54 protein-coding genes (1 of these 54 only partly in view) are annotated in these 55,187 nt (G+C 67.1%); 25 read left to right on the top strand and 29 right to left on the bottom strand.

Features of this window, described 5'->3' with window-relative positions:
* From ACODT0_RS26515 to ACODT0_RS26455, 13 genes are all read right to left on the bottom strand, one after another.
* Positions 1-940, bottom strand: a 940-nt coding sequence (locus ACODT0_RS26515; protein WP_489042705.1) for a branched-chain amino acid ABC transporter permease, incomplete at its 3' end; no start/stop codon positions are given.
* A complete protein-coding gene (locus ACODT0_RS26510) occupies positions 937-1,974 on the bottom strand; it encodes a branched-chain amino acid ABC transporter permease (RefSeq protein WP_489042704.1) in 1,038 nt (345 codons plus the stop codon). The genes ACODT0_RS26510 and ACODT0_RS26515, both read right to left, overlap by 4 nt.
* Positions 1,975-1,996: 22 nt before the next feature.
* Positions 1,997-3,163, bottom strand: a complete 1,167-nt coding sequence (locus ACODT0_RS26505; RefSeq protein WP_479668954.1) for an ABC transporter substrate-binding protein — start codon at positions 3,161-3,163, stop codon at positions 1,997-1,999.
* Between the two features lie 51 nt (positions 3,164-3,214).
* Positions 3,215-4,228 (bottom strand): 2Fe-2S iron-sulfur cluster-binding protein, encoded by a 1,014-nt coding sequence (locus ACODT0_RS26500; protein WP_422099416.1) that lies wholly within the window; start codon positions 4,226-4,228, stop codon positions 3,215-3,217.
* A 20-nt stretch (positions 4,229-4,248) separates the two neighbouring features.
* Complete coding sequence (locus ACODT0_RS26495) at positions 4,249-5,358, bottom strand: hypothetical protein (RefSeq protein WP_296732297.1); 1,110 nt, start codon at positions 5,356-5,358, stop codon at positions 4,249-4,251.
* A 72-nt stretch (positions 5,359-5,430) separates the two neighbouring features.
* Positions 5,431-6,660, bottom strand: a complete 1,230-nt coding sequence (locus tag ACODT0_RS26490; protein ID WP_489042703.1) for a CaiB/BaiF CoA transferase family protein — start codon at positions 6,658-6,660, stop codon at positions 5,431-5,433.
* On the bottom strand, positions 6,657-8,018 hold the full coding sequence (locus ACODT0_RS26485) for a phenylacetate--CoA ligase family protein (RefSeq protein ID WP_489042702.1): 1,362 nt from the start codon (positions 8,016-8,018) through the stop codon (positions 6,657-6,659). Before ACODT0_RS26485 ends, ACODT0_RS26490 begins: the two co-directional genes overlap by 4 nt.
* A gap of 36 nt (positions 8,019-8,054) precedes the next feature.
* Complete coding sequence (gene paaN, locus ACODT0_RS26480) at positions 8,055-9,707, bottom strand: phenylacetic acid degradation protein PaaN (protein ID WP_489042701.1); 1,653 nt, start codon at positions 9,705-9,707, stop codon at positions 8,055-8,057.
* A 7-nt stretch (positions 9,708-9,714) separates the two neighbouring features.
* The gene (locus ACODT0_RS26475; RefSeq protein WP_422099422.1) at positions 9,715-10,872 is read right to left on the bottom strand and encodes an acetyl-CoA acetyltransferase; all 1,158 of its coding nucleotides are present in this window, start codon (positions 10,870-10,872) and stop codon (positions 9,715-9,717) included.
* Positions 10,869-11,246 carry a Zn-ribbon domain-containing OB-fold protein gene (locus tag ACODT0_RS26470; RefSeq protein WP_261216261.1) on the bottom strand — a complete coding sequence of 126 codons (378 nt, stop codon included), beginning with the start codon at positions 11,244-11,246 and terminating at the stop codon, positions 10,869-10,871. The genes ACODT0_RS26475 and ACODT0_RS26470 overlap by 4 nt, the downstream gene beginning before the upstream one ends.
* A 9-nt stretch (positions 11,247-11,255) precedes the next feature.
* Entirely contained in the window at positions 11,256-12,038 is a 783-nt protein-coding gene (locus ACODT0_RS26465; protein WP_261216259.1) for an enoyl-CoA hydratase/isomerase family protein, read from the bottom strand.
* The gene (locus tag ACODT0_RS26460) at positions 12,035-12,511 is read right to left on the bottom strand and encodes a MaoC/PaaZ C-terminal domain-containing protein (RefSeq protein ID WP_057589761.1); all 477 of its coding nucleotides are present in this window, start codon (positions 12,509-12,511) and stop codon (positions 12,035-12,037) included. The genes ACODT0_RS26465 and ACODT0_RS26460 overlap by 4 nt, the downstream gene beginning before the upstream one ends.
* A 111-nt stretch (positions 12,512-12,622) precedes the next feature.
* Positions 12,623-13,369, bottom strand: a complete 747-nt coding sequence (locus ACODT0_RS26455; RefSeq protein WP_261216257.1) for an alpha/beta fold hydrolase — start codon at positions 13,367-13,369, stop codon at positions 12,623-12,625.
* Positions 13,370-13,452: 83 nt separating this feature from the next.
* Between ACODT0_RS26455 and ACODT0_RS26450 the strand changes: the two genes are divergently transcribed.
* Positions 13,453-13,851, top strand: coding sequence for a helix-turn-helix domain-containing protein (locus tag ACODT0_RS26450; RefSeq protein ID WP_261216256.1), 399 nt, complete (start codon positions 13,453-13,455; stop codon positions 13,849-13,851).
* A 13-nt stretch (positions 13,852-13,864) separates the two neighbouring features.
* Here the strand turns inward: ACODT0_RS26450 and ACODT0_RS26445 are convergent, their stop codons facing one another.
* From ACODT0_RS26445 to ACODT0_RS26435, 3 genes are all read right to left on the bottom strand, one after another.
* Positions 13,865-14,899: an SDR family oxidoreductase gene (locus tag ACODT0_RS26445; protein WP_489042700.1), complete on the bottom strand. Its 1,035-nt coding sequence runs from the start codon at positions 14,897-14,899 to the stop codon at positions 13,865-13,867.
* Between the two features lie 19 nt (positions 14,900-14,918).
* Positions 14,919-15,905, bottom strand: a complete 987-nt coding sequence (locus tag ACODT0_RS26440) for an AraC family transcriptional regulator (protein WP_261216254.1) — start codon at positions 15,903-15,905, stop codon at positions 14,919-14,921.
* A gap of 98 nt (positions 15,906-16,003) precedes the next feature.
* Positions 16,004-16,900, bottom strand: coding sequence for a DMT family transporter (locus ACODT0_RS26435; protein ID WP_261216253.1), 897 nt, complete (start codon positions 16,898-16,900; stop codon positions 16,004-16,006).
* 106 nt (positions 16,901-17,006) lie between these two features.
* Here ACODT0_RS26435 and ACODT0_RS26430 point away from each other — a divergent pair, with 106 nt between their 5' ends.
* Positions 17,007-17,900, top strand: a complete 894-nt coding sequence (locus ACODT0_RS26430) for a LysR substrate-binding domain-containing protein (RefSeq protein ID WP_261216251.1) — start codon at positions 17,007-17,009, stop codon at positions 17,898-17,900.
* A gap of 18 nt (positions 17,901-17,918) precedes the next feature.
* Here ACODT0_RS26430 and ACODT0_RS26425 read toward each other — a convergent pair whose 3' ends face one another.
* Positions 17,919-18,506, bottom strand: a complete 588-nt coding sequence (locus ACODT0_RS26425) for a TetR/AcrR family transcriptional regulator (RefSeq protein ID WP_093352991.1) — start codon at positions 18,504-18,506, stop codon at positions 17,919-17,921.
* A gap of 198 nt (positions 18,507-18,704) precedes the next feature.
* Between ACODT0_RS26425 and ACODT0_RS26420 the strand changes: the two genes are divergently transcribed.
* Entirely contained in the window at positions 18,705-19,826 is a 1,122-nt protein-coding gene (locus ACODT0_RS26420; protein WP_261216250.1) for a branched-chain amino acid ABC transporter substrate-binding protein, read from the top strand.
* A gap of 9 nt (positions 19,827-19,835) precedes the next feature.
* On the opposite strand, the gene ACODT0_RS26415 is transcribed toward ACODT0_RS26420, so the two are convergent.
* Positions 19,836-20,666 carry a helix-turn-helix transcriptional regulator gene (locus ACODT0_RS26415; RefSeq protein ID WP_261216249.1) on the bottom strand — a complete coding sequence of 277 codons (831 nt, stop codon included), beginning with the start codon at positions 20,664-20,666 and terminating at the stop codon, positions 19,836-19,838.
* A 212-nt stretch (positions 20,667-20,878) separates the two neighbouring features.
* On the opposite strand from ACODT0_RS26415, the gene ACODT0_RS26410 reads away from it, so the two are divergent.
* The 4 genes from ACODT0_RS26410 to ACODT0_RS26395 all read left to right on the top strand — a co-directional run bounded on the left by ACODT0_RS26410 (position 20,879) and on the right by ACODT0_RS26395 (position 23,880).
* A complete protein-coding gene (locus ACODT0_RS26410) occupies positions 20,879-22,231 on the top strand; it encodes an aminotransferase class V-fold PLP-dependent enzyme (protein WP_261216247.1) in 1,353 nt (450 codons plus the stop codon).
* Positions 22,228-22,680 (top strand): RidA family protein, encoded by a 453-nt coding sequence (locus ACODT0_RS26405; RefSeq protein ID WP_261216245.1) that lies wholly within the window; start codon positions 22,228-22,230, stop codon positions 22,678-22,680. Before ACODT0_RS26410 ends, ACODT0_RS26405 begins: the two co-directional genes overlap by 4 nt.
* A 100-nt stretch (positions 22,681-22,780) precedes the next feature.
* Positions 22,781-23,155, top strand: a complete 375-nt coding sequence (locus ACODT0_RS26400; protein ID WP_261216243.1) for a type II toxin-antitoxin system Phd/YefM family antitoxin — start codon at positions 22,781-22,783, stop codon at positions 23,153-23,155.
* A complete protein-coding gene (locus ACODT0_RS26395; protein ID WP_261216241.1) occupies positions 23,155-23,880 on the top strand; it encodes a hypothetical protein in 726 nt (241 codons plus the stop codon). Before ACODT0_RS26400 ends, ACODT0_RS26395 begins: the two co-directional genes overlap by 1 nt.
* 39 nt (positions 23,881-23,919) lie before the next feature.
* On the opposite strand, the gene ACODT0_RS26390 is transcribed toward ACODT0_RS26395, so the two are convergent.
* From ACODT0_RS26390 to ACODT0_RS26365, 6 genes are all read right to left on the bottom strand, one after another.
* Positions 23,920-25,431, bottom strand: coding sequence for a tripartite tricarboxylate transporter permease (locus ACODT0_RS26390; RefSeq protein ID WP_093352978.1), 1,512 nt, complete (start codon positions 25,429-25,431; stop codon positions 23,920-23,922).
* 40 nt (positions 25,432-25,471) lie between these two features.
* The gene (locus ACODT0_RS26385; protein WP_261216236.1) at positions 25,472-25,960 is read right to left on the bottom strand and encodes a tripartite tricarboxylate transporter TctB family protein; all 489 of its coding nucleotides are present in this window, start codon (positions 25,958-25,960) and stop codon (positions 25,472-25,474) included.
* Positions 25,961-26,100: 140 nt separating this feature from the next.
* Positions 26,101-27,468 (bottom strand): sensor histidine kinase, encoded by a 1,368-nt coding sequence (locus tag ACODT0_RS26380; RefSeq protein WP_261216232.1) that lies wholly within the window; start codon positions 27,466-27,468, stop codon positions 26,101-26,103.
* On the bottom strand, positions 27,465-28,190 hold the full coding sequence (locus tag ACODT0_RS26375) for a response regulator transcription factor (protein ID WP_261216292.1): 726 nt from the start codon (positions 28,188-28,190) through the stop codon (positions 27,465-27,467). The genes ACODT0_RS26380 and ACODT0_RS26375 overlap by 4 nt, the downstream gene beginning before the upstream one ends.
* A 58-nt stretch (positions 28,191-28,248) precedes the next feature.
* Positions 28,249-29,448: a PQQ-dependent sugar dehydrogenase gene (locus ACODT0_RS26370; RefSeq protein WP_261216230.1), complete on the bottom strand. Its 1,200-nt coding sequence runs from the start codon at positions 29,446-29,448 to the stop codon at positions 28,249-28,251.
* Between the two features lie 112 nt (positions 29,449-29,560).
* Positions 29,561-30,448 carry a LysR family transcriptional regulator gene (locus ACODT0_RS26365; protein ID WP_261216221.1) on the bottom strand — a complete coding sequence of 296 codons (888 nt, stop codon included), beginning with the start codon at positions 30,446-30,448 and terminating at the stop codon, positions 29,561-29,563.
* Between the two features lie 130 nt (positions 30,449-30,578).
* Here ACODT0_RS26365 and ACODT0_RS26360 point away from each other — a divergent pair, with 130 nt between their 5' ends.
* From ACODT0_RS26360 to ACODT0_RS26305, 12 genes are all read left to right on the top strand, one after another.
* Positions 30,579-31,943 (top strand): LLM class flavin-dependent oxidoreductase, encoded by a 1,365-nt coding sequence (locus ACODT0_RS26360; RefSeq protein WP_489042698.1) that lies wholly within the window; start codon positions 30,579-30,581, stop codon positions 31,941-31,943.
* 15 nt (positions 31,944-31,958) lie between these two features.
* Positions 31,959-32,465 carry a flavin reductase family protein gene (locus ACODT0_RS26355; protein WP_093352964.1) on the top strand — a complete coding sequence of 169 codons (507 nt, stop codon included), beginning with the start codon at positions 31,959-31,961 and terminating at the stop codon, positions 32,463-32,465.
* A gap of 63 nt (positions 32,466-32,528) precedes the next feature.
* Positions 32,529-33,515, top strand: a complete 987-nt coding sequence (locus tag ACODT0_RS26350; protein WP_489042697.1) for a Bug family tripartite tricarboxylate transporter substrate binding protein — start codon at positions 32,529-32,531, stop codon at positions 33,513-33,515.
* A gap of 44 nt (positions 33,516-33,559) precedes the next feature.
* Positions 33,560-34,534 carry an HpcH/HpaI aldolase/citrate lyase family protein gene (locus ACODT0_RS26345; protein ID WP_489042696.1) on the top strand — a complete coding sequence of 325 codons (975 nt, stop codon included), beginning with the start codon at positions 33,560-33,562 and terminating at the stop codon, positions 34,532-34,534.
* Between the two features lie 161 nt (positions 34,535-34,695).
* Positions 34,696-35,904, top strand: a complete 1,209-nt coding sequence (locus ACODT0_RS26340) for a CaiB/BaiF CoA transferase family protein (RefSeq protein WP_489042695.1) — start codon at positions 34,696-34,698, stop codon at positions 35,902-35,904.
* 31 nt (positions 35,905-35,935) lie between these two features.
* Positions 35,936-36,934, top strand: coding sequence for an HpcH/HpaI aldolase/citrate lyase family protein (locus ACODT0_RS26335; RefSeq protein WP_489042694.1), 999 nt, complete (start codon positions 35,936-35,938; stop codon positions 36,932-36,934).
* Positions 36,935-37,021: 87 nt separating this feature from the next.
* Positions 37,022-37,861, top strand: coding sequence for an IclR family transcriptional regulator (locus ACODT0_RS26330; RefSeq protein ID WP_489042693.1), 840 nt, complete (start codon positions 37,022-37,024; stop codon positions 37,859-37,861).
* 115 nt (positions 37,862-37,976) lie between these two features.
* Positions 37,977-39,227, top strand: a complete 1,251-nt coding sequence (locus ACODT0_RS26325) for an alpha-hydroxy acid oxidase (protein ID WP_489042692.1) — start codon at positions 37,977-37,979, stop codon at positions 39,225-39,227.
* Between the two features lie 11 nt (positions 39,228-39,238).
* Positions 39,239-40,207, top strand: a complete 969-nt coding sequence (locus ACODT0_RS26320; protein ID WP_489042691.1) for a Bug family tripartite tricarboxylate transporter substrate binding protein — start codon at positions 39,239-39,241, stop codon at positions 40,205-40,207.
* A gap of 59 nt (positions 40,208-40,266) precedes the next feature.
* Complete coding sequence (locus tag ACODT0_RS26315; RefSeq protein WP_489042690.1) at positions 40,267-41,160, top strand: TauD/TfdA dioxygenase family protein; 894 nt, start codon at positions 40,267-40,269, stop codon at positions 41,158-41,160.
* Positions 41,161-41,173: 13 nt separating this feature from the next.
* Positions 41,174-41,884: a 4-carboxy-4-hydroxy-2-oxoadipate aldolase/oxaloacetate decarboxylase gene (locus ACODT0_RS26310; protein ID WP_489042689.1), complete on the top strand. Its 711-nt coding sequence runs from the start codon at positions 41,174-41,176 to the stop codon at positions 41,882-41,884.
* Between the two features lie 211 nt (positions 41,885-42,095).
* Complete coding sequence (locus tag ACODT0_RS26305; RefSeq protein WP_489042688.1) at positions 42,096-42,233, top strand: hypothetical protein; 138 nt, start codon at positions 42,096-42,098, stop codon at positions 42,231-42,233.
* Between the two features lie 16 nt (positions 42,234-42,249).
* Here ACODT0_RS26305 and ACODT0_RS26300 read toward each other — a convergent pair whose 3' ends face one another.
* From ACODT0_RS26300 to ACODT0_RS26280, 5 genes are all read right to left on the bottom strand, one after another.
* Positions 42,250-42,654, bottom strand: coding sequence for a hypothetical protein (locus tag ACODT0_RS26300; RefSeq protein WP_489042687.1), 405 nt, complete (start codon positions 42,652-42,654; stop codon positions 42,250-42,252).
* Between the two features lie 162 nt (positions 42,655-42,816).
* The gene (locus ACODT0_RS26295) at positions 42,817-43,467 is read right to left on the bottom strand and encodes a hypothetical protein (RefSeq protein WP_489042686.1); all 651 of its coding nucleotides are present in this window, start codon (positions 43,465-43,467) and stop codon (positions 42,817-42,819) included.
* Between the two features lie 53 nt (positions 43,468-43,520).
* The gene (locus ACODT0_RS26290; RefSeq protein WP_489042685.1) at positions 43,521-43,730 is read right to left on the bottom strand and encodes a hypothetical protein; all 210 of its coding nucleotides are present in this window, start codon (positions 43,728-43,730) and stop codon (positions 43,521-43,523) included.
* 245 nt (positions 43,731-43,975) lie between these two features.
* Positions 43,976-44,449: a hypothetical protein gene (locus tag ACODT0_RS26285; protein ID WP_489042684.1), complete on the bottom strand. Its 474-nt coding sequence runs from the start codon at positions 44,447-44,449 to the stop codon at positions 43,976-43,978.
* 166 nt (positions 44,450-44,615) lie between these two features.
* The gene (locus ACODT0_RS26280) at positions 44,616-45,599 is read right to left on the bottom strand and encodes an IS5 family transposase (protein ID WP_489042683.1); all 984 of its coding nucleotides are present in this window, start codon (positions 45,597-45,599) and stop codon (positions 44,616-44,618) included.
* Between the two features lie 706 nt (positions 45,600-46,305).
* Here ACODT0_RS26280 and ACODT0_RS26275 point away from each other — a divergent pair.
* The 6 genes in view from ACODT0_RS26275 to ACODT0_RS26250 are tightly spaced (at most 22 nt apart) and all read left to right on the top strand, a layout consistent with a single transcriptional unit that may run on beyond the window.
* On the top strand, positions 46,306-46,512 hold the full coding sequence (locus tag ACODT0_RS26275) for a helix-turn-helix domain-containing protein (RefSeq protein ID WP_489042682.1): 207 nt from the start codon (positions 46,306-46,308) through the stop codon (positions 46,510-46,512).
* A gap of 22 nt (positions 46,513-46,534) precedes the next feature.
* Positions 46,535-49,333, top strand: coding sequence for a type I restriction endonuclease subunit R (locus ACODT0_RS26270; protein ID WP_489042681.1), 2,799 nt, complete (start codon positions 46,535-46,537; stop codon positions 49,331-49,333).
* Positions 49,334-49,348: 15 nt separating this feature from the next.
* Positions 49,349-51,043: a type I restriction-modification system subunit M gene (locus ACODT0_RS26265; protein WP_489042680.1), complete on the top strand. Its 1,695-nt coding sequence runs from the start codon at positions 49,349-49,351 to the stop codon at positions 51,041-51,043.
* Entirely contained in the window at positions 51,040-52,575 is a 1,536-nt protein-coding gene (locus tag ACODT0_RS26260; RefSeq protein WP_489042679.1) for a restriction endonuclease subunit S domain-containing protein, read from the top strand. Before ACODT0_RS26265 ends, ACODT0_RS26260 begins: the two co-directional genes overlap by 4 nt.
* Positions 52,572-54,440, top strand: coding sequence for a restriction system-associated AAA family ATPase (locus ACODT0_RS26255; RefSeq protein ID WP_489042678.1), 1,869 nt, complete (start codon positions 52,572-52,574; stop codon positions 54,438-54,440). Before ACODT0_RS26260 ends, ACODT0_RS26255 begins: the two co-directional genes overlap by 4 nt.
* On the top strand, positions 54,440-55,187 hold the 5' portion of the coding sequence (locus tag ACODT0_RS26250; RefSeq protein ID WP_489042677.1) for an HNH endonuclease. The gene runs 341 nt beyond the window's last position; the window shows 748 of its 1,089 coding nt (coding positions 1-748); its start codon is at positions 54,440-54,442; the stop codon falls past the right edge of the window. Before ACODT0_RS26255 ends, ACODT0_RS26250 begins: the two co-directional genes overlap by 1 nt.

Raw genomic sequence — 55,187 nt, 5'->3', positions numbered from 1 at the left:
GCGTCCAGCGCGCGAGCAGCGGCCACAGCCCCGCGTTGGCGCGCGCGAGTATGAGCAGCATCAGCACGCCGAACACCGCCATCTCGAAGTTGCCCGAGCGGCCGAGCAGCGCCGGCAGCACGTCCTGCAGCACCTGCTTGAGCACCACCACCACGCCCGCGCCCGCGAGTGCGCCCCACAGCGCGCCCACGCCGCCCATCACCGCCATGAACAGGTACTCGATGCTCATCTGCAGCCCGAAGGGCGTGGGATTGAGGAAGCGCTGCATGTAGACGTAGAGCCAGCCCGCCATGCCGGCCAGGCCCGCGGCGGTGCAGAACACCGCGACCTTGAGCCGGAACGCATGCGCGCCGAAGGCCTCGGGCAGGTCGGCGCCGGCGCGCAGCGCGCGCACCGCGCGGCCCAGCCGCGAATCGAGCAGGTTGCGCACCAGCCAGAAGGCCAGCGCGAAGCCCAGCGCGATCAGGCAGAACATCGAGCGCTCGGACGCGAAGTCGAAGCCGAACAGGTTCAGCGCGGGAATGCCCGCGAGGCCGTTGAAACCGCCCAGCGGCTCGATGATGCCCAGCCCGTAGTACACGACCACGCCCCAGGCCAGCGTGGCCAGCGACAGGTAATGACCGCCCATCGAGAGCGTGAGCGCGCCGATGCCCGCGGCCGACAGCGTGGCGAGCGCGACGCCGGCCAGCAGCGTGGCCCAGCCCGGCACGCCGTGCGCCACCGCCAGGTAGCCGGCCGCGTAGGCGCCGATGCCGACGAAGGCCGCCTGGCCGAAGGAGATCAGGCCCGCGAAGCCGGTCATCAAGGTGAGCCCGAGCGCCACCGTGGCGTAGAGCAGCACGAAGCTCGCGAGCGTGACGTAGTAGCTCGAGGCGAACAGCGCCAAGCCGGCCGCGGCCGCCATGGCAACGGCCGCGAGCATCCAGGAACGAAGCGTCATGCAGCCTCCTGCGAATGCGGGTCGGCCAGCGAACGCCACAGCAGCAGCGGCACGATCAATGCGAACACGATGATCTCCTTGGCGGCGCTCGCGCCGTAGGACGAGAAGGCCTCGAGCAGGCCCACCACGAGCGAGCCCGCGGCGGCGAGGACGTAGCCCGAGAGCCCGCCGACGATCGCGCCGACGAAGCCCTTGAGCGCGAGCAGGAAGCCCGAGTCGTAGTAGATGGTGGTGAACGGGCCGATCAGCACGCCCGAGACCGCGCCGATGAAGGCGGCGATGGTCAGCGCCAGTTCGCCCGAGTGGTCAGGCGAGATGCCGACCAGCCGCGCGCCGTCGCGGCACACGGCGGTGGCGCGCAGCGCCTTGCCGCTCAGCGAGTGGCCGAAGAAGGCGAAGAACACGGCCACGAGCACGGCGCTCGCCGCCACCACCGCCAGTGTCTGCGGCGCCACCGGCAGCCCCGCGAGCAGGCCGGCCGGCAGTTCGAAGCCCGGCAGCCGCGAGCCCTCGGGCCCGAACACGTACAGGCCCAGCGCCACCAGCACGAAGTGCAGCGCGATCGCCGCCACCAGCAGCACCAGCGGCGAGGCATTGCCCATCGGCCGAAACACGGTGCGGTAGATCAGCGGCCCCATCGCCGTGACCAGCGCCACCGCCGCGGCCGTCTGCATCCAGGCCGGCGAGCGCGCATCGACGCCGAACCAGGCGAAGGCGCAGGCCGCCAGCGGCAGCGCGCCGAGCAGCGCGAGCCGGCCGCCCAGCCCCGCGAGGTTGCGCTGCCGCAGGCGCTCGGCGGTTTCCATGCCGCAGGCCAGCAGGGCCACCGCCGCCACCGGCACCGCCAGCCCCGGCGCCTGGCCCTGCTGGAAGGCCGCGATGGTCAGCACGCTGGCGCTGACGAATTCGCCCTGCGGGACGAACACGATGCGCGTGACGGTGAAGACCATCACGAGCGCCAGCGCCAGCAGCACGTAGACCGCGCCGCTCGCGAGGCCGTCCTGCACCAGCAGGCCGAAGATCTGCATGTCCATGATCTGTAGGGTCCGCCGCGCGTCAGGGGATGTACTTCCAGCTGCCCTTCTCGATGCGCACCATCACCCGGCTGCGCTGGTCCAGGCCGATGTGGTCCTTGGGCCCGAGGCTGTAGACGCCGTTGGTGGCATGCAGGTCCTGCGTGGACTCGATCGCGTCGCGCAGCGCCTTGCGGAACTCGGGCGTGCCGGGCTTCGCGCCCTTGAGCGCGCGCGGCGCCGCGTCCTGCAGGATCAACGCCGCATCCCAGAGGTAGGCGGCGAAGGTGGAGCGGTGGCCCGCGTTGGGCAGCGCCTCGTACTTGCGGATGAATTCGAGCGAAGGCTTCTTCGCCGGATGGCTGTCGGGCAGCTGCTCGGCCACCAGCACCGGGCCGGCCGGCACGAAGGTGCCCTCGAGCTTGGCGCCACCCACGCGCAGGAAGTCGTTGTTCGCCACGCCATGGGTCTGGTAGACCTTGCCGCGGTAGCCGCGGTCGAACAGCGTGGCCTGCGGCAGCACCGCGGGCGTGCCCGAGGCCGCGATGAACACCGCGTCGGGCTGCGAGGCCAGCAGCTTGAGCACCTGCCCGGTGACCGAGGCATCGGTGCGCGTGTAGCGCTCGTTGGCCACCACCTCGATCTTGCGCAGCTCGGCGAGCTTGCCGAACTCGCGCCACCAGCCTTCGCCGTAGGCGTCGTTGAAGCCGATGAAGGCCACGCGCTTCACGCCGTTGTCGGCCATGTGCTGGATGATCGCGGTCGCCATGTGGGTGTCGCTCTGCGGCGTCTTGAAGGCCCAGCGCTTGCGGTCGTCCACCGGCTCGACGATGGCGCCCGAGCCCGCGAGGCTGATCATCGGCGTGCCGCTCTCCACCAGCACGTCGAGCACGGCCAGCGAGTTGGGCGTGAGGCTCGGCCCGATCAGCAGGTCGATCGCCGACTCGGAGATCAGCTTGCGCACGTTCTTGACCGTGGTCGAGGTGTCGGACGCGTCGTCGAGCAGGATGTAGTTGACCTTCTCGCCGCCCGCGGTGGCGGGCAGCACCGACACCGTGCGCTGCTGGGTCACGCCCACCGAGGCCGCGGGCCCGGTGGCCGAGACCACCACGCCCACGTTGATATCGGCCCGCGCGCCCGAAAGCGCCGCGAAGCACAGTGCCGCGCCGAAGGCGGCGGCCCGGAAGCGGGCCTTTGCAATCTCGATCATCGTTGTCTCCTTTTATGTGTCTGTCGTACCGGGAAAAGAATCGAAAGCTCGCTAGGTCTGCGCCACCGGCGTGAAGCTGTCGGCGGAGATCGCCGTGCTCGCCATGCCCAGCGCGATGCAGGTGTCGGAACAGGCGGCGACGAAGCCCGGCGAGCCGCCGATCACCGCGCGGGCGCCGGCCAGCGAACCGTGGTTCTCGCGCAGCCACGAGGGCGCGTACTGCTGCCTGGTACTAAAGCGGCTACGCGCCTCGGTCACCAGCAGCGCATAGCGGAAGTTCGGATGCGCGCGGGCCAGCCCCGCGAGGCGGTCCATCAGCATCAGCTCGGCGTCGTCGCGCACCGAGAACAGCAGCGTCATCGGGCTGGTGTCGCCGTGCGCGAGCGCGTCCTCCATGATCGAGAGCACGGGCGCCAGGCCGGTGCCGCCCGCGAGGCCGAGCACCGGGCCCTCGCCTTCGGGCAGCCGGCAGGTGCCGTAGGGCCCGGTCACGCCGACGCTGTCGCCGGGCTGCAGCAGGTCGTGGATGTGGCCGCTGGCCGCGCCGCCCGGATGACGCGCCACCAGCAGCTCGATCAGGCCCGTGCTCGAAGGCACGGTTGCGAGGCTGTAGCGCCGGTGCGGCGAAAGTCCCGGCAGCGCGAGCTCGACATAGGCGCCGGCCTGCGCCTCGAAGCGCAGCGGCTCGCTCGCCTGCAGCACCAGCCGCCGCACGCGCGGCGTGAGCGGGGTGTTGCACAGCACGCGCGCCTCGAAGCTCTGCACGGCCGAGCCCTCGCCGCCCGGGATCGGCTGCACGGTCCGCAAGTGCACCTCCTCGCTCAAAGGCCGTGCCTGGCACATCAGGCAGAAGCCCTCGGCGATCTCCTGGTCGGAGATCGCGAGGCCCAGCGACCAGCCGTTGTCGACCGTGCCCTGCGTGACGCGCGCCTTGCACATGCCGCAGGAGGCGCCGCGGCACTGATGCGGCAGCACCACGCCCTGCGACAGCGCGGCGTCCAGGATGATCTCTCCCTCGGGGACACCGAAGCGGATCGCCTCGTTGACGAGGATCGTTCGGCTCATGTTCATCGATGTCATGCGGCCTAGAAGATCGGGATCACCTTCTCGGGATCGAACACCACCTCCTTGCCCTCGATGCCGACTTCGGGCAGCGCGGGGAAATCGATGCCGTAGGGATCGAGGTTGGCCTTCATGCGCAGCACGGCCGTCTTCCAGTTGGCCTTGCGCTCGTCGAGCGTGAGGATGCCCAGGCCGGCGCTGCGCGCGACCTCGTCGATCTGGCGCTGCGCGGGGATGAAGGTGGGCGGCAGCTTCCAGAACTGCTCGGGCGGCTCGTGCAGGATGCCCGAGAGGAACACGAAGCCCGCGCGCAGCTGGATGCTGATCATCTGCTTGTCGTCCTCGGTGAGCACCGGCAGCAGCTTCTGCAGCACCGCCAGGCAGATGCCCAGGTGGCGGCCCTCGTCCTGGCCGATGCGCTTGAAGGCTTCCTTGAACACCGGGATGGTGGTGCGCTGGTACATGCCGTGGAACAGCGTGCTCGAGGCCACCTCGCCGAACAGGAAGGAGGTGAACAGGATCGCGAGCGGGTACTTGTCGACGCCGTTCTTGAAGCCGGTCCAGTAGCGCGAGCCGTTGTAGTAGAGCCACTCGATGTTGTTGCGCGCGAGATGCCCGAGCGGCGTCTCGGGCACGTAGCCGAGCGGGCCGCCGGGCGTGAGGCGCTTGATGGCGCGGCCGCACACTTCCTCGTGGTTCATCTCGTCGCGCACGACCGAGAAGAAGCACTTGCGCACCGGATCCTCTTCCTTGCTCTCGTAGGTGTGGATCATGGCGCGCGCGAACACCGACGGCCCCGAGCCGTCGAACACCGCGAGCAGCGAGAACCAGTAGGCCATGGCGTAGCGCTGGTCGAGGCTGTAGTCCTCCACGCGCAAGCTGTCCCAGGGCAAGGTGTGCGGCGACCAGCCGGGATCGCGCGCGGCGTCGTAGATGTCGTAGAGCTTGGGCGTCTCCACATGCCACTCGAGCGGGAAGATGTTGGGCCCGTCGATGCCGGGCGCGGCCTCGATCTCGGCGAGCAGGGTCTGCGGATCGGGCATGGCGAGCACCTGCTCGGGCGGCGAGGTCAGCGCGCGCGCGAGCGCGGCGGTGTCCTGGGCGTTGTCCTGGTGGGTGGGGGACGGGTTCATCGGGAATCTCTCCTTGTCATGTGTTCGGATGGGAGGGGTGGTGGATCATTGATTCGCCTTCCAGACGGCATATCAATTGGCAAAGGAAGAACGCGCATGCGGAATCGCGCCCGCGCGGGTGGCTTCGGCGAGTTCGGCTTCGCCGAGGCCGGCGGCGCGCAGCACCTCGAGGCTGTGCGCGCCGAAGGCCGGCGCCGCGGTGCGGTAGCTGGCCGGCGTGCGCGACAGCGACACGGCCGAGGCCACGCCCATCTGGCCACCGGCCTCGACGAAGCGCTCGCGGTGCAGCGCATGCGGATGCGTGCGCACCCCGCCGACGTCGAGCACCGGGCCGCAGGGCACGCCCGCGCGCATCAGCTCCTGCGCGATGGCCTCGCCGTCGCGCGTGGCCAGCAGCGCCTCGAGTTCGGCCTTGAGCGCCGCCGCGTTCGCGAGCCGCTCGCTGTTGTGCGCGAAGCGCGGATCGTCGGCCAGCTCGGCGCGGCCCAGCAGCGCGACCAGGCGGCGGAACTGGCCGTCGTTGCCCACGGCGATGAACACGCCGCAGCTGCGCGTGGCGAAGGCATCGTAGGGACAGATGTTGGGATGCGCGTTGCCGCTGCGCCCCGCGACGCGGCCCGACAGGAAGTGGTTGGGCAGGTGCGGATGCATCAGCGAGACGCCGGTGTCGAACAGCGTGGCCTCGACCGACTGGCCCCGGCCCGACAGCTCGCGCTCGCGCAGCGCCATCAGGATGCCGATGACCGCGTGCAGCCCGGTCGCGATGTCGATCACCGGGATGCCCATGCGCAGCGGCGCGCCGCCGCGTTCGCCGTTGACCGACATCAGCCCGGTCATGGCCTGCGCGACCGCGTCGTAGCCGGGCAGGCCGCCCAGCGGGCCGTCGGCGCCGAAGCCGCTGACGCGGCAATGCACCAGGCGCGGGAAGCGTTCGCGCAGGAACTCCTCGTAGCCGATGCCCCAGCGCTCGAGCGTGCCGGGTTTGAAGTTCTCGACCAGCACGTCGGCGTCCGCCAGCAGGCGCAGCAGCAGCGCGCGACCCTCGGGCAGCGAGAGGTCGAGCGCGACGCCCTGTTTGTTGCGGTTGACGCCGAGGAAGTACGAAGCGGCACCGTCGAGGAAGGGCGGGCCCCAGTCGCGCGTCTCGTCGCCCTGCGGCGGCTCGACCTTGATCACCTGCGCGCCATGGTCGGCCAGCATCTGGGTGCAGAAGGGACCGCCGAGCACGCGCGACAGGTCGATCACGCGCAGGCCGGCCAGCGCGCCCGGCGTGGTTTGCGTGGTGTGCGTCGCGTGCGTCATGTCGGGCTGGCCTCCACGGCGCCGCGCCGCAGCACGCGCGTGGCCTTGGCCTCGTAGCGCGGCAGCGCGCCCTCGTCGTGGCAGCGCACCTCGCACGTGAGGCCCAGCCGGGCCTTGAGCCGCGCGCGCACCTCGCGCGCCAGGTCGTCGCCCGCGCAGGCCGTGCCCGGCACGCGCTCCACGGCCACCTCCATGTGGTCGAGCACGCTGCGCTCGCTGTCGATGTAGATCTGCCAGGCATCCTTGGCCAGGCCCTCGACACCCGCGATCACGTCCTCGATCTGCGAGGGATAGACCAGCACGCCGCGCACCTTGAGCATGTCGTCCGAGCGGCCGATGATGCGGCCGATGCGCGCATAGGCATGGCGGCCGCAGGCGCAGCGGTAGGGCTGGGCCGAGCGTCGCACCAGGTCGCGCGTGCGCCAGCGCAGCACCGGCGAGGCCTCCTTGTCGAGCGTGGTGAAGACGATCTCGCCGACCTCGCCCGGCGCCACCGGGCGCAGGGTCTGCGGGTCGAGGATCTCGCTGAGCACGCTGTCGTCGTTGACCAGGTGCATCTCGTCGTCGCCGTGCGAATGCGGGCAGGAGACGCCGAGCACCGGTCCGCCGGCCTCGGTGGTGCCGTAGATGTTGTGCGCCAGGAAGCCCTCGGGCATCAGCGCCTCCATCTCGCTGCGGAAGGTGGCCGACACCGACTGGCCGCCGAACAGCCCCACGCGCAGCGCCCAGTCGCGGCGCGGATCGATGCCGGCCTTGCGCGCCTGCTGGATCAGCGTCATCAGCCACAGCGGCGACATGGTCGTGACCGTGTGGCGGTGGTCGCGCAGCCACTGCACCATCAGCTCGCCGCGGCCCGGGCCGACGGGGAAGTTGACCGCGCCATAGGCCTTGAGCGCCTCGTCCATCGAGCTGCCGCCGATCCACAGGCCGTAGCCATAGCCCTGGTAGACACGATCGCCCGCGCGCACGCCCACGGTGCGGTAGATGCGCGCGAGCTGGCGCACCAGCGTGTCTTCCCAGTCCTTCTGCGTGAAGCCGAACAGCACCGGCAGGCCCGTGGTGCCCGAAGTCGCGCAGAAGCGCACCACCTGCTCGAGCGGCACCGTGAGCAGCGGGTACGGATAGAGCGCGCGCAGGTGGCTCTTCTCGAGCAGCGGCAGCGCCTGCAGCGCGGCGCGGTCCTTCAGGTCGAGCGGCGAGGCGCCGGCCGCCGCGAAATGCGCCTGCCACTGCGGCGAGTGCGCGAGCCGGCGGCCGAGCGCGGCGAGCTTGGCGTCCTGGCGCGCCTGCAGTTCGTCGAGCGACAGGAAATCGTCGGCGGCATCGGCCGCGGCCTGCGCATTGCGGGATTCGGTCATGGGGCGTCTCCTTTGGTCTTGGCTGCAGTCCGCGCTTCAGGCGGCGAGGTAGCGGCGCGTCTGCAGCACGCGGAAGCGCGGCAGCACGAAGGCGGTGTCGCACAGCGCGGCGTTGCCGGCGGCGTTGTGGCCGCTCACGTGCAGGTCGCTGAAGGCGGCCGACTGGTTCACCAGCACCGGGCCGGTCATGTCGAGCGTGAGGTGCACGCCGGCATCGGCGGCTGCGTTCTTCGCGCGGCGCACGAAGGCCTCGTCGCGTGAGTACACCGACCAGGTGATCGCACCGCGCGAGCGCGTGACTTCGTGCGCGTGCCGCAGCGCCGCGTCGGCGTCCTCTGTCACGATCAGCAGGCCGATCGGGCCGAAGTGCTCGCGCGCGATGGTGTCGATGGCTTCGGGTGACACGGCGTAGAGGGCCGGCGTGCGCAGCACCGCATCGGGCAGATCGGGATGCGCGAGCCGGCGCGAGGCGAACACCGGTTCGCCGAGCGATGCCGCTTCGACGGCGCGCGCCTCGGTGGCATCGCTCTGGATCGCGCCCAGCAATTCGATGGCGCGCACCGGATCGGCGACCAGCTTGGCCACCGCCGCGGCGAGGTCGGCCTTGAAATCCTCGACCGTCTTCGCCGCGCCGTCCTGCAGCCGGATGCCCGCGCGCGACACGTAGATGCTCTGTGGCGTGGTGCACATCTGGGCGCTGTAGAGGCTCAGCGTGAGCGCGAGGTTGCGCACCAGGCCGGGATAGTCGCCGGTGCCCTCGATCAGCACCGCGTTGACGCCCGCCTTCTCGGTAAAGACATGGGCCTGGCGCGCGTGGCTTTCGAGCCAGTCGCCGAACTCGGGTCCGCCCGTGAAGTCGATCAGCTTCACGCGCGCATCGAGCGCGAGCGCCTTGGTCTTGGGCGAGGCGCGCGTGTCGACCAGCAGCTGCAGCACGTCGGCGTCGAGCCCCAGGCCCGCGAGCACCGTGCGCGCCGTGTCGACGCACAACGCGAGCGGCAGCACGGCCGTGGGATGCGGCTTCACGACCACCGGGTTGCCCGTGACCAGGCTCGCGAACAGGCCGGGGTAGGAGTTCCAGGTCGGGAAGGTGGCGCAGCCGATCACGGCCGCGATGCCGCGCGGCAGGATCTCGAAGCTCTTCTCCACGCGCAGCGGCCTGCGCGCATCGGGCTTCTCCCAGAGCACGCGCGCCGGATAGGCGCCCATCTCGCGCACGGCGATGGCCACAGCCTCGAGCGCGCGGTCCAGCGCATGCGCGGTGCCGGCCTGGAAGGCCATCGCGAACGGCTGGCCGCAGGCATGCATGCAGGCGAAAGCCATCTCGAAGGCGCGCTGCTGCAGCGCGTCGAGGATCTCGAGCGCCACCGCGGCGCGCGCGGCCGGGTCCAGCGCGGCCCAGGCCGGCGCCGCGGTTTCGGCGCGCACGAGCATGACATCGACCGGCTCGTCGGCATAGGCGGTGTCGAAGGGCACGCCGAAGGCGCTGCGCTCGTCGCCGCGGATCGCGCCGTCGCGCCGCGTCCAGGCCGCGCGCACGGCGGCCTCGCCGGCTTCGCGCGAACCGCCGGCGTAAATGGGATGCGTCGGATCCTCGGGATAGGCGCTGTGGTAGCCGCGGCGAGCCACGGCGGCGATCGCATCGGCCAGGCGGCCGGCGTGTTTCAGTTGCAGGTCTTGGAGGGTCATGGTGGGTTCAGAGCGTGGCGGCGGTGCCGAAGATCGCGGTGCATTGGCTCGACATGTAGCCGCCCGGCGCATGGGCCAGCGCGAGCTCGGCGCCGGCCACCTGGCGCGCGCCGGCATCGCCGCGCAGCTGCACCACCGACTCGATCGCGGTATAGATGCCGAACATGCCGGGGTGGCCGAGCGAGAGTCCGCCGCCGCTGGTGTTCATCGGGAAGTCGCCGCCCGGCGAGGCGCGGCCGCCATCGAGGAAGGCACCGCCCTCGCCCTTGGCGCAGAAGCCCGTGTCCTCCGCGAAGACGATCGGCATGATCGTGAAGGCGTCGTAGAACTGCACCACGTCGATGTCCTTCGGTCCCACGCCGGCCTGCGCATAGGCGGTGGCCGACGACACGCTGGCCGCGGTGCGCACCAGGTCCGGCATCTGCGCGATGCTGCGGTGCGTGGCGGCCTCGCCCACGCCGAGCAGGTAGACCGGCTTGCGCCGCAGCTGCGCGGCACGTTCGGCCGAGACCACGACCAGCGCGCCGCCGCCGTCGGTCACCAGGCAGCAGTCGCGCACGGTGAAGGGATGCGCCACCGGCCGCGCCGCGATCACGTCCTCGATGCTCAGCGGCCCGGGATCGGGCGCGTCGGCGTCGAGCCGCGCCCAGTCGCGCGCGCTCACCGCCACCTGCGCGAGCTGTTCGCGCGTGGTGCCGAACTCGTGCATGTGGCGCTGTGCGACCATCGCATAGGCCGCGAGCGGGCCCGGGTAGCCGTAGGGCACTTCGTAGGGGTTGGGTTCGGAGTGCGTCGCGAACTGCCCGCCCGCCGATTTCTGCGTGCTGCCGTAGGCGATCAGTGCCACCGAGCACAGGCCGGCCGCGATCGCGGCGCGCGCATGGTTGAGGTGCGCAAGGAAGGCACCGCCGCCGACCTGGGTCGAATCGGTGTAGCGCGGGCGCAGGCCCAGGTATTCGCACAGGCTCAGCGTCGGCATGAACAGCTGCAGCCCGGCCGCGAACACGCCGTCGACATCGGCCAGCGAGAGGCCCGCGTCGTCGAGCGCGCGCACCGAGGCCAGTGCCATCGCATCGAGCGGCGAAGACAGGGCCGGCATCGTCGCGAAGCCGGTGCTGCCGATGCCGGCGATCGCGGCCGCGCCGCGCAGATTGGTTGCGGTCATGCGAGCGCTCCGAACACCACGCGGTGCGCATCGTTCCAGGGCTCGATGCGCGCGGCCACGCGCAGGCCGATGCGCAGCGCACCAGGCGCCGCATCGACCACCGTGGCCATCATGCGAAAGCCTTCGTCGAGATCGACCAGCGCGATGTTGAAGGCGCCGTCGCGCCGCTGCACTTGGGTGCAGGCGTGGACCGTGCCCTCGCCGCGGCTGGTGCGCCATTCGAGTTCGCCCGGCTGTCCACCCGGACCCACGGCCTGCGGCGGAAAGACCGCGCGGCCCGCGCCATGGTCGAACTGGTAGGCCAGCCGGCCTTCGGCCAGCGCGGCGAGGAACAGGGCGCGCGGCGAACGTGCTGCTTCGGGAGTTTGGGTCATGTCCATCGCCTAGCGTCCGATGAAGCGCGGCTTGCGCTTCTGCTGGAAGGCGCCGATGCCCTCGATGCCGTCGGGCCCGGCCAGCGCCTCGGCCTGCGCGATCGCCTCGAGCTCGAGCGTCTCCTCGAAGGAACGCGCGCGCGACAGGATGCGCTTCGACGCGGCGAAGGCGGCGGTCGGGCCGCTCGCGATCTCGCGCGCCATCCGCAGCGCGATCTCGTCGAGCGCCTCGGCCGCCACGCTGCGGTTCACGAGCCCCATGGCCGCGGCTTCGCGCCCCGAGAACAGGCGGCCCAGGAAGATCAGCTCAGCCGCGCGGTGCGGCCCGACGCGTTCGCGCAGGTGATGATGGCCGCCCGAATCGAGCACCGCGCCGATGTTGCGGAACGGGCTGCCGAGCAGCGCATCGTCGGCGACCAGCGCGATGTCGCAGGCCAGCGCGAGCCCGAAGCCGAAGCCCAGCGCGGGGCCCTGCACCGCGGCGATCGTCGGCACCGGGCAGTCGCGCACGGCGGCCAGCACCGGGTTGATCCGCTCGCGCAGGATCGCGAGCGTGTCGTCGGTGCCGGGATGCGTGTCCTTGAGATCGCGGCCGGCGCAGAAGGCATGGCGCGTGCCGCGCACCAGCACCACGCGCGCACCGGCCGACACGGCCTCGCCGATCGCATCGGCGATCGCCGTCATCTCGTCGAGGCGCAGGCTGTTCTTCGCGGCGGGCCGGTCGATCGCGATGACCGCGAGCGAGGACTCCAGCGTCAGGCGCACCGCGTCGGTGGAGATGGCGCCGCTCATCGCGCGGCTCCCTCAAAGGCCATCAGGATGCGCAGCTCGCTGGCCATCAGCAGCAACCCGTTCTGGTTGTGGACGTTCCACTGCAGCCGCACCACGCCATCGGTGCCGGGGCGCTTCACTGTCTTCTCGAGCACGGCGGCCTCCAGATGGATGGTGTCGCCGATGAAGGCCGGCGCGGTGAAGCGCAGCGCGTCGCTGCCGTAGTTCGCCACGATCGCCGGCGCCGCGGGCGGGATGCCGAGCCCGGCCGCATAGGCCAGCAGCATCAGCCCCGGCGCGATGCGCTGGCCGAAGCGCGTGCGCGCCGCATGGTGCGCGTCGGTGTGCAGCACGTACCAGTCGCCGGTCAGCGCGCACCACTGGAGGATGTCGGCTTCCGTGAGGGTGCGGCCACGCGAGCGGAAGCGCGCGCCCTCCTCGATCCGGTCGAAGTGCTGCTCCAGAAATCCGCAGGTGCTGGTGATGTCGGTCATCGTCTCTTTATTTAACCTTCCGGACGGAATATAAATGAAGACGAAGACCCGGCGGCAGCTAGGGCTTACCCGAAGCCGCGGGAAAAGGCGCGATCGAAAGGGGCGTGGTCGTCAGCCGCCGCGCGCCGGCGAGGCGGCGGCGTCGACGCGCGCGAGCCATCGCAAGAAGGCTTCGGCGACGGCCGCGGGCTGTTCCAGCGTCGACATGTGGCCGCACTGCGGCACCACGACGAGCTCGGCATCGCCGGGCAGCAAGCCCGCCATCTCCTCGCTCAGTGCCGGCGGCGTGATCTGATCCTCGCGGCCGCACAGCACCAGGGCCGGCGCCGTCAACGCAGGTAGCAGCTCGCGCGCGTCGCGGCGCTGCATCGCGGCCTTCTGCTGCCGCGTGAAGCCCTCGCCGCCGACCTGCCGCGCCATGTCGGCGAGCAGCTCGAGCAGCGTGCGGTCCTGCGCATGCGACGGATGGATCACGCGAGGCGTGAAGCTCTCGACCACCTGGGCGAAGCTCGCGCCGCCCGAGCTCAGCGCCGCCACCATCCGCCGCCGGTTCTGCGTGGCCTCTTCGGAATCGGCGCGCGCACCGGTGTCGAGCAAGGCGAGTCCCGCGATCCTGGAGCCGGCCTGCCGGCACACCTCGAGCGCGACGTAGCCGCCCAGCGAGAAACCCGCCACCGCGAAGCTTCCGTCGGGCATCGCGGCCAGCGCCGTGGCGGCCAGGGCCTCGATGGTGTCGGCCCCATCGGTCGGCGACACGACGACATCGCGCCCGGCGGGCAGCGCCCGCCGCAAAGGATCCCAGACGCGCGCGTCGTTCATGAGGCCGGGAAGCAGCAGCAGCGGTACGGTGTTCATCATGGCGAGTCCTCGGTTGGTGGCGCGTCGATGGGCTTGTTATAACTATGAAGTCGATTTCATAGTCAAGTCACCGGAGCCGCTTCATGTGGATCGCAGAGTTCTCGCAGCAGGCCGGCCTCAGCGTCGCCACCGTCCGCTTCTATGTGCGCAGCGGCCTGCTGCAGCCGAAGACGGGCCTGGCCGGCGGCACGCGGCCCTATCTCGAGTTCTCGCCACGCGACCTGCGGCTGGTGGCCGCGATCCGCGCGGGCCAGGCCATGGGCATGTCGCTCGCCGAGATCCAGTTGCTGATGAACGAGCGCCGAGCCGGCGGCCGCGGCCGCATGCTGCAGGCCATGGTCGCGCGGCGCGACAGGCTGCGCCAGCAGCAGAAAGAGTTGGCCGCGATGCTGCGCTTCGTCGACGCGAAGATCGCCTGGCTGCAGGCCGGCGCACCCGGGGTGCCGCCCGAGCCGCCGAAGATCGGCACGCGTTCGCCCTGAGCGGGCCGCGGGCTCAGGCCTTGAGCAATCCCCTGGCCAGCATGCTCTTCGCCGCCGCGGCGATGGCTTCGCGGGCGTCGCGTGGGGTCCAGCCGAGCACCTGCCTGGCCTTCTCGTTGGAGGTCTTCTTGGCGTAGCCGAGATCGGGAATGAAGGGGCGAAGCCCGGCATTGAAGAGCGCGACCACGCGCAACACGAAGTCCGGGATCGTGCGGGTCGGAACGCGCCTGGCCGATTCGCCGAGTGCGGCCTTGACGACGGCTCCGATCTCCCGCATCGCCAGCGCCTGGCCATTCGAGAGCAGGAAGCGTTCGCCCGCGGCCCCTGGACGGTCCATCGCCAGGATGTGCGCGCACGCCACGTCGCGCACGTCGACGACCGGGATGAACAGGTTCGGGAAACCCGGCATGTCCCCATCGAGCATGCGCTGAACCAGATGGTTGGCCCCCGAGATGTTCCTGCCCAGCACCGGGCCCATCACCGCGACGGGAAGCATGGTGGCGAGCTCCAGCCCGCCGCCCTCGGCGGCGATGAAGGACCATGCCGCGCGCTCGGCGAGGGTCTTGCTCCTGCCGTAGGCATCGACGCCGGGACCGTCGAGAACGGTCCAGTCGTTCTCGGTGAACGTGTGGGTGCCGTGGGGATGTCCCCAGCTCACGGCATGGAACGCGGAGGTGAGGACGACGCGCTTCACGCCCGCGTCGCGCGCGGCCCGCAGCACGCGCAGCGTGCCTTCGCGCGCGGGGGCGATCAGGTCGTCCTCGTTCGCCACGTGCCCGGGCTGCACCGGAGATGCCACATGCAGCACGAAATCGACATCGGCCATGGCCTGCGCCCAGCCTTCGTCGCGCATGAGGTCGGCGGCGACGAAGCTCAGCCTGTCGCCGTGCACCATGCCCGCCTCCGCGAGCGACGCCCGCACCTCGGCCTCCCTGGCGAGCGATCGAACGGTGGTCCGCACGCGATGATCCTGCGCGAGGAGCTGGAGGATGCAGTGTCCGGCGATGAAGCCTGAGCCACCTGTGACGAGGACGCGTGTGGAGGTCATGGGAGGGTGCTTTCGTGGTTCATGCCTGGTCGGCGGTCTGACGCTCGCGCCAACGGGAAGGGGTGGTCCGCTCCCAGCCGCGAAACGCGCGGGCGAACGAATTGGGCTCGACGAAGCCGAGCAGCATGGCAATGGCCACCGGATCGAGCACCGTGTTGGCGAGCAGCCGTGTCGCCGTGGTGTGCCTCACCGCGGCGAGCTGCTGCTGGAAGCTCGTCTCGCATTCGTCCAGGCGGCGCTGGAGCGTGCGGCTGCTGAGGTGGAGCCGGCTCGCCACCGCCGCGATGCTGGGTTGCAGGCCTTCGCTCAACTGGCGCGCGATCGCCACGCGGGTCTCGGCCACGAGCAGGGACAGGCCCTCGCCGTGGGCCGCCCTCTGCTCGAGGCCCTCGAGCACCCGCGCGAAGGCCCCGCCGTCCGCCGTGACGAACGGCACGTCGAGCGCCGCGCGGTCGAACACCATCGCGTCGTGCGTGGCCCCGAAGACGATGGGGCATCCGAAGTGGCGGCGCAGCAGCGCCTGATGCCGGGGCCGACGCGCCAGTTCCAGTCGAAGGGGCGCGATCCGTCCGGCGCTGCCATGCCGCGCCAGCTCCCGCAGCGAGGCCATGGTCATGTCGACGAGCAGGCGCGGCACCTCGCTCGTCGCCAGCAGCCAGCGATAGCGCACCGTCGTCTGCTCGCCCACCGTCTCGACCTCGACGAGCTCGGGGCAGGTCAGTCGCTTGTAGCGCGAGAGGGCCGCGAGCGCGCGGCGAAAGTCGGGCGCGTGCAGCGCCACGATCGAGGCCACGCCATAGCCCCGGGCGATCCCTTCGGCACCGAAGCGAAGTCCCGCGGACGGGTCGTCGAACGCCTCGTCCGCCGCGGCCCAGATGCGGAAGAACTCGCTCGTGCTCCACGCGTTCGATGGCTTCACGCCGGCGCGCTCGCACAGCCGCTCGATGGGGAGTCCGGACTTTGCGAGAACGAGGGGAGACACCGAAAAAGTGTCATGGCGAGTCATGCGCAAAGAATAGGAGCGCGGGGAGCACCCGACAAATCCGATCGCGCCAAAAAGGGGACCGCAGGGATGCGGACCGTTGGCCGACGGCTTGCAGAAAGCTACCGTGCGCGCCGCACCAAAGTCCCGATCGCGATGCCCGCCACGATCAGCCCCGTCGCCAGCAGCAGCGCGCCATCGGGCCTTTCGCCCAGCGCGAGGTCGGCCGCCAGCAGCCCCACCACCGGCACGCCCAGCAACCCCATCGAGGTCACGGAGGCCGGCAGGTCGCGGTTCACGGTGTTCATCGCCCAGTAGGCCAGCACGGTGCCGATGAGGTTGCTGTAGCCCAGCAGCGCGATCAGCTCCATCGACCACGCGATGCGCGGCACGCCCTCGATGGCCAGCGCGAGCAGCAGTTGCGCGATGCTCGCCAGCAGCATCTGCCAGGGCAGCAGCTGGAACGGCGGCGTGGTCCACCGATGGGCGCGTCCGTAGACGATGCAGGCGGCCCAACAGGCCGCGGCCAGGAGGATCAGACCGTGGCCGCGCACCACGTCGGCATCGCGCCAGTCGACGGCCGCGGGCTGCAGCAGCACCAGCAGCCCCGCCACGCCGAGCCCCAGGCCGGCGGCGCGGCGCGCGGTGAAGGCTTCGCCGAGGAAGAAGCGGGCCGCGGGCAGCACCCACAGCGGCGTGGTGTAGGCCAGCACCACCGAGCGGCCCGCGCTCAGGTACTGCAAGCCCAGCGCGGCCAGCACCGAGAAGGCCACCATGTGCAGCAGGCCGACGCTCAGGATCACCGGCAGGTCGTGCCGCGTGGGCACGGCCAGCCGGCCCGAGGCCGGCAGCACCACCCACAGCACGATGCACGCCGGCACCATGCGCAGGGTGGTGGCCCAGATCGGCGTCACGTGTTCCAGCACCACCTTGCCGACGCTCCAGTTGACGCCCCAGGCACCGATGACGATCGCGAGGAGAAGGACGGCGGTGCCGCGCGGCGAGGCGTTCGAGGACATGGCTGACGGTGGGCAGGGGATGGAGCGGAAGCCGCTCAAGATAAGCCGGTTCCCCTCCCTTCGCCAGCGATCCTTCTCTACACTGGCCGTGAAATCAATTCACACCATGGACCTCCAGCAACTCCCCCCGCTGACGGCCCTGCGCGCCTTCGCCGCGGCCGCGCAGGCCGGCAGCGTGGTCGGCGCGGCCGACAAGCTCAGCGTCACGCACAGCGCGGTGAGCCACCAGCTCCGGCTCATCGAATCGTGGCTCGGCTGCAAGCTGTTCGACCGCCATGCCGCGGGCGTGACGCTGACCGACGCCGGCCGGCGGCTGTTCGCGAGCACCGCGCGGGCGCTCGACGACATCGGCACGGTCTGCGCCGAGATCCGCGGCCAGCGGCCCGCCACCGCGCTGACGCTGGCCTGCCCCGGCAGCTTCATGCTGCAGTGGCTGATCCCGCGGCTCGACGATTTCGAGGCGCGGCATCCGCAGGTCGTGCTCAACCTGCAGACCGGCAGCGACCTCGGCCGGCTGCGCGCGGGGCATATCGATGCGCTGGTCTACTGCGGCCGAGGGACGCATCCGCGCGAGGTGAGCGAGATCCTGCTGGCCGACAACGACATCGGGCCGATCTGCACGCCCGCGCAGGCGAAGACGCTGGCCCGGCCACGGGACGTGCTGTCGCACGCGCTGCTCGGCACCGAGTCCTATCCGGCCGGCTGGACGATCTGGGCGCAGGCCAATGGGCTGGACGCCGCGCGACTGCGGCCGCGGCGTTCCTTCGGCCAGTGGATCTACATGATCCAGGCCGCCATCGCCGGGCTCGGCGTGGGCATCGCGCCCTCCGTGCTGGTGCGCGAGGAGCTCGCGCAGGCGCGCATCGCGGCCCCGCTCGGCTTCGTGCCCAGCGGCGACCGCATCTCGCTGTGCGTGCTCAGGCGCCGCGCGCAGGAGCCGGCCATCGCCGCGCTCGCCGACTGGCTCGGCACGCTGCACGGCCAGCCAACGGCTGGTTGATCCCGCGGCCGCGCACGCCTACACGATGCCGTGCAGGCACATGTCGCTCGCCTGGTCGGCCAGCGTCTCGAGGCTCAGGCGCCCGGTGGGCTGGTACCAGGTGTAGGTCCAGTTCAGCATGCCGTACATCAGCATCGCGTGCGTGGTCGCGGCCTGGCGGTCCTTGAACTTCTGCGCGTTGATCTCGCGCAGCAGCGCGCACAGGAAGCCCACGAGCTTCTGCTCGTTGGCATTCACCTGCGCGCGCACCTCCTCGGGCAGGTGGTAGACGTCCTCGATCAGCACGGTGTGGCGGTCGCGCTGCTCGTAGTAGTACTTGAGGTGCGCGAGGAAGTAGTTGCGCAGCCGCGCGCGCGGATCGATGGGCGCCGACACCAGGTCCGAGGCGATCGCCACCAGCGCGCTCACGTGCTCGCCGAGCATCTCCGCGAGCATCGCTTCCTTCGACGGGAAGTAGTGGTACATGCGCGACTTCGACGCGTTGCAGGCGGCGCCGATGTCGATGATGTTGGTGTTGCGAAAGCCGTTCTTGGCGAAGAGGGACGCGGCCACGTCGAGGATCGTGGCTCGGATGTCGTCGAAGTTCTCGGATTTGGTTCTGGCCATGTCGGCATCGCCCGCAAAAGAAAAATGGTTCGTTCGAAACACCCGCGCATCGCGCATGTTTCGTCCGCCTGCCCTGTACGCAGCCGGGCGAAACAGCGAAATTTATTCCGTCCGGACGGCCTACTCTAACCGAGGCCTCGCGACCTCGCGGCGGGGCCCTTCCTGATCTCCCGATCCACCCGCCCCACGGAGCCGCGCATGAATCCCTCGCCACGCCTCGCCCTCGCTTCGCTCGTCGTCGCCATCGCCACCACCGCGCAGGCGCAGGATGCGCCCGTGCGCATCGGCATCGCCGCGCCGCTGACCGGTGCCATCGCCCATCTCGGCAAGGACATGGAGAACGGCGCGCGGCTCGCCATCGAGGACCTCAACGCGCAGGGCCTCGCGATCGGCGGCCGCCGACTGCGCTTCGAGGCAGTGGTCGAGGACGACCGGGCCGATCCCGCCAGCGCCACCACCGTGGCGCAGAAGCTGGCCGACATGCAGGTCAACGGCGTCGTCGGCCACCTCAACTCGGGCACCACCATTCCCGCGGCCCGCGTCTACAACGACGCCGGCATCCCGCAGGTTGCACCGGCCGCGACCAACCCGCAGTACACGCGCGCCGGCTACAAATTCGCCGCGCGGCTCATGGCCACCGACGTGCAGCAGGCCGATGGCATCGCCGGCTACGTCGCGCGCACGCTGAAGGCGAAGACCGCCGCCGTGATCGACGACCGCACCGCCTACGGCCAGGGCCTGGCCGACCAGGTGGTGGCCGACCTCGGCAAGGCGCAGGTCAAGGTGCTCAAGCGCGAGTTCGGCACCGACCGCGCGACCGACTTCTCGGCCATCCTCACCACCCTGCGCGGCCTCAAGCCCGACGTGATCGTCTACGCGGGCGCCGACGCGCAGGCCGCGCTGGTCAACCGGCAGATGAAGCAGCTCGGCCTGAACGCGACCTTCATCGCGGGCGACGGCGTGTGCACCGGCGAATGGAGCAAGCTCGCGGCCGGCGCCAACGAAGCCGCCTACTGCTCGCAGGCCGGCGCGCCACGCGAGGCCATGGCCGCCTTCGCGGCCTTCAACCAGCGCTACAAGGCGCGCTTCGGCACCGACGTGATCGTGTTCGCGCCCTATGCCTACGACGCGGTGATGGTGCTGGTGGAAGCGATGAAGAAGGCCGGCTCCACCGATCCCGCGGTGTACGGACCGAAGCTCGCGGGCGTGACGCTCACCGGGTTGATCGGGCCGATCGCCTTCGATGCGCGCGGGGACAACCTGCGGGGCACGGTGACGATCTATCAGGTGCGTGGGGGGAAGCTGGTGGTGGCGCCGTAGTGCTCGGTCCTACTTCGTGAACCCCTCGCGCTTGCGAATCTCATCGAGGTAGTTGTAGATCGAGAAGCGCGACATGTCGAGCGCCGCCGCCGCGCGGCCCACGCTGCCCTTCACGATGAAGAGGCCGCGCCGCAGCATCTCCTCGACGGCGTGCACCTTCTCCTCCTTGTTCATGAGCTGCACCGGCTTGCCGAAGGTGCGGATCGCCGAGCGGATGATCTCGCCCATCAGCAGGTCCATGTCGGGCGATTCCTCGCGCGACTCGGGCGCCGCCGCGGGTGCGGGCGCGCCCTGGATCGCATGCTCGAGCCAGGCGTGCGCGAGCTTGAACACGGTGAGGTCGGCGTTCATGCACAGCGCCGCGAAGGGCGTGCCGTCGGCATCGCGGTAGATCACGGTGGCCGACTTCAGCGGCGTGCCGGTGCCGGTCAGCGTGGGATAGACGTTGACCACCGAGTGGCCGCTGCCCGAGAGGTCGGTGGCGGCCGACCAGGCGGCGCCGAAGGCGCGGTCGTCCTTCGGGCCGCTGAGGATCGTGCTGCCGACCTTGCGGCCCGACACATGGCCGTTGGCGATCGCGACCACCGAGGCATCGGGCTGCGTCAGGTCGTGCAGCACCAGTTCGGTGTTCGGCCCGAGCATGCGCCCCATCATCTCCACCACGGGCTTGAGCACCTCGACGATGCGCCGGCGCTCCTCGGCGATGGCCGGCGACACGGTCGCGGCCTTCGAGGGCTTGGCCGCGCGCTGGCGTGCGCGCGGAGCCAGGGACTTCGGCGGCGGCTGCTGCGCGGTCGAACGGGAGCTGGAGGTCTCTGCGGTCTTGCGGGTGGCTGGCATGGACACGAAAGTCGAAGGAAGGTCGAAGGGGAGTGAAAGCCCTGATCTCCGATTTCAACAAATTGTTGAATACTTGATCTGGCGTTGATTCTGGCACATGTCTTGCGGGTCCGGCCGGCCCTGGGGTCCGCCCGAAACGACGCGGCAACTGTAGGGCAAGGTGCGCCCAGAAATTCAACATTTCGTTGATTCATCAACAAGAAATTCATATCATGCCGAGTTCGAACCATCCCGCCGCCGCCATCGCGGCGCCCCTGCCGGCCTCGCCGCCGGCCACCTCCCGCCGCCACTGGCTCAAGTCCCTCGGCGGCGCCTCCGTCGCGGGCGTGCTCGGCAGCCAGCTCGTCGCCTGCGGCGGCGGCTCGGGTTCGTCGGGCGGTTTCCTGCCCTTCGCCTCGGCCGCGCCGCCGCCGGCCCCACCGGGCGACACGCCCACCTTGCCGGCCAAGGCGCTGTTCCCCGGCGTGGCCGACCGCGTGTACCTCAACGGCGCCGCCGACCACCCGTGGAACCAGTACGCCACCGATGCGCTGAGCTCCTACGCGCAGTCCAAGCTCTCGCTCGCGAGCGGCAGCGCGACCGCCACCGCGAAGTTCGCGGCGCTGATCAATGCCGATGCCGACGAGATCGCCTACGTGCCCAGCACCTCGATGGGGGAGTACCTCGTGACGCGCGCGCTCGGCCTGCCCGAATCGGGCGGCCGCGTGGTCACCGATGCGCTGCACTTCGTCGGCTCGTTCTACATGTACGAGCAGTACCGGCTGCGCGGCCTCGACGTGCTCACGGTGCCGATGGACGCCAACCACCGCATCGCGCTGGCCGACCTCGACAAGGCCATCTCGCCGGGCACCAAGCTGGTGGCCATCTCGCACGTGTCGCTCTACAACGGCTTCACGCACGACCTCAAGGCCGTGTGCGACCTCGCGCATTCGCGCGGCGCGCTGGTCTACGTCGACCTGATCCAGTCGGCCGGCGCGGTGCCGGTGGACGTGAAGGCGGCGGGCGTCGACTTCGCGGGCTGCGGCACCTACAAGTGGCTGATGGGCGACTTCGGCTTCGCCTTCCTCTACGTGCGCAAGAGCCTGCTGCCCAAGCTGCAGCGGCCCTGGTACGGCTACCGCCAGACGCGCAACTTCGCGGCGCCGATCCTGCACGTCTATCCGCTCGACCCGCCCGGCAGCGTGCCCTACGAGAGCGTGCAGATCGATTCGGTGTCGGGCTACTTCAGCGGCTCGTTCCCGGCCTCCTCGATCGAAGCGGCCTGCGCGGCGTCCATCGACTGGATCCAGAGCGTGGGCGTCGACAAGATCCAGGCCTGGCGCAAGCCGATGACCGATGCGCTGCAGACCGGCCTGCGCGCCAAGGGTTTCCAGGTGGTGACGCCGCCCGACAGCAGCTCGCCGATCGTGACCTTCGCCTATGCCAATGCCGCGCAGCTCGCGAGCCGGCTCGCACCCGACAAGATCGAGATCACCCTGCGCGCCAACCATGCACGCATCTCGCCGTCCGTCTACAACGACATGAACGACATCGCCAGATTCCTCGCCGCGATCGGAACGCCATGAAACGCCACACCCTCTTCGGCGGCGCCGCGCTGGCCTGCCTCGTGCTCGCGACCAGCGCCTGCGGCGTCGCGCCGCGCCACCTCAACTCGGGCAAGGTGCTGCCCACCACCCTGCCCTTCTCCGAGGCCGTGCAGGTCGGCCGCACGCTCTACCTGTCGGGCCAGATCGGCAACCTGCCCGGCAGCCTCAAGCTGCCACCGGGCGGCATCGGTCCCGAGTCGAAGCAGGTGATGGAGAACATCAAGACCACGCTCGAGGCGCATGGCCACACCATGGCCGACGTGGTGAAGTGCACCGCCATGCTGGCCGACATGAGCGAGTGGGGAGCCTTCAACGAGGTCTACAAGGGCTACTTCACCGAAGGCCGGTATCCGGCGCGCAGTGCCTTCGGTGCGACCGCGCTGGCTTTCAATGCGCGGATCGAGGTAGAGTGCATCGCGGCGAAGTAGCGCCGCTCTGCTTCAGCGCCAGGTTCGGCCGGAATTCCGTCCAATGAGAGAAAAATGTGCATTTGTTCTAAAATGCACACTTCCACTCCAGGACCGTTGCATGCAAGTCGTGACCGCCACCGACGTCAAGAGCCAGCTTGGCGAGCTTTTCGATGCCGTCGAGAAGGATGAGGGCGCCAGCATCCTGATCGAGAGAAATCGCCGCCCCGCGGCGATGCTCTTGAATGCTCACGTGGCCGAGAAGGCCATCTTGGGGGCCTACGCCCACGGCGTGCTGCCGCGCGCCATCGCCATGCAGCAGCTCGGCCTGGACTGGTACGGCGATCTGCTGCAGCGTATGAATCTCCATGGCATCGAGCATCCGTCTGCCTCGGTCGAGGACGCGCGTGTCATGAAGCAAGCGGCGGATGACGCGCTGCGATCCCTGGATGAAACCGGTGCGTCTACCGCTCGCTCCAGGAAGGCGAGAGGGTAATGGCCGAGAAAATCCGCATCGTCCTCCCGGACACGGGCCCGCTGATCACGCTCGCCCACGCCAATGCGCTCGAAGTGCTGCTGGCCTTCGATGCGCAACAGGTCCAGCTCGTCGTCACCGACATGGTGGAGTTCGAGGCCACGAGGCATCGCAGCACGCGCGAGGATGCGCAGCGAATCTCCGACTTCCTCGAGAAACACGCCGGGCGGATCGTCATCGAGAAGACCGTCTTCGGACAGATGGCGATCTCAGCGGCGCGCATCTACGAGCGGTACATGGAAAGCCAGCAGTTGCGAGACTTCTACGCGACCAGCAACATGCCGGCTCCGTCACCGTTGGCACCCAACAGCGGAGAGCTCTCCATCAACAGCTACGTGTCCGAACTCATCGGACAACCGCCCGGGCCACCTTGCCTGGTCATCGCCGAAGACGACTTCTTCCTGCGAGCCACGCCCGGTGCGCTTCCTGGCAATGCACACATCATCTCGACGGCCACGTTGCTGGCGAAGCTGGAGGAACTGGACCCCCGGTTCAAGGCACGCGACGTACTGGACGCCGCAAGACACTACAAGGGCCGCGAGCCCAACCGCGCCACGGTCGACTCGCCAGCTTCCAAGGTCAAGGGCGGCAGCACCTGGGACGCTACCGTCGCCGCCGCCCAGTTGACCACCAAGCTCACGAAGAAAGGGAATCCCCGGATGAAGGGCTCGGGCAGCGGGTCATAAGCACCCGCTTTTGCCCAGCCCCCGGAGGTAGCTTCTCATTCAATCCTCGACGAACGCCTCTTCCCGCTTCGCCTTCACCGAAGGCAGCAGCACCACCACTAGCAGCAGCAGCGCCGCCGCGAGCAGTCCGGCCGACAGCGGCCGCGTGACGAACACGCTCCAGTCGCCGCGCGACAGCAGCAGCGCGCGCCGCAGGTTCTCTTCCATCATCGGCCCGAGGATGAAGCCCAGCAGCAGCGGCGCGGGCTCGCACTTGAGCTTGAGGAACAGGTAGCCCACGATGCCGAAGATCGCGACCATCCAGACGTCGAAGGTGTTGTTGTTCTCCGAGTACACGCCCACCGCGCAGAACAGCACGATCGAGGGGAACAGCCACTTGTAGGGAATGGTCAGCAGCTTGATCCAGATGCCGATCATCGGCAGGTTCAACACGATCAGCATCAGGTTGCCGATCCACATCGAGGCGATCAGGCCCCAGAACAGTTCCGGGTTGCTGGTCATCACCTGCGGGCCCGGCTGGATGTTGTGGATCGTCATCGCGCCCACCATCAGCGCCATCACGGCATTGGGCGGGATGCCCAGCGTCAAGAGCGGAATGAAGGAGGTCTGCGCACCGGCGTTGTTGGCCGACTCGGGGCCCGCCACGCCGCGGATGTTGCCCTTGCCGAACGGCACTTCGCCGTTCTTGAGCTTGATCTTCTTCTCGATGGTGTAGGCCGCGAAGGCCGACAGCAGCGCGCCGCCGCCGGGCAGGATGCCCAGGGCCGAGCCGAGGGCGGTGCCGCGCAGCACCGCGGGCGTCATGCGGCGGAAGTCTTCCTTGGTGGGCCACAGGCCCTTGACCTTGGCGGTGAAGACCTCGCGCTCGTGCTCGGGCACCGCGAGGTTGGCGATGATCTCTCCGTAGCCGAACACGCCCATGGCGATGGCGATGAAGCCGATGCCGTCGGTGAGTTCGGGAATGTCGAAGCTGTAGCGCGCCACGCCCGAGTTCACGTCTGTGCCCACCAGCCCCAGCGCGAGGCCGAGCAGGATCATGGTGATGGCCTTGAGCAGCGAGCCCGAAGCCAGCACCACGGCGCCGATCAGGCCCAGGATCATCAGCGAGAAGTATTCGGCCGGGCCGAACTTGAAGGCCAGTTCGGTCAGCGGCGGCGCGAAGGCGGCCAGGATCAGCGTGCCCACGCAACCGGCGAAGAACGAGCCCAGGCCGGCCGCAGCGAGCGCGGGCCCGGCCCTCCCCTTGCGCGCCATCTGGTAGCCGTCGATCACCGTCACCACCGAGGACGACTCCCCTGGCAGGTTCACGAGAATCGCGGTGGTCGATCCACCGTACTGCGCGCCGTAGTAGATGCCGGCCAGCATGATGAGCGCCGACACCGGGGGCAGCGCATAGGTCGCGGGCAGCAGCATCGCGATGGTCGCGACGGGGCCGATGCCCGGCAGCACGCCAATCAGGGTGCCCAGCAGGCAGCCGACGAAGGCGTAGACCAGGTTCTGCGCCGTGAAGGCGACGCCGAAGCCGATCGAGAGGTTGGTGATCAGGTCCATGGTTCTCTTGTCTTGTCTTTTCGTTCTTCTTGTAGCGAGATCAGCCGGCGATGAAGGTCGGCCAGACCTGGAACTGCAGCTTGAGCGCGACCACGAAGGCCAGGTAGCTGCCGAGCGCGAGCACGGTGGCCAGCACCGTCACGCCCTTCCAGCCGAAGTTGTCGCCCGCGAGGCTGGCAATGAAGGTCAGCGCATAGATCGCGACGATCAGCCCCATCGACGGCAGGCCGATGCTCGGCAGTCCGCCCAGCAGCACGCCGAAGGTGAGGTTGGCGCCGATGATGAACACCAGCGGCTTCCAGGCGATGCGCCCGATCGGCTCGCCGTCGTCGGTCTCCACCGACAGCGCCTTGAGTGTGATCAGCACGCCCATCAGCGCGATCAGGATGCCCACGATCAGGGGAAAGTAGCCCGGGCCCATGCGGGCGCCGGTACCGACGTTGTAGGTCGTGGCGCCCCATGCGAAGGCCACGCCGAAGGCGCTGAAGAGCACGCCCGAGCAGAAGTCTCTCTGACTCTTGATTCTCACCGTTGATGTCTCCTGGGATATTGCTGGGACCGCGGCGCGGCCCGTGCGGCTGGCACGAGAAAGTGCGAGCCGCCGATCCTAGGAATTCGCGGGGTTGCCGTGCGTGAACACAACATTGCCGTTCGGCAATGTGGCGCGCCTCAGTCCTCGCCGGGCAGGTCGATGCGCGCGCGCAGCCCGGGCGCGGCGTCCTCGAACGCGAGCTGGCCGCCATGCAGCGCGATCACCGCGCGCACGCTGGCCAGGCCCAGGCCATGGCCCGGCGTGCTGCGGTCGAGCCGGTGGAAGCGCACGCCGATGCGCTCGCGCTCCGCGGCCGGTATGCCCGGTCCGTCGTCCTGCACGAAGAGCTGCGCGCGGCCGTTCACGGTCCGCGTGCCGATGCGCACCACCGCGCCGGCGCCGCAGTACTTGAGCGCGTTGTCGACCAGGTTGGCGACCGCGCCCGCGAGCAGGTCGCGGTCGCCGAGCGCCGTGGCCGCCTCGCACGGTTCACGCCGCAGCGCGATGCCCTGCACCTCGGCCACGGCCTCGTAGAGCTCGGCCACGTCGTCGGCGATCACGTCGAGCGCCACCGGCGCGAACTGCTGGCGCCGCGCGCCCGCCTCCACCTCGGCGATCTGCAGCAGCTTCTCGAACACCACCGCGAGTTCCTCAAGCTCGCGGATCGCGGCCGCCACGGCGCCGCGCTGCGCATCGTCGGCCGGCAGGCCCTGCTCCACCGCGCGCAGCCGCACCAGCACGCGCGTGAGCGGCGTGCGCAGGTTGTGGGCGATGGTGTTGGAGACATGGCGCACGCCGTCCATCAGCGACTCGATGCGGTCGAGCATGGCGTTGATGTCGTGCTCGAGCAGCGCGAACTCGTCCTCCTCGCCCGAGGGCGCGACGCGCTCCTGCAGCTCGCCGGCCGCGATGCGCGCGGCCGTGCGCCGCACCGCGCCCACGCTGCGCTCCAGTTCCTGCCGGAACACGAACGTGCCGCCGATCAGCAGCAGCACCGCGACGATGCCGGCCGCCGCGCTCGCGCTCGCCACCAGCGACTCGATCGACTCCTGGTCGCGCAGGTCGTGCCCCACCACCAGCATGCCGCCGTCGGGCAGCGGCCGCATCACGAGATAGGCGATGGCGCCCTGGCCGCCGCGCAGCACGCGCCGGTGCACGCCGTCGCCCGCGTCGGGCGAACTCGAGGGCATCTGGTCGAGGTTGCCCGCGAGCTTGCGGCCCTCGCGGTCCACCAGCAGGTAGACCTCGTTGTCGGAATGGCGGTCGTCGGCCAGCAGGTGGGTGATCTCGCCCGCCACGCCCTCGGCGCCGCGCGCCTCGTGGCGCACCACCAGCTGCTGCACGTTGGCCGCCACCTGGCGCACCATGCGCTGCTGCAGCACGCCCACGGTCTGCATGTAGACGATCGCCAGCGAGGCCAGCATGGTGATCGCCACCAGCAGCCCGTAGTAGAAGGCCAGCCGGAAGCCGACCGAGCGCCAGAGCTGGCGCAGCGAGGGGATCATCGGCGCGCGGGCGCGGCGGCCGGCGCGGCTTCGGGTTCGGGCTCGGGCGGCGCCAGCCGGTAGCCCGCGCCGCGCACCGTCTGGATCAGGGTCGGCGCGCCGCCCGCGTCGAGCTTGCCGCGCAGCCGGCTCACCTGCACGTCGATGACGTTGGTCTGCGGATCGAACTGGTAGTCCCACACCGCCTCGAGCAGCATGGTGCGCGTGACCACCTGGCCCGGATGCATCATGAGGTAGGCCAGCAGGCGGAACTCGCGCGGCTGCAGCGCGATGGGGCGGCCCGCGCGCTTCACCTGCCGGCTCGCGAGGTCGATGGACAGGTCGGCCACCTCGAGCGTGCGGATCTCGGGCCCGGTGCGCGAGCGCCGCACCAGCGCCTCGGCGCGCGCGGCCAGCTCCGAGAACGCGAAGGGCTTGGCCAGGTAGTCGTCGCCGCCGGCCTTGAGGCCGCGCACGCGCTCGTCGAGCGCGCTCAGCGCGCTGAGCACCAGCACCGGCGTCTTCTTGCCGAGCGCGCGCAGGGTGGCGAGGATCGACAGGCCGTCGACCTCGTTCGGCAGCATGCGGTCGAGGATCACGAGGTCCCAGGCTTCGCTGGTGGCGCGCGCCAGTGCATCGGTGCCGTCGCGGCTGATCACCGCCACGTGGCCGAGCGCGCGGAAGCCTTCGGCGATGTAACGGGCGTTGTCGGCGTCGTCCTCGACGATGAGGCAACGCCACAGGGGAGTGGGATGGATCACGCCTGCGATTGTGCCGCTCGCCGCCGCCCGCCGCCCGCCGCTACAGGCCCGCGTCGGCGCGCGCGACGCGCACCACGCGGCCCTGCACCCCATCCACCAGCAGGTACAGCCCGCCATCGGGCCCCTGGCGGATGTCGCGGATGCGCTCGCCGAGTTCGGCGAACAGCGGCTCGCGCCGCACCACGCGCGGCGCGGCGTCCTCGCCGGCGAGCTCGATGCGCCACACGGCCTTGCCGGCCAGCGCGCCCACGAGCACGCTGCCCTTCCACTCGGGAAACTGGTCGCCGGTGTAGAGGATCAGGTTGCTCGGCGCGATCGCCGGCAGGCCCCAGTGCACGAGCGGCGGCGCGAGGCCGGCCTTGGCGGTGCCCTCGCCGATCGGCGCGCAGGTGTTGTATTCGCAGCCGAAGGTGACGAGGGGCCAGCCGTAGTTGCGGCCCTTGCGCACCACGTTGATCTCGTCGCCGCCCTGCGGTCCGTGCTCCGCCACCCAGAGCTGGCCGGTGCGCGGATGCACGAAGGCGCCCTGCGGGTTGCGATGGCCGAGGCTCCAGATCTCGGGCCGCGCGCCCGCGCGCTGCGCGAAGGGGTTGTCGGCCGGAATGCCGCCATCGGTGCGGATGCGCACCGTCTTGCCCTGGTAGTAGCCCAGCGACTGCGCGCGCATGCGGTCTTCGGGCGCATAGCGGTCGCCGAGCGTGAGGAACAGATGGCCGTCGCCCGCGACCGCGAGCCGCCCGCCGAGGTTCTCGCCGACCGCGATCTTCGGCGTCTGGCGGAACAGCACCTTGAGCTGCTCCACGCGCGCGCCGTCGTCGCTGAGCCGTGCCCGCGCGACCGCGATGCCGTTGCGCCCGGCACGGCTGCGGCGGCGATCGACCTCGGTGTAGCTCAGGTAGATGAGGCGGTTGGTCTCGAAGGCCGGATCGATGGTGACGTCGAGCAGCCCGCCATGGCTGCGCCGGTCGACGGCAGGCAGGCCACGCACCGGCGTCGAGACCTTGTCGCCCTGCGCATCCACGATGCGCAGGCGTCCCGCGCGCTCGGTCACCAGCAGGCGCCCATCGGGCATGAACTCCATGCCCCAGGGCAACTCGAGCCCGGCCGCATAGGTGCTGGTCTGGAAGGCGGTGGGCGCGGGCCCGCGCGCCGCGTCGGCGGCATGCCCGAGCAGGAGGCCCGCGCACAGCAGCCCGGCCCGCAAGCAGGTCGACAGGGAGGGACGGGGTGCGGTGTTCATGTCGAGCGGAACGGCGACCCCGTGACAGGGCAGCCATCGCTTCGGATCATAGGAACGATCGGGCGCGCACGACCGCCGCGAACATTACCGTTTGTCCATGTTCGGCCGCTCGCTACTCGGGGGCGATCAATTTGTTGCACATCTCCACCAGCCGTGCGGCCGCGGGCGAAAGCGAATGGCCACGGATCGTCACGATGGCGATGGTGCGGCTGAGCGCCGGGCCGATGATGCGCACCACCTTGAGCGGCGTGCGCCGCGGCAGCGCCACGCGCGGCAGCAGCGCGATGCCCAGGCCCGCCTCGGCCATCGCGATCAGCGTCGTGACCTGCATGAACTCGTAGTTGCTCTCGTGCGAAAGGCCGTTGGCCTTGAGGGCGTTGTCGACATGGTCGCGAAAGGCGGTCGAGCTCGACAGCTTGAGCAGCGGCAGCTTCGACAGCTCGCGCAGCGAGATGCTCGCGCGACCGTTGTCCTGGTAGCCGCGCGGCAGCATCGCGCAATAGTCGTCGACGAAGATCGGCGCGAACTCGAGCTCGCCCTTCTTGTCTGGCACCGGCCCGATCGCGAAGTCGACCTCGCGCCGGCGCACCGCCTCCAGCAGGTCCTGGTTGGCGAGCTCGCGCACGTGCACGCTGATGCCCGGGTACTTCTTCGCGAAGGCCGTGAGGATCGCCGGCAGCCGCGTGCTCGCGATGGTCGGCACGCAGGCGAAGGACAGGTGGCCCTGCTGCACGTCGGCCGCATGCTGGATGTGCGAGAGCCCGACCTCGAGCTCGGCCAGCGCCTTGCGCGCGCTGATCAGCAACTGCTCGCCCTCCTGCGTCAACGTCACCTTGCGCGTGGTGCGCTGGAACAGCGCCACGCCGAGCTGCTCCTCGAGCTGCTTGACCTGCATGCTGACCGCGGGCAGCGAGCGGTTAGTCTCCTCGGCCGCCTTGCGGAAGCTCTCGTTCTGCGCCACCGAGAGGAAGGTGCCGATCAGCTTGAAGTTGATGTTCATGGGGCGATCCTGCGTCATTCCAAAAGTCTGAACAATGCCTAAGATTATTTGAGTTGTGGCCATGCGAGGTCAAACCTAGCATTCGAGCCATCCCAATGACTCCGACGAGTCGCGAGAGAGGCAAGATCCGATGACCGCACCCCAGATGACGCTCGTGGCCTTCCTGCAGGCGCAGAACTGCTCGAACCTGGTCGCCTCGTGGCGCCACCCCGACACCGAACTCGGCTATGGCACGCCGGCCTACTACCAGAACATCGCCCGCACGCTGGAGCGCGGCAAGTTCCAGATGGCCTTCTTCGACGACCGGCTCGCGATGCCCGACCGCTATGGCGACGACCACCGCGACACGGTCGAGCACGGCGTGCGCGCGGTCAAGCTCGACCCGATCTCGGTGGTCACGGCCATGGGCCTGGCCACCGAGCGCCTGGGCCTGGGCGCCACCTACTCCACCACCTACTACGAGCCCTTCCACGTGGCGCGCGTGTTCGCCACGCTCGACCTGCTGACGCAGGGCCGCGTGGCCTGGAACGTGGTGACCTCGCTCAACAACTCGGAGGCCGCGAACTTCGGCGCGCAGGAGCACCTCGCGCACGACCTGCGCTACGAACGCGCCGACGAGTTCCTGGAAGTGGTGCTCGGTCACTGGGACACCTGGCAGGAAGGCGCCGTGCTGCACGACAAGGCGAACGGCCGCTTCGCCGACGCTTCCAGGGTGCGCCGCCTCGACCACAGCGGCAAGTGGTTCAAGTCGCGCGGACCCTTCACCGTGCCGCGCTCGGCGCAGGGCCATCCGGTGCTGATCCAGGCCGGCCAGAGCGGGCGCGGCAGCGAGTTCGCGGCGCGCTGGGGCGAGCTGGTGTTCGTGATCTATCCGAACATCGACGTGGCGCGCAGGTCGTACGCCGACTTCAAGCGCAAGGTCGCGGCGCACGGCCGCGATCCGGCGCAGGTCAAGGTGGCGCCCGCGGTCTACGTGATCGCGGCCGAGAGCCGCGCCGAGGCCGAGGACAAGAAGGCCGCGATCGATGCGCTCGTGAAACCGGTCGACGGCCTCGCGCTGCTGTCGGAGGTGCTGAACTTCGACTTCGCGACCAAGCGGCCCGACGAGCCCTTCACCGACGAGGAGCTGGGCTCGATCACCGGGCTGCGCGCGATCCTCGACCGCGTGATCGCGCAGAGCGGCCTGGCACGGCCGACGCTCGCCGACTTCCTGCGCTTCAGCGGCCGCGGCACCACCGACGAGCTCGCCACCTTCGTCGGCAGCAAGACCGACGTCGCCGACCAGATGGAGCAGTGGTTCCGCACCGGCGCCTGCGACGGCTTCGTGCTCGCGGCCACCAGCATGCCCGGCAGCTACGAGGACTTCGTGCGGCTGGTGGTGCCCGAGCTGCAGCGCCGCGGCGTCTTCCACCATGACTACGAGGGCCCGACCCTGCGCGACAACCTCGGCCTGGCGCGTCCGGCGGCGGGCGACTGGAAACATCTCTACCGCTGACACGAGGAGCACCCCATGGAAGCCAGCGCCTACAAGCAACTCATGAAGCATCACGCGGGTGCGCCGGTGGTCATCGCCACCGGCCGGCCCGGCGAGCGCACCGGGCTCACCGCCACGGCCTTCTGCTCGCTGTCGGATTCGCCGCCCACCGTGCTGATCTGCGTCAACCGCGGCGCGAGCGCGCACCCGGTGATCGAGCGCACGCGCGCCTTCTCGGTGAACCTGCTGCGCGACGGCCAGGCCGACATCGCCGCGCGCTTCGCGGGCATGACCGGCCTGAAGGGCGAGCAGCGCTTCGAGGGCGGCGACTGGACCGTGCAGCAGACCGGCGCGCCGGTGATGGCCGATGCGCTCGCCAGCCTCGACTGCGAGCTGCTGCAGGCGCACGACCACGGCACGCACTCGGTCTTCATCGGCCTGGTGCGCGAAGTGCACAGCGATGGCGGCGCCGATCCGCTGATCTATTTCCGCGGCAGCTTCAGCGCGCTGCGCGAGCGCGCTACAGCGGCCTGCGCGGCCTGACCGCGCCCGGAAACCCGCCCGGCGACCCGCCGGGACATCCGACGACAAGAACAGGAGACAGCCATGAAGAGAAGAACCCTGCTGCAGGCAGGCGCCGCGGCCGCCTGGCCGCTGGTGCACTCGGGCGCCGCGCGCGCCGAGGCCGGCTACCCGAGCAAGCCGGTGCGCATCCTCGTGCCCTACACCACGGGCCAGTCGGCCGACCTGTTCGGCCGCATGGTCGCGATCGAACTCGGCAAGCTGTGGCCGCAACAGGTGTTCATCGACAACAAGGGCGGCGGCGCCAGCATCCCCGGCATGCTCGCGGGCCGCAATGCCGCGCCCGACGGCTACACGCTCACGGTCGGCGGCAGCGGGCCGATGGCCATCAACCCCGGGCTCTACGGCAAGAAGCTGCCCTACGACCCGCTGGCCGATTTCATCCCGGTGCACGGCCTGTTCCTGTCGCCGCTGGTGGTGCTCGCCAATCCCTCGGCCGGCATCGATTCGTTCAGGCAGCTGGTCGAGTCCGCGAAGCGCAAGCCCGGCACCGAGAAATGGGGCGTGGCCGGCCTGGGCACCTCGCCGCACCTCGCGGGCGAACTGATCAAGGCCAAGGCCCGGATCGACGTGGTGGCCGTGCCCTACCGCGGCAGCGGCGTGATGCTCAGCGACCTGCTGGGCGGACAGGTCACGCTGGGCGTGGACACGGTCTCAGCCGCCATCTCCTACGTGCGCAGCGGGCAGCTCAAGGCGCTCGCCGTCACCTCGGCCCAACGCGTGCCGCAGCTGCCCGACGTGCCGACCGTGGCCGAGAGCGGATTTCCTGGCGTCGAGGCCGTCGGCTGGGCCGGCTTCCTGCTGCCGCTGCACACGCCGCCGGCCGTGGTCTCGGCCGCCGAGCAGGGCATCCACCGCGTGATGTCCGACCCCGCGATCCAGGAGGCGATGACGCAGCGCGGCGCGCTGCCCGACCTGCGCGGCGGCGGTGCCTTCGGCGCCTTCGTCAAGGCCGAGGTCCCGAAGTGGACCGAGCTGATCGTCGCCAACGGCATCAAGGTCGACCAGTAGGCCGGCCGCAATCCCACACCCTTTCATCCGCCACAGGAGCCTTCGTGTCCGCCACCCTCACCCCGCTGCGCCGCCAGCGCCTCCAACGTTCCGAACTCGCGGTGCCCGCCACCTCGGAGCGCTTCTTCGCCAAGGCCTGCGCGAGCGATGCCGACGTCGTCTTCCTCGACCTCGAGGACGCGGTGGCCGACGCCTTCAAGGACCAGGCCCGGCGCCAGGCCGTCGAGGCCCTCAACGCGCTCGACTGGGGCCGCAAGAGCATGGCCGTGCGCATCAACGGCCTCGACACGCCCTGGGCCCTGCGCGACCTAGTCGACATCGTGGGCGAGTGCCCGCGGCTGGACATGGTGCTGCTGCCCAAGGCCGGCACCGCCTTCGACGTGCAGTTCGTCGCGCAGGTGCTGACGGCCATCGAGCGCGAGAAGGGGCGCGACAAGCGCGTGGGCATCGAGGTGCTGATCGAGACCTCGCAGGGCGTCGCGCATGCCGAGGAGATCGCCGCCTCGTCCGACCGGCTCGAGGCGATGATCTTCGGCGTCGGCGACTACACGGTCGACATGCGCACCAACGACTTCGTGTTCGGCACGCCGAGCGAGCGCTATGCGGTGCTCACCGCCCCCGACGCGCAGGGCGTGCGCCACCGGCACTGGAACGACCAGTGGCACTTCGCGCTCGCTCGCATCGCCAATGCCTGCCGCGCCTACGGCGTGCGCGCCATCGACGGCCCCTTCACCGACTTCGGCGATGCCGAGGGCTACCGCGCCTCGGCCACGCGCTCGGCGGCGCTGGGCTTCGAGGGCAAGTGGGCCATCCATCCCTCGCAGGTGGCGATCGCCAACGAGGTCTATTCGCCCTCGGCCGAACAACTGGCCTGGGCCGACAAGGTGCTCGGCACGCTCGAGGCCGCGGCCGCGCAGGGCAACGGGGCCATCGGCGAGAAGGGCGTGCTGATCGACCTGGCCCATGCCAAGCTCGCGCGCTCGCTGCAGCAGCGGCAGGCCACGATCGAGCGGCGCTGAAATGAAAACGGGATCGGGCAGCCGAACGCAGAAGAAATACAAAAGCTGCGCAGAAGTCGCAGAAGAAAGCAGAAAAATTTGTCTCTCCTTCTGCGACTTCTGCGGAACCTTCGCGACTTCTGCGTTCGGCTGTCCGCTTCCCTCTGCAATGGACAGCTGAGATGGAAAAAACCCCTACCGCCCCCCTGGCCGGCGTGCGCGTGCTCGACATCGCGACCTTCGTGGCCGCGCCCTTCAGCGGCACGATCCTCGCGGACTTCGGCGCCGACGTGATCAAGATCGAGCAGCCCGAGGGCGGCGATCCGCTGCGCAAGTTCGGCACGCCCACGGAATGCGGCGACACCCTGGTGTGGCTCAGCGAGGCGCGCAACAAGCGCTTCGTGACGCTGGACCTGCGCGTGCCCGAGGGTCGCGAACTGTTCCTCCGGCTGGTGGCGCAGTCCGACGCCGTGCTCGAGAACTTCCGCCCCGGCACCATGGAGCGCTGGGGCCTGGACTTCGAGACCTTGCGCCAAGCCAATCCGCGCATCGTGCTGCTGCGCGTGAGCGCCTACGGCCAGACCGGCCCCTACCGCGAGAAGCCCGGCTTCGCGCGCGTGGCGCACGGCTTCGGCGGGCTCTCGCACCTCGCGGGCATGAGCGACGGACCGCCCGTGGTACCGGGCTCGACCTCGCTGGCCGACTACATCTCGGGCCTGTGGGGTGCGCTCGGCGTGCTGCTGGCGCTGCGCGTCGCCGACCGGACCGGCGAGGGCCAGGTCATCGACGTCTCGCTCTACGAATCGATCTTCCGGCTGCTCGACGAACTGGTGCCGGCCTACGGCAAGTTCGGCGAGGTGCGGCAGCGGCTCGGCGCCGACGTGCCGCACGTGGTGCCGCATGGCCACTGGCAGACGGCCGAGGGCAAGTGGGTGGCGCTGGCCTGCTCGAGCGACAAGATCTTCGAGCGCCTGGCCCACCTGATGGAACGGCCCGAGCTCGTGGCGCCCGACCGCTTCGCCACCAATGCGCAGCGGCTCGCGGGCCGCGCCGAGATCAATGCCGCCATCGCCGGCTGGATCGGCCGGCTCGAGCTCGACGAGGCGGTGGCGCGCTGCGACGCGGCCGGCGTGCCCTGCGGGCCGATCATGGCGATCGACGACATCTTCGCCGACCCGCAGTACGCGGCACGCGGCAACCTGCAGCGGGTGCAGGACCCGCGCGTGGGCGAGCTCGTGGTGCCGGCCGCCGTGCCGCGGATGTCGAAGACGCCGCCGCTGCTGCGCCACCTGGGGGGCGCACTCGGCGCGCACACGCAGGAGGTGCTCGGCGAACTGCTGGGCCTCGATGCCGAGGCGCTGGCGCGGCTGCGTGCCGCCCATGCACTGTGACCCGGTCTCCTTTCATCCACGACAAGCGCTCATGCAATCCACGCCCGTTCATCCCTCCGCCGCGCTGTTCTCCGGCGAGAAGCTCGTTCCCGCACTCGCGCCCTGCGAGCACTACGCGGGCAGCGAGAAGCTGATCCACAAGGCGCTGCAGCTGCAGGCCGAGCTCGGCCCGGTCTTCGACCTGACCTGCGACTGCGAGGACGGCGCCGCGGCGGGCGAGGAAAAGGCGCACGCCGAGATGGCCGCGCGCGCCATCGCCTCGGATGCCAACCGCCACGGCCGGGTCGGCGCGCGCGTGCACGATGCCTCGTCGGCCTTCTGGCGCGCCGACGTCGACACGCTGGTTGGCGAGGCCGGCGACCGCCTGGCCTACCTCACGCTGCCCAAGGCACAGCGCACCGGCGATGTCATCGCCATGCTCGAACACATCGAGCGGCGCCGCGCGGCTGCGGGCCTCGCGCGCGCCATCCCGGTCCATGTGCTGATCGAGACCCATGGCGCGCTGCGCGACGTGTTCGAGATCGCGGCGCTGTCGGGCCTGGAGGTGCTCGACTTCGGGCTGATGGATTTCGTCAGCGACCACCAGGGCGCGATCGGCTTCGAGGCCATGCGCAGCCCGGGCCAGTTCGAGCATCCGCTGCTGGTGCGCGCCAAGACGCGCATCGTGGCCGCGGCGCTCGCCAACGGCCTCGTGCCGGCGCACAACGTGTCGCTGACGCTGCGCGATCCGCTCGCCACGCGCAACGACGCCTACCGCGCGCGGCACGAGTTCGGCTTCCTGCGCATGTGGAGCGTGCATCCCGATCAGATCCGGCCGATCGTCGAGGCCATGGCGCCCGATGCGAGCCAGGCCGAGCGCGCCGGCGCGATCCTGCTGGCGGCGAGCGAGGCGCAGTGGGGGCCGATACGGCACGAGGGCGAGCTGCATGACCGCGCGAGCTATCGCTACTTCTGGAGCGTGCTGCGCGCGGCCGAGGCCGCGGGTGTCGCGTTGCCCGCGCAGGTGCGCGAGCGCTTCTTCGCGGGCTGACGCGGCACGCGGCGAATAATCCGCGTCTTCGCCGCGATCGATGTCCAGCCCGGAACGCCGCGCAGGCGCATCGAAGGAACACGAGCGGTGAGAAGTTCGCGCAGCCCCCAGCCCTCCATCTCCCACGGCACGCAGAGCATCGAGCGCGCCCTGCGCATCCTGCGCGAACTGGCCGCGCGCGGCGAATTCGGCTGGCGTCTGTCGGACCTCGCGGCACGCTGCGAGGTCGACAAGGGCACAGTGCACCGCGTGCTCTCGTGCCTGGTGCGCGAGCGCTTCGTGCAGCAGCGCAGCACCGACAAGCACTACTTCCCCGGCCCGATGCTCTACGAGCTCGGCCTCTCGCTGCCCGGCTACGCGACCTTCCAGCAGGCCTGCGAGCGCCGCATGGCGAAGCTGGCGGCGCAGACCGAGGCCATCGCCTGGCTGATCCTGCGCAGCGGCAACGAGTACGTCTGCGCGGTGCGCCAGGGTTCGCTCGAGCTGCGCGGCCTGATGGTGCACGCGGGCACGCGGCGGCCGCTGTTCACCTCGGTCGGCGGCGTCGCGATCCTGCAGACCCTGCCCTCGCTCGAGGCCGAGAACATCCTCGCCGACAACATGCAGCAGGAGATCGCGCAGCGCGGCAGCGGCCGCCTCGACGCGCTCGAGAAGATGCGCGAGCGCTCGCGCCGCCATGGCTTCGGCGTCAACCTCGGCGACGTGGTGACCGGCGTGCATGCCTTCGCGGTGCCGGTGTGCGCGCACAACGGCCACGCGATGGCGGCGGTGTGCCTCACCGGGCTGGCCGAGCAGTTCGGCGAGCCGAAGCTGGCCGAAGTCCGCGCCGCACTCGGCGAAGTGGCCACGGCGGTGGAGCAGGATGCGCGCGAATTCCTCGGCGGTGTCATGCACATGGGGCACATGGGCGCGGGCGCCGAGCCTTGAGCACTGGCGCGCGACGCTACAAGTTCAAACTGTGAAACTCCGCTGCCCGGCCCTATGGGCAGCGAAAAGACCGCTCGATATTCTCGATCGCAGAGACAACTCACGACGAGAAACGATGAACGTGGACACTGCGGTCAACCTCGAGGACCTGCGCTCGATGGCACGGCGCAAGCTGCCGCGGATCGCCTTCGATTTCATCGACGGCGGCGTGGACGACGAGGACTGCATGCGGCGCAACCGCGAGGCCTTCCGCCGCTTCCAGCTGGTGCCGCGCTACCTCGTCGACGTGTCGCGGCGCGACCAGTCCACCGAACTGCTGGGCCGGCGTCATGCGAGCCCCTTCGGCATCTCGCCCACGGGTCTCGCCGGGCTGTTCCATCCGGGCGCCGATGAACTGCTCGCGCAGGCCGCGCGCGCGGCCGACGTGCCCTTCCTGCTGTCGAGCGCGAGCAATGCCTCGGTCGAGGCGGTCGCGAAGCTCGCGCCCGAGCATGTCTGGTTCCAGATCTACGGCACGCGCGAGGAGCGCATCAACGCCGATCTCGTCGAGCGTGCACGCGACGCCGGCGTGCGCACGCTCGTGGTGTCGGTCGACGTGCCGGTGAACTCGAACCGCGAGCGCAACCGGCGCAACGGTTTCTCGCGCCCCTTCCGGATGACGCCCGGCGTGGTGCTCGAGGCGCTCGGTCATCCGGCCTGGGTGCTGCGCTACCTGCGCAGCGGCGGCATTCCGATGATGAGCAACTGGGCGCCCTATGGCCGCAAGGGTGCCTCGGCGTCCGAGGTCGCAGACCTCTACGGCACGCTGACACCGGCGCCGATGATCACGTGGCGCACGCTCGAACGCATACGCGCGGACTGGAGCGGCCCGCTCGCCGTGAAGGGCCTGCTGCATCCCGACGATGCGCGCCAGGCCGCCGCGCTGGGCGTCGATGCGATCGTGGTCTCGAACCATGGCGGTCGCCAGCTCGACGTGGCGCCCACGCCGCTCGAGATGCTGCCCGCGATCCGCGCGGCGGTCGGCGAACGCGTGGAGCTGCTGCTCGACAGCGGCGTGCGCCGCGGTTCCGACATCGTGATCGCACGCTGCCTCGGCGCGCGCTTCGCGCTGTTCGGGCGGCCCACGCTGTTCGGCGCGGCCGCGGGCGGCGCGCGCGGCATTGCACGGGCGCTGCAGATCGTGCGCAACGAGATCGACATGGTGCTCGCGCAGATCGGCTGCGCCTCGTTCGACGCGCTCGACGCGCGCCATCTGCGCAGTGCGGGCGCCGAGGCCTTCGAGAACCCCTCCCCTCCCCTGCCCGCCATGCCGGCGGCCAACGGCACCGCCTTCGATCCACCGCGGGCGGCGACCTCACAACCATGAAGGAGACAACGATGACCTCACTCTTGCGCCTCGCGCGGCGGCTCGCCGCGCTGCCGCTGGCCTTCGCGCTGACCGCCGGCGCACTGGCCCAGGGTTACCCGAACCGGCCGATCAAGATCGTGGTGGCCTACCCGCCCGGGCAGAGCACCGACATCGCCACCCGCTACTTCGCGGCCAAGCTCTCGGCCGCGCTGCACGAGGGCGTGGTGGTGGAGAACCGGCCCGGCGCCTTCGGCAACATCGGCACCGCCTACGCGGCGCGCGCCACGCCCGACGGCTACACGCTGATCATGGGCGCCTCGGGCACGCATGCGATGAACCCGGCGCTCTACGACAACATCGGCTTCGACGCCGAGAAGGACTTCGATCCCATCGTCGCGACCGCCTTCATCCCGATGGTGATCTCGGTGCATCCCTCGCTCGGCGTGCAGACGCTGCCCGAGCTCATCAAGCTCGCGCGCAGCCGGCCCGACAAGGTCGACGTGGCGCTGCCCAGCGTCACGGCGCAACTGGTGCTCGAGATGATCCGGCGCCAGAACGTGCCGCTGTTCTCGATCAAGTACAAGGGTTCGGGCGAAGCGATGACCGCGCTGCTGGGCAACCAGGTGCCGGTGCTGATCGACACCGTGGCGGCCTCGCGCGCGCAGTTCGGCAGGATCAAGCCGCTGGCCGTGACCTCGGCCAAGGCCATGACCGCGCTGCCCGAGATCCGGCCGGTGGCCGAGCAGGGCCTCGACGGCTTCAGCGTGGTGGCCTGGAACGCACTGATGGCGCCGCGCGGCACGCCGGTGGAGGTGCGCGAACGGCTGGCCGCCGAGATGCGCAAGATCCTCGCGCTGCCCGAGACCGCCAAGGCCCTGCACGAGCTCGGCTTCGAGCCTGCGCCGCCGATGGATTACGCCCAGCTCGTCGCCTGGCTGCGCTCGGAACGCCTGACCGACGCCGAGATCATCCGCAGCGCCGGCATGAAGGCCGACTGACGCGCCGCCCCCTCTTTCCCCCTTTTTTCTTCTTTCATACACACCCAAGGAGACATCCCATGACCGTGCTCGCGCAAGAACTCAAGGTCCGGCCGCTGCATTCCGATTTCGTGATCGAGATCGACGAACGCATCGAGGACATCCTCGCCAACCCCGACGCCATCGAGCAGGTACGCCGCCTGTGGCAGGACGCGCCGGTGATCGTGTTCCCGCGCCAGTCGCTCGAGGAGGCCGACCAGGTGCGCTTCACCGAGCAGTTCGGCCGTTGCGAGAGCGCCAACCGCAAGGACATCCAGTCGCCCTACCACGACGAGATCATCTACTTCAGCACCCTGCGCTATGCCGACGGCCGCTTCGTCGGCGGCTTCGCGGGCGGCGACGACGTGGATTGGCATTCGGACCAGACCTTCCGCGTCAAGCCCGCCACCGGCGCGATGCTCTACGGCCTCGAGGTGCCCAAGGGCGGCGGCGACATCTACTGGGCCGACCAGTACGGCGCGTGGGAGCGGCTGCCCGCCGACGTGCGCGCGCTGATCGACGGCCGCACCGGCACCTACCGCTATGCCAAGCGCATGGCGATCATGAACACGCTCGAGCTCAAGGACAAGGAAAGCGCGCAGGCCAAGGAGATGGCGAAGCTGCCCGATGCCTTCCATCCCGTGGTGCTCACGCATCCGCTGACCGGCCGCAAGGCGCTCTATGCCGACCCGACCACGCTGGTGGCGATCGAGGGCCTGAGCGAGGCCGAGAACGCGCGCGTGCTGCCGATCCTGTTCGAGGCCGGCGGCAGCGCCGAGCTCGTGTACCGCCACAAGGTGCGCAACGGCGACCTGATGATGTGGGACAACGGCTGCACCATGCACCGCCGCGACGAGATGCAGCTCAACCAGCCGCGGCTGATGAAGCGCACCACCTTCCGCCTCGCGGCCGACGCCTACTGCGTGCCGCACTGAACGGGGAGCGACCGTGAACAGCTCCAGAGTGTTCCTGCGCGTCAATCGCGTGGAGGCGGCCCTGTGCGCGAAGGCACGCGAGGCCACGGTGTCCGACCTGCACGAGGCGGCTGCGCCGCGCGGCATCGGCGGCCTGATGTCCAGCCGCATGCGGCCGATCCAGAAGGGCGCGCGCATCGCGGGCCCGGCCGTCACGGCCTTCTGCGCCCCCGGCGACAACCTGATGATGCACCGCGCGCTCTACCTCGCGCAGCCCGGCGACGTGCTGGTGGTGGTCTGCGACGCCGAGACCTCGGGCGCCCAATGGGGCGACATGGCGGCACGCTATGCGCTGCGCAAGGGCCTCGCGGGCGTGGTGGTGCAGGGCTGCGTGCGCGACACCGACACGGTCGAGGCGTTGGGCCTGCCGGTCTGGTCCACGCATGTCCTCTCGATCCATCCCGACAAGTGCGGCCATGGCTTCGTCAACACGCCGGTGGTCTGCGACGGCGTGCTGGTGCAACCCGGCGACCTGGTCATGGCCGATGGCGATGGGGTGGTCTGCGTGCCGCGCCGCGAGGCCGGCGAGGTCGTCGAGGCTGCGCTTGCGCGCATGCGCAGGGAAGAAGAGATGGCGCTTGCGGTCGAGCGCGGCGAGGCGGTGTGGGACCTGGGCGGTTCGGCGGCGAGCTATGCGGCGATAAACGTCGAGGAGATCGATGCGGCGTTCGATGATGTGCGCTGAGGGCGTGGGCGATGCGGCTTCCGAGACGGTCCAGGGCGGATCTTTTTGAGGCCTTGTCGTGTCAGCCGGCCCGTGGAAGTCCTGCACTCGCAGGACGGCGCGGTATTCATCGACGACAACCTGATCGACCGATAGATCAAGCCCTGGAAACTCGGCACGAGGGGCTGGCTGTACGTGGACAACAAGTCGCCTGCGGCGCGCGGCGGCGATGATGAGCCTGGTGCGGGCTGCCAAGCTCAACGGCCGGGACCCGCGTGCCGAGCACGGCAAAATGCGACCAACGGCCGGCACCGGCCAAGAGCAGTCGTCGATGGAAAAGGTCCACCAGCTGTCGTCACTCGACTACTGAGCAACGCGCAGACGCCTCAACTCTCCATGCCGGGTGGCCAGTCTTCGTAGAAGCTGCTGCCTTCGGGGATCGGTCGTCCATCCATGATGTGTGCAGCCCATGCGAGTACATGCGCCATGTTCTCGGACCCACTTGGTGACAGTCCACATGACTCGGCAACCTCCCCCAGTCGCGCACGGCAGATATCGAGGTGGCGCCGGACCCTTTCAGGCCCACCGAGGTAGGAGTGAAATTCGTCTAGATCGATGCCTAGCCCGGAGATTCCATAGGTGCCAGCCACGCCGGCTGCATCCTCGTAGATGGCCATGACATCTTGGCCTTCAAGAGTCGCGACAGTCGTCAGCACTTCGCAAAAAGCATCTTTCATCCCATTGCTGACCCAGAGGTCCATTTTCTTGTTGATCAAGATGGGGGCGCCCATGGGGTTCTCCTTTGAATACGCCTTGGCGTTTGGGTTGTCAGGCCTCAGCGATGCTGGGTGCTCGCGGCTATCGCTATCAAAGTCGAACTCGATGGCGGCTTTGAAGAAGATGCTACATCCGCTTCGGGCCCCAAAGCCGTCATAGAGCTCGCTTGAAAGCGGTCATCCGGAAGATGCGCTTTGACCCTGTGGTAGCCGCTGCGCGAGCTGGTAGAAGGTCTGTCCACCAATGACGAAGCGACCTGAATCACCCGCGGAGATACGAGCCTCGGCAATTGAGGTTGCTTGTTCCATCTCTCCATTAAGACGATGGCAAATCAAGCGCTCCTTCCAAAAATTCCATGCGGTGTTCGGCACTCTTTTGAGGATGTCCACGTTGAAAGCTTCGCCCATTTTCATGAACGCATCGACAGTACGCAGTTGCTGATTGGACTCGACAGATGCAGTCGCTTCCAAAAGGCACTGGCGAGTAGAGTTCAACAGCCCCTCATCATTCCACTCTGCAACTCCAATCGAGCCTTCGTACAGGGCGATACTAAAGAGGGCGTACGCCCCATCGGCGCGAAGTCCCAAGGGTTCTTGCAAATTGGCTGTCATGCCCAAAATGTTCCATAGCTCTACGTCGAAGGCCATCGGCTTACATGACAGCCTGCGGTACAGCGTTTTCTCTTTCGCGTCGCCTGAAATCAAGAGCGAAAAGAACATATCCCCCTCAACGCGAAAAGCGTTATGGGCCTTCGTCTTCCAACCGAGCGTCTTGCCTTCGCGCTCGAGGCAAGCGCCAACCATCTTGTTGAGTTCGGATTGCTTCATGGGGTCTTGAGAGGGGTGAGGCCGACAGGCAGCTTCTGGCCGGTGACGGCCTTCTAGATATTGCGGTTGCGGAAGGCTTCTTCCAGCTGAGAAGCTAGTTTCTCCTGATGCTCATAGAGCGAGTCCGAAGTGCCGGTACTCTGCAACCACAGTTCCTTCGCTTCTGACAACGACAACCCGAAGCTCTCACGAACTGCTCGAATCGCAGAAATTGGATCCCCCGTGGATGCAAGGATCTGTTCAAAATGCTGCATCGCATCCATAGGTAGCTCCTGTGATTGATCGACTTTGCTTTACTGTAGCTGCCTGGGTGGCAACCTTGCTGCGTACGTGCGAACGTCCGCTTCGAGCGTCTTGGGTCTGCTCGCCGAATGACGGGTCATGGCCGACTGTAGCCGGCCGCGCTGCCGTCTTGAGCGGGCTCCGGGCGGAAGTGCGCATCGCCGCAAAACTGCGGCTCAGCAGTGACACTGGCTCCCGTAGTTGAGGACGGAGTCAATTGCGGACTCTAAGCTTCGGGGGCTCCATGATGGAACGCCGTAACCCGAGACCAGAACATGCAGGCATAGATGGGCGCCATTGAGGCTTTGCCCGTTTCAAATTCGAACTGAACTGACTCTTTGGTTCTTAGAGACGTCACCGTTGCGACTGATGTGCTCGGCGCGCTGGGAGACTCGCTGCGTTTGATGCCCTTGAAGTTGCCGAACTCGTGTTCGATTCCATACCTCGGGTCCAGTTCGCGCTGCGCTCCTTGGTACTGACTGACAACTCGCCGTGTGCTTATGAGCCACCAGCTTGAGTCGGAGAGAAAACCACTGGCAATAGGTAGTTCGCCTGGCAGGAGGTCAACTGACGATGCCAGCTTGGGATGCATGCAACCGATGACCGTGTGACTCCATTGATCTGGCGTCATTGAATGACGACGAACACTCGCAACGGCGATGTTTTGTGCCGCCAAATCGTTCATTGGTTTCGAGCTCATGATTCCTAGGGATGGTCTGCAGAACGCGAATGGCAATCGCGACTAAATGGATGGGGTGACGGCAGCCATTCTGGCGATCAGATCGAACAGCCCCCAGCATCGATCTGCTGCGCCAGACACCCACTACGCGGGCCTCGCGAGGCCGATTCGAGTGCTGCAGACGCACTCACCCCCTGGCTCCCATCAACTGTCTGCGCGCCATCCACAGATTCGACAGCGCAAACAGCGTGACAATCTGCGCCGTGTTCTTCATCAAGCCCCGGTAGCGAACCTTCGTGAACCCGAACTGCTGCTTGATCACTCGGAACGGGTGCTCGACCTTGGCTCGGATGCTGGCCTTCATCTTCTCCACTCGCTCGGCCACGAACTCGGATTCGATGAACGGATTCAACAACCTGCGTTTGCCCGGACGCATCGCTACGTGCCAGGTCGGCCCCACAGCCTCCGCTCGCTTGTGCACGCCCTGATAGCCGGAATCCCCGAACGCCGCATGTTCCTCGCCATGCAAGAGCGCACCGGCCACGTTGATGTCGCTGACGTTCGCCGCCGTGCCTACCACCGTGTGCACCAGGCCTGACGCGGCATCCACACCAATGTGCGCCTTCATGCCGAAGTACCACTGGTTTCCCTTCTTGAGCTGATGCATTTCGGGGTCGCGTTCGCCCTCGGCATTCTTGGTTGAACTGGGCGCCGCGATCAAAGTGGCATCCACGGCTGTACCCGTGCGCAGCATCAAGCCCTTGGCCTGCAGGATGTCGTTCACTACGCGCAGCATGTCAGCGGCCAAGTCATGCGCTTCCAGCAGATGACGGAATCGCAAGATGGTGGTCTCGTCGGGCAGGCGGCTCGCGCCGTCGCCCAGACCAGCAAACTCCCGGTACAGGGGAACGTCGTGCAACGCCTCCTCCATCGCCGGATCGCTCAGTCCGAACCACTGCTGCAAGTAGTGAATGCGCAGCATCGTCTCGATGGCAAATGGCGGGCGGCCAGTCTTGGCCCGCGGGCTGTGCGGCTCGACGATCTGTACCAGCGCCCTCCATGGGACCACCCGATCCATCTCATCGAGGAACTCGCGCTTGCGGGTCTTCTTCGTCGACAGGTTCAGGCCCAGGCCAAGCTGACTCGGCGGCGTTACGCGTTTGGCAATCATGGGGTCAGATCATGCAAGGCTTGGGCCGGTTTTGCAGACCATCCCTAGGGAAGAAGTGGGTGGGGTGCGGTGCCGTTTGGCATGAAGTTGCGGTAAGCGCCGATAAATGCAGCTTCTGTAATGCGTGGGGCACAGGGCTCGAAGAGGTGATGACGTGCGAGTCCTGATCGGCGTGGGCGCCGCTGGGGTGCGGGCAAGAAAAGACTTAGTCCATCCAGGACCGTGCGCGGCCCAGGTGTTCGCGGCACTCGCGCACTATGCGCTCCAGCAGTTCCTCGCAGTCGGGATGTCATCGATCTGCCCGATGCACTAGCAGGCCGAGACCACGCCATCCTTTACTGCGCCCGACTACAGCGCCGCGGCCACGCGCGGTGTTCCGCATGGCGCGGAACATCAGGCTAGTGCTGCGATGGCTCGCCTCCAAACTCACCTTCAAAACCATACGCCAGGTGTCAGCGTCGCAGCGATAGCAGTCGGTCGTCTGACCGAGCCGAACTCACGCTAGCTGATACAAGCAGTCGTTATCCCCCTCAATCGCCTGACACGTACGTCAACACCGTCCCCTTGCTTGGCCTGACCGTCGAAGATCCCCTGCTGACCGTAAACGTCCAATCTAACGAACAAGGTGACTGACCTGACTGTTTCGTCTGCTTGGTAGACTAAGCACGATTTAAAACGACTTTGAGATATTTTGAGCGCGAACGCCATGAGTGCCGAACCCTGGGTCACAGCCATTGATGTCGCTAGGCATCTGGGCGTTGTAAAGGACACCGTCTATCGTTGGCGCGAGCGCAAAGGACTCCCCGCGCACAAGATTGGGCGGCTGTGGAAATTTCAGCTGTCTGAGGTTGATGAATGGGTGCGTGCGGGTGGTGCTGATGACGGCGCGGAGAGCGGAAGCGACCATAAATGAACCCGGTGGGGGAAGGCTACGCGTGACAAAATCCGAGGCACAAACCCGGTCAGAGTTGATCGACCAGCAACTCGCTCAGGCGGGCTGGAACGTGAAAGACCCGACGCAAGTCGTCGAGGAATTCGACATCCTTACTGCACTGCGCGATGGGGTCGCGGAGCCGCGCACGTCCTATGAGGGCCACCAGTTCAGCGACTACGTCCTGCTCGGCAAAGATCGCAAACCCCTGGCAGTGATCGAGGCCAAGAAGACCAGCCGTGATGCTGCCGTTGGCCGTGAGCAGGCCAAGCAGTACTGCTACAACATCCAGAAGCAGCTGGGCGGTGAACTGCCGTTCTGCTTCTACACAAACGGCCACGAGCTCTATTTTTGGGATCTGGAAAACGCGCCACCACGGAAGGTGGTCGGCTTTCCCTTACGGGACGATCTGGAGCGCTTTGCCTACATCCGTCGTAATCGCAAGCCGTTGACGCAGGAGTTCATAAACACCTCGATTGCCGGTCGCGACTACCAGATCCGAGCGATTCGCGCGGTGCTCGAAGGCATCGAACAGAAACGGCGTGACTTCCTGCTAGTGATGGCCACCGGCACAGGCAAGACCCGCACCTGCATTGCCATGGTCGACGCCCTAATGCGGGCTAGACACGCAGAAAGAGTGCTATTCCTCGTGGACCGCATCGCCTTGCGTGAACAGGCATTGGCCGCCTTCAAGGAGCACATGCCCAACGAGCCGCGCTGGCCTAACGTGGGTGAAAAGCTAATCGCGACGGATCGCCGTGTGTATGTCGCGACCTACCCGACGATGCTCAACATCATCCGGGATGAGGCGCAGCACCTGTCACCGCACTTCTTCGATTTCATCGTCGTCGATGAAAGCCATCGCTCCATCTACAACACCTTCGGCGAAGTGCTGGACTACTTCAAGGCCATCACGCTAGGCCTGACGGCCACGCCGACTGACATCATCGACCACAACACCTTCCAGCTTTTTCATTGCGAAGACGGCATTCCCACGTTTGCCTACACCTATGAAGAAGCCGTGAACAACGTGCCGCCCTACCTCTGCAACTTCCAGGTCATGAAGATTCAGACCAAGTTCCAGATGGAGGGCATCAGCAAACGCACGATTTCATTGGAAGACCAGAAGAAGCTGATCCTTCAGGGCAAGGAAGTCGAAGACATCAACTTCGAGGGCACCCAGCTTGAAAAGCAGGTGATCAACAAGGGCACCAACACCCTGATCGTCCGCGAATTCATGGAGGAGGCCATTAAGGACGCCAACGGCGTACTGCCCGGCAAGACTATTTTCTTTTGCGCCACCAAGGCACATGCCCGGCGCATGGAAGAAATCTTCGACAAACTCTACCCGCAGTACCGCGGTGAACTTGCAAAGGTGCTGGTGTCGGACGACCCGCGCGTCTACGGCAAAGGTGGGCTGCTCGATCAATTCACCAACAACGACATGCCTCGCATCGCCATCAGCGTGGACATGCTCGACACCGGCATCGACGTGCGCGAAATCGTCAACCTCCTGTTCGCCAAGCCGGTCTACTCGTACACCAAGTTCTGGCAGATGGTCGGGCGCGGCACACGCCTGCTGGAAACCAACAAGCCCAAGCCCTGGTGCCTTGCAAAAGATGTGTTCCTGATTCTCGACTGTTGGGACAACTTCAAATACTTCAAGCTCAACCCCAAAGGCAAGGAGCTCAAACCGCAGTTGCCACTGCCGGTGCGGCTGGTGGGCCTGCGCCTCGACAAGATCGAAAAGGCCAAGGACAGCGGCCACGCCGACATCGCTGCGCGGGAAATCGCCAAGCTCCGCCTGCAGATTGCGGCGCTACCCAAAGACTCGGTGGTGATCAAGGAAGCCGCCGCTGCGCTGGCGCGGCTGGACGACGACAACTTCTGGATCCGCCTCAGCCACGACCGGCTGGAGTTTCTGCGCGCAGAAATCAAGCCGCTGTTCCGCACCGTGTCTGAGGCCGATTTCAAGGCCATGCGCTTCGAGCGCGACCTGCTGGAGTACTCGTTGGTCGTTCTGAGCGAAGAAAAGGAACAGGCCGATACTCTCAAGGAAGGCATCGTCGAGCAGATCAGCGAACTGCCGCTCTCCGTCAGCTTCGTCAAGCAGGAAGAGGCCCTGATCCGCGCCGCGCAAACCAGCCACTACTGGGCCAAGGCGGATGAAGACGCCTTCGACGAACTGGTCGCCAAACTCGGCCCGCTGATGAAATTCCGCGAGCAATCCATCGGCCAGGAACAAACCTACCTCGATCTGGCCGATGAACTGCACAAAAAGGAATGGGTGGAGTTCGGCCCACAGCACGAGGCGGTCAGCATTACCCGCTACCGCGAAATGGTGGAAAGCCTGATCGCCGAACTCACCGAGCACAACCAGGTGCTTCAGAAGATCAAGAACGGCGAGGCGGTGAGCAGCGAAGAGGCCAACGACCTGGCCGAACTGCTGCACGAAGAACACCCGCACATCACCGAAAACCTGCTGCGCCAGGTCTACAAGAACCGCAAGGCGAGGTTCATCCAGTTCATCCGTCACATCCTGGGTATTGAAGTGCTCAAGAGCTTCCCAGACGAGGTCAGCGCCACCTTTGACCAATTCATCCGCGCCCACACCACGCTCAGCAGCCGTCAGATGGAATTCCTCAATCTGCTGAAGGGCTTCATCATCGAGCGCGAAAAGGTGGAGAAGAAAGACCTGATCAACGCCCCCTTCACGGTCATCCACCCGCAAGGCATCCGTGGCGTGTTCAGCCCGCTTGAAATCAACGAAATCCTGCAGCTGACCGAACGGTTGGCTGCCTAAATAGCAAGGCACACCGTGCTGCAAAACAACCCCGAACTCAAAAGCAAGATCGATCAGCTCTGGAACAAGTTCTGGAGCGGCGGCATCAGCAACCCGCTCACCGCCATCGAGCAGATCACCTACCTACTGTTCATGAAACGGCTGGATGAGCTGGACCAGAAACGCGAGGCCGACGCCGAGTGGACCGGCGAGAACTACATCTCCAAATTCACGGGCACGTGGATACCGCCCGAATACCGCAGCCAGCCAGAGCCCGAGAAATTCGCCATCGACAAGCGCAGCCTGCGCTGGAGCGAATTCAAGCGCATGCAGGCCGAAGAGATGCTGCAGCACGTGCAGGGCAAGGTGTTCCCTTTTCTCAAGGACCTGAACGGCGCCGAATCCAACTTCACCCACCACATGAAGAACGCGGTCTTCATCATCCCCAAGCCCGCCCTGCTGGTGGAAGCGGTGAAGACCATCGACGACATATTCGAGGTGATGGAGAAGGACTCGAAGGAGAAAGGCCAGGCCTTCCAGGATATCCAGGGCGATGTCTACGAGTTCCTTCTTTCCGAGATCGCCACCGCTGGCAAGAACGGTCAGTTCCGCACCCCGCGCCACATCATTAAGCTTATGGCTGACTTGGTGCGGCCAGATGTTTCCGCACTCCTCCGTTCAAGTCCTGGGAAGCCTTTCAAGATTGCAGACCCGGCCTGCGGGACTGGAGGATTTTTGCTGGGCGCCTATCAGTATCTGGTAACGCAGCTCGCAACTGAATCTGGCACGAACGATATTGCTAGGGACGAAGACGGATTCAAACGAACGTCAAAGGCCGCAACGCTAACCACTGCTGTGCAAGTCAAGCTTGCCAGCTCACTTTGGGGTTACGACATCGACCAGACCATGGTGCGTCTGGGCCTGATGAACCTGATGATGCACGGCATCGACGAGCCGCACATCGACTATAAGGACACCCTCAGCAAGAGCTACACCGAGGAAGCCGAATACGACATCGTGATGGCCAACCCGCCCTTCACCGGCAGCATCGACAAGGGCGACATCAACGAGCACCTGCAACTGGCCACAACCAAGACCGAGCTGCTGTTTGTAGAAAACATCTATCGCCTGCTCAAGAAGGGCGGCACCGCCGGCGTGATCGTGCCACAGGGCGTGCTGTTCGGCTCCGGCGGCGCATTCAAAGCGCTGCGCCAGATGCTGGTGGAGCGCTGCGACCTCAAGGCCGTGATCACCCTGCCCAGCGGCGTGTTCAAACCCTATGCTGGGGTCAGCACTGCCATTCTGCTGTTCACCAAGGTCTGGGGCCCGAAGGACAAGGTCACCCAGCCCGCCACCGAAAACGTCTGGTTCTATGAGATGGCCGCCGACGGCTATTCGCTGGATGACAAGCGCAGCAAGCAGGAAGGCTACGGCGACCTGCAAGACATCATCGCCAAATACCGCGCCCGCAACCCGGCCACTGACACCGACCGCGCCGCCAAATGCTTCGTGGTGCCGCGCAGCGAGATTGCCGACGAGAAGAACAACTGCGACCTCTCGCTCTCACGCTACAAGCAGGATGTCTTCGAGGAAGTGCGCTACGACGCGCCGGGCGTGATTCTGGATCGATTGATTCAGGCCGAGGTGGGCGATGTGCACGAGGCGGAACTGGCCAAGGTTCAGAGCGGCATCGTGCGCGAGTTGTTGGAGTTGAAGGGGATCGTGGGATGAAGTTGCACCCCTTTTCCGAGGTCGTTACTGACGTCACTGCCAAATTCACGAAAATCAAAGCATCCGACTATCATGAGCAAGGTCAATACAAAATCATTGACCAAGGTAAAGGACCAGTTGCCGGCTACACAGACGACGCCAGCCTCGTTAATGGACACTTGCTTCCGGTAGTGGTTTTTGGCGACCATACGCGCGCCTTGAAATATGTAGATAAGCCGATTGCACTTGGCGCCGATGGTGCTAAAGCGCTATGGGTAAATCCAGACCTAGCGGACGCTCGCTATGTTTACTACTACCTACGTTCCATTCAAATCAAGGAGGCGGGTTACAGCAGGCATTTCAAGTTTCTCAAAGAGATTGAGATACCAATCCCTTTCAAGGACGACGCCCCAGACTTCGACGGTCAAATCCGCATTGCTCATCTGCTCGGCAAAGTTGAAGGACTGATCGCCCAGCGCAGACAACACCTTCAAAAACTTGACGAGCTGCTCAGGAGCGTGTTTTTGGCCTTGTTTGGCGACCCAGTGCGGAACGAGAAGGGGTGGGAGAAGCCTGAGTTCTCGGCGATCATCTCAAACATGCGCAATGGGTTATCACCATCAAAAGCAGGGACTCAGAAAGGACTCGTATATACGTTGTCTGCGATTACCGGAGAATCCTTCCAGGAAATATATAAGGAAGACATATTTTCACCAATTCATCAAAAATATTTTCCAACGCCGAATGATTTTCTTTTGTGCCGAGGGAATGGAAACCCGAGCCTGGTAGGCAAAGGATACTTTTTTCCATCAGCGTCAACAGGCGTAATCTTCCCCGACACAATAATTGCAGCTTCAATCCAGCCCGGCGCGATCAATAAATCATTTCTTGAAGCACTCTGGAAAACAAAGTTCATAAGACAGCAAATTGAAAAAAAGGCGAGAACCACCAATGGAGCACACAAGATTAACCAGAGTGCCATCGAAAATATAAAAATTATTCGACCACCCATTGATCTCCAAAATCAGTTCTCAGCCATTTTCAAAAAAGTCGAAGGCATCAAATTCCGCTACCAGCACAGCCTCGCCGACCTCGAAGCCCTCTACGGAGCCCTGAGCCAACAGGCCTTCAAGGGTGAGTTGGATTTGTCGCCGGTGGCCTTGCCTTCTGTCCCCATCGAAGGAGAAAGCCCGGTGTCCGCTGCCGTGCCTGCGCCCATCACCGCCCCGGTGATCGCGCTGCCCGAAACCGATTTGCTGTTGCCCGCACTGCAAGACCGCGCACAGCTTGCCCCCCTGCTGCGCTTCTGGCTGGAAGACTACCGCACGCAGTTGGGCCGTGCGGCTTTCTCCCTCGAACGCTTCATCGCCGCCGCGCAAGCCCGGCTGGCAGAACTGCACCCGGACAATGATTTCGAATGGGTTGCCAGCGACTACGAGTCCATCAAGACCTGGGTGTTCGAGGCCTTGGCCGCTGGTGCCCTGACGCAGGCGTTTGACGACGACGGCAACCGCGTCGAGCTCAGAGCCGCGGCTGAGCAAAGCCTGGCATGAAGCTGCTGCGCCTCAAGATCAACGACCCTGCAGGTTTTCGCAGCCTGCCCGGTGGTTTTGAGCACCACTTCCGCACCGAATGGAGCTTGCAAGGCGAGCTGGCGCAAGCGAACGACTTTGTGCCCTTCGTCTGCGCCGGGCCCAACGGCAGCGGCAAATCCAACCTGCTCGAAGCACTGGCGGCCATCTTCTTTCAGCTGGAGGTGCTGCGCGTGCGCCGCAGCTTTCTGCCCGAAGCCTTGCAGGACGAGGCGCTGGATGTCTCGCCCGTCGCCTTTGAGCTCGATTACCTGATCCGCGTGCCCGCCGAGTACCGCAGCCCCGACGGCCCACCGTGGGCAAAGGTGAGTGCGTGGAAGAACGCCGGCGAATCGGTGCGCTTTCTTTGGGAGAACCACGGCGACTTCAGCACCGATGTGTACGAGGCGTTCAAGGGCGGACACGCCGACATCCTGCTGCCGCAGTATGTGCTGGGGTATTCCTCAGGCGAGAACGAGATCCTCAGCCTGCCGTTCTTCAAGATGCGTTTCGTGCAGTTCGACGAGTACTGGAGCGCACTGACCCGGCAACTGAGCTACCCCGGCCACCCGGAGACACGGCTGGCCTATCTGGACAGCGGATTCAGCCAGGCCATCCTGCTGTGCAACCTGCTGTTTCAGGACGAGAGCACACTCCAGCCCTTCCGCGAGGATGTGGGCATCGAGGCCTTGCGGGAATTCCGCATCATTCTGCGCCGCCGAATTCCGATCGACGCAATACAACTGGAAGCCTTCGACCTCGCCGATGAAGATCAGAAGCGCGAGCGACGAAATCGAATACAGGCGGAAGCTCGAACACGCGGACTCTCAGAGTCTGATATCAGCCAGTCAGTTGATGATTGGGTTCGCCGCGAGATCATCAAAGACAACCCCGCGCTCTCGGAAACTGATGAGCCGGGAAGTACGCGCTATCGCCTGAATCTGCTGCAGCTGCTGGAGGCTGACGAGAAGTCCTCGCTGGTGGTGAGCGCCCTCAAGCGTTGTGCCACGCTGAGTTACATCGACGATGCCAGCGATGCGCTGATGTTCGACTACTGGGTGAATGAGGCGACCCGGCAGGCATTCCGCGAGAACTTCGATGGTTCGGCGCTGGCGTTGTTCCAGGCGTTTCAGGTTCTGTTGACGCTCAACCTGTATGCCGTCAGCGAGGTTCTGAAGGCCGATCTCTATACCTCGACCAGCCACTACGTCAGCGAGACGGTGCCAACCCTGGCATCCGACCAGCGCATCATGCGCTTCAAGTTCGTGCGCTTCACCAAGCAGGGGGTGGCCGAGCCGATGATGCTCAAGGAGTTGTCGGACGGCGAGCATCAATTGCTGCACAGTCTCGGCTTGTGCCTGCTGTTTCGAGAGACCAACAGCCTGTTCCTGCTCGACGAGCCCGAGACGCACTTCAACCCCGACTGGCGCGCCAACTTCATCAGCCGCTTGCGCCAGTGCTTGCCGGGTCATGGTGAATGCACGCAGGAAATGCTGATCACCACCCACACGCCATTTCTGATTTCCGACAGCAAGCCGGACAAGGTGCTGGTGTTTGCCAAGGACAAAGCCAGCGGCAAAGTCAGCATCAGCCACCCGCCGTACAACACGCTGGGCGCTTCGATCAACAAGATCACCATGAGCACCTTTGGCAAGCGCGAAACCATCGGCAGCCATGCGCAGGCCTTGCTGGACGCGTTGCGGGCCCGCTTTGAACAGGGCACCGAAGACAAGGAAGTCCTGATCACAGAGATTCATCAGCAGCTCGGTGACTCGGTAGAAAAGGTGCTGTTGATCAAGGCCATTCTCGATGGCGATCAGCCAGGTGATGAGGAGGCGCAGGACTAATGCTGTTTCCTTACACCTATGTCCCGCACCGGATGGAAAAGATGCAGGCATTCATCGACTTCATCTTCTATGCGGTGTGGTGCCAGGCACCGTCAAAAGGCCCCTACCGTCTGGAGCTGTTCGCCTGGAATCCTGAGCTGCTTGAGGTGATGACGGCGTTTCACTACGACGACAGCAAAGGGGCCGAGTTTTTCGCAGGACACGTAGAACGCATCTATGCACTCTTCGCGCCTTTGAGCGCTTGCCAGGTCGAGCAGCTTCGTCTGTGGTACAGGGCAAACAACGATGTGGAGCGCGTGTGTGCCAACGACCACACCATGTCGCTGAAGCGATACGCTGACTTTCCCATAGAACTCAAAGACCTGCGTGATCAGTTGGCGTCATTCTTCAAAGGACTGTATTCGCATGTGGATGTTGCCGCTCTGAGAAAAAAGTGCGGTGACATCGACGATCACTACCAGACCTTTGTGCAGACCAACAAAGCAGGCAAATGCCCGTTTTGCGGCATCAACGATTTGCTAGGCGAGTACCACAGCAAGCGAGAGGCCTATGACCATTACCTGCCAAAAGCGCTATATCCGTTCAACTCCATCAACTTCCGCAACCTCGTCCCGGCCTGTCACCACTGCAACAGCAGCTACAAGACCAGCAAGGATCCAGCCTACCTGCTCAAAGATCCAACGAGGGCTGTTCATCGCCGCCCCTTCTTCTATCCCTACAAGACGAAGCCTCATTCCATTGAGCTGC

The organism is Variovorax sp. FG153 (assembly GCF_057809595.1).
This window is presented reverse-complemented; position numbering and strand designations above follow the sequence as displayed.

Excerpts from the sequence above, each read along its gene's own strand:
- ACODT0_RS26325 (WP_489042692.1), top strand. The coding sequence starts at position 37,977 with ATGAACGTGGACACTGCGGTCAACCTCGAGGACCTGCGCTCGATGGCA.
- ACODT0_RS26355 (WP_093352964.1), top strand. The coding sequence starts at position 31,959 with ATGGAAGCCAGCGCCTACAAGCAACTCATGAAGCATCACGCGGGTGCG.
- ACODT0_RS26430 (WP_261216251.1), top strand. The coding sequence starts at position 17,007 with ATGGACCTCCAGCAACTCCCCCCGCTGACGGCCCTGCGCGCCTTCGCC.
- ACODT0_RS26280 (WP_489042683.1), bottom strand. The coding sequence starts at position 45,599 with ATGATTGCCAAACGCGTAACGCCGCCGAGTCAGCTTGGCCTGGGCCTG.
- ACODT0_RS26435 (WP_261216253.1), bottom strand. The coding sequence starts at position 16,900 with ATGTCCTCGAACGCCTCGCCGCGCGGCACCGCCGTCCTTCTCCTCGCG.
- ACODT0_RS26475 (WP_422099422.1), bottom strand. The coding sequence starts at position 10,872 with ATGACCGCAACCAATCTGCGCGGCGCGGCCGCGATCGCCGGCATCGGC.
- ACODT0_RS26350 (WP_489042697.1), top strand. The coding sequence starts at position 32,529 with ATGAAGAGAAGAACCCTGCTGCAGGCAGGCGCCGCGGCCGCCTGGCCG.
- ACODT0_RS26400 (WP_261216243.1), top strand. The coding sequence starts at position 22,781 with ATGCAAGTCGTGACCGCCACCGACGTCAAGAGCCAGCTTGGCGAGCTT.
- ACODT0_RS26395 (WP_261216241.1), top strand. The coding sequence starts at position 23,155 with ATGGCCGAGAAAATCCGCATCGTCCTCCCGGACACGGGCCCGCTGATC.
- ACODT0_RS26510 (WP_489042704.1), bottom strand. The coding sequence starts at position 1,974 with ATGGACATGCAGATCTTCGGCCTGCTGGTGCAGGACGGCCTCGCGAGC.
- ACODT0_RS26370 (WP_261216230.1), bottom strand. The coding sequence starts at position 29,448 with ATGAACACCGCACCCCGTCCCTCCCTGTCGACCTGCTTGCGGGCCGGG.
- paaN (WP_489042701.1), bottom strand. The coding sequence starts at position 9,707 with ATGACCCTCCAAGACCTGCAACTGAAACACGCCGGCCGCCTGGCCGAT.
- ACODT0_RS26275 (WP_489042682.1), top strand. The coding sequence starts at position 46,306 with ATGAGTGCCGAACCCTGGGTCACAGCCATTGATGTCGCTAGGCATCTG.
- ACODT0_RS26505 (WP_479668954.1), bottom strand. The coding sequence starts at position 3,163 with ATGATCGAGATTGCAAAGGCCCGCTTCCGGGCCGCCGCCTTCGGCGCG.
- ACODT0_RS26260 (WP_489042679.1), top strand. The coding sequence starts at position 51,040 with ATGAAGTTGCACCCCTTTTCCGAGGTCGTTACTGACGTCACTGCCAAA.
- ACODT0_RS26315 (WP_489042690.1), top strand. The coding sequence starts at position 40,267 with ATGACCGTGCTCGCGCAAGAACTCAAGGTCCGGCCGCTGCATTCCGAT.
- ACODT0_RS26380 (WP_261216232.1), bottom strand. The coding sequence starts at position 27,468 with ATGATCCCCTCGCTGCGCCAGCTCTGGCGCTCGGTCGGCTTCCGGCTG.
- ACODT0_RS26490 (WP_489042703.1), bottom strand. The coding sequence starts at position 6,660 with ATGACGCACGCGACGCACACCACGCAAACCACGCCGGGCGCGCTGGCC.
- ACODT0_RS26410 (WP_261216247.1), top strand. The coding sequence starts at position 20,879 with ATGCCGAGTTCGAACCATCCCGCCGCCGCCATCGCGGCGCCCCTGCCG.
- ACODT0_RS26420 (WP_261216250.1), top strand. The coding sequence starts at position 18,705 with ATGAATCCCTCGCCACGCCTCGCCCTCGCTTCGCTCGTCGTCGCCATC.
- ACODT0_RS26390 (WP_093352978.1), bottom strand. The coding sequence starts at position 25,431 with ATGGACCTGATCACCAACCTCTCGATCGGCTTCGGCGTCGCCTTCACG.
- ACODT0_RS26360 (WP_489042698.1), top strand. The coding sequence starts at position 30,579 with ATGACCGCACCCCAGATGACGCTCGTGGCCTTCCTGCAGGCGCAGAAC.
- ACODT0_RS26335 (WP_489042694.1), top strand. The coding sequence starts at position 35,936 with ATGCAATCCACGCCCGTTCATCCCTCCGCCGCGCTGTTCTCCGGCGAG.
- ACODT0_RS26450 (WP_261216256.1), top strand. The coding sequence starts at position 13,453 with ATGTGGATCGCAGAGTTCTCGCAGCAGGCCGGCCTCAGCGTCGCCACC.
- ACODT0_RS26300 (WP_489042687.1), bottom strand. The coding sequence starts at position 42,654 with ATGGGCGCCCCCATCTTGATCAACAAGAAAATGGACCTCTGGGTCAGC.
- ACODT0_RS26485 (WP_489042702.1), bottom strand. The coding sequence starts at position 8,018 with ATGACCGAATCCCGCAATGCGCAGGCCGCGGCCGATGCCGCCGACGAT.
- ACODT0_RS26365 (WP_261216221.1), bottom strand. The coding sequence starts at position 30,448 with ATGAACATCAACTTCAAGCTGATCGGCACCTTCCTCTCGGTGGCGCAG.
- ACODT0_RS26455 (WP_261216257.1), bottom strand. The coding sequence starts at position 13,369 with ATGATGAACACCGTACCGCTGCTGCTGCTTCCCGGCCTCATGAACGAC.
- ACODT0_RS26415 (WP_261216249.1), bottom strand. The coding sequence starts at position 20,666 with ATGCCAGCCACCCGCAAGACCGCAGAGACCTCCAGCTCCCGTTCGACC.
- ACODT0_RS26405 (WP_261216245.1), top strand. The coding sequence starts at position 22,228 with ATGAAACGCCACACCCTCTTCGGCGGCGCCGCGCTGGCCTGCCTCGTG.
- ACODT0_RS26460 (WP_057589761.1), bottom strand. The coding sequence starts at position 12,511 with ATGACCGACATCACCAGCACCTGCGGATTTCTGGAGCAGCACTTCGAC.
- ACODT0_RS26285 (WP_489042684.1), bottom strand. The coding sequence starts at position 44,449 with ATGAGCTCGAAACCAATGAACGATTTGGCGGCACAAAACATCGCCGTT.
- ACODT0_RS26320 (WP_489042691.1), top strand. The coding sequence starts at position 39,239 with ATGACCTCACTCTTGCGCCTCGCGCGGCGGCTCGCCGCGCTGCCGCTG.
- ACODT0_RS26500 (WP_422099416.1), bottom strand. The coding sequence starts at position 4,228 with ATGAGCCGAACGATCCTCGTCAACGAGGCGATCCGCTTCGGTGTCCCC.
- ACODT0_RS26425 (WP_093352991.1), bottom strand. The coding sequence starts at position 18,506 with ATGGCCAGAACCAAATCCGAGAACTTCGACGACATCCGAGCCACGATC.
- ACODT0_RS26465 (WP_261216259.1), bottom strand. The coding sequence starts at position 12,038 with ATGAGCGGCGCCATCTCCACCGACGCGGTGCGCCTGACGCTGGAGTCC.
- ACODT0_RS26340 (WP_489042695.1), top strand. The coding sequence starts at position 34,696 with ATGGAAAAAACCCCTACCGCCCCCCTGGCCGGCGTGCGCGTGCTCGAC.
- ACODT0_RS26255 (WP_489042678.1), top strand. The coding sequence starts at position 52,572 with ATGAAGCTGCTGCGCCTCAAGATCAACGACCCTGCAGGTTTTCGCAGC.
- ACODT0_RS26440 (WP_261216254.1), bottom strand. The coding sequence starts at position 15,905 with ATGACTCGCCATGACACTTTTTCGGTGTCTCCCCTCGTTCTCGCAAAG.
- ACODT0_RS26470 (WP_261216261.1), bottom strand. The coding sequence starts at position 11,246 with ATGACCCAAACTCCCGAAGCAGCACGTTCGCCGCGCGCCCTGTTCCTC.
- ACODT0_RS26495 (WP_296732297.1), bottom strand. The coding sequence starts at position 5,358 with ATGAACCCGTCCCCCACCCACCAGGACAACGCCCAGGACACCGCCGCG.
- ACODT0_RS26295 (WP_489042686.1), bottom strand. The coding sequence starts at position 43,467 with ATGAAGCAATCCGAACTCAACAAGATGGTTGGCGCTTGCCTCGAGCGC.
- ACODT0_RS26290 (WP_489042685.1), bottom strand. The coding sequence starts at position 43,730 with ATGGATGCGATGCAGCATTTTGAACAGATCCTTGCATCCACGGGGGAT.
- ACODT0_RS26305 (WP_489042688.1), top strand. The coding sequence starts at position 42,096 with ATGAGCCTGGTGCGGGCTGCCAAGCTCAACGGCCGGGACCCGCGTGCC.
- ACODT0_RS26445 (WP_489042700.1), bottom strand. The coding sequence starts at position 14,899 with ATGACCTCCACACGCGTCCTCGTCACAGGTGGCTCAGGCTTCATCGCC.